The following is a 57,671-nucleotide window of genomic DNA, read 5'->3' on the forward strand; positions in this document are numbered from 1 at the left end:
ATGTAAGTTATCAATTAAACGAAAAGGAAAAGGAATTTCAAAGGATATTTTATGATCAGTACAATAAAATAGTAGCTGTGTCTGATTCAACAAAGGAAGTATTACTGGAAGCTTTTCCAGAATATAAGGATAAAATTAATGTTATTTATGACATCAATAATCCCAACTTCATTTCAAACATGGCTGAATTAGAAGATAGTTATGAGGACTCTTTTGATGGGATAAGGCTTTTAACAATAGGGAGATTAGCGAATCAGAAAGGTTATGATATTGCACTTGAGACATGTAGGATACTGAAAGAGCAAGGAATTCATTTTAGATGGTATGTACTAGGAAAGGGACCTTTAAAGAAAGAGATAGAGGAGTATATCGAAAAGCATAATTTAAATGAACACTTTGTTCTGTTAGGTGTCAAAGCGAATCCCTATCCATTTATTAAAAATGCTGATCTGTATGTACAAACATCTAAATTTGAAGGGTTTGGTATTGCCATTGCAGAAGCACGAATGCTTAACATACCAGTCGTAACTACAAGGTTTGATGCAGTATATAGTCAAATGGTTGATGGTAAGAATGGCCTTGTTGTTGATATGAATTCCACTGCCGTATGTGATGGGATTCTGAAGTTAATTGGCAGCAACGAACTAAGAGAAAATATCGTAAACTACCTGAAGACCGAAAAGAAAGGAAATGTTGAAGAAATAGAAAAGTTTTATCAATTAATAGGATAGTATTTATAGAGTGGGAGGAGAAATATGAGGCAACCAGATATAAGTATTATCGTTCCTGTCTATAACTCAAGCCAGTATATTAGCAAGTGTATAGATAGTATTCTGGCACAAACATTTCAGAACTTCGAACTGATTCTAGTTAATGATGGGTCGACGGATCAAAGTGGTCAAATTTGTGATCAATATGCTGAAAAAGACAGTAGGATAGTTGTTATTCATAAAAAAAATGGAGGAGTTTCCTCTGCAAGAAATGCCGGGATTAACACAGCCATGGGGGAGTATATTAGCTTTGTAGATGGAGATGACTGGGTATATAAAGATTTGTATCTTAAATTATATGAACTATGTACAGCAACGAATAGTGATATTTCTATTTGCAGCATATATAGAGAAGTGAATGGAGACGTTATTCATGTAAAAAAAGAAGAACTTATAAAAGAAATGGATAATACAGAAGCAATGAAACAGTTATTCACCGGTAAATACTTTAGATTTGCAGTCTGGGCAAAACTGTATAAAAAAAGTTGCTTTGAAAATATCCGGTACCCAGAAGATAGAAGACTTGATGATTTACCAACCACTTATAAAGTTTTTTCAAATGCAAATAAGGTCGTTTATACTAGTTATTCTGGTTATATATATTTGCTTAGGGAAAACAGTATAATAACTTCTTCTTATAATGAAAAGAAACTCGATGTATTTTTAGGCTGGGATGAAATTATCGCCTTTATGAATGAAAACTATCCGCAACTATCTGAAGAGTATATTTCCTGTTTTGTGTACTATAGCATGGATCATGTGTACTCTATTTTGAATCAAGTAAAGGACCCTGTGGAGAAGGAAAAGTACATTGTATATATACAAAGGTACATTAGAAAATATTATAAAGAAATTATTAAAAATACACGTTTGTCACTGAAGTACAAATATTTAACCATATTAATAAATTACAATGTGAAATTTTTATTTTTGAATAATAAAATAAAATCAATAGTAACTTTTAGATAATTAGGGATGAAAGTGAGTAGGTCTATGAAGAAAAAAGTTATCTTCATGCTAATAAACATGAATGTTGGCGGAACAGAAAAGGCATTACTTAATATGACAGCTGAAATGCCAACAGCCGATTATGATATCACAATTTTGATGCTAGAGAAATATGGAGGGTTTTTGGGATCTATTCCAAGCCATGTCCATGTTGAATATTTACAGGAATATCCTGCAATTAAAGAGGAACTCAATAAGCCACCAAAGACAGCAGCACTGAATCTTATTAATAGGGGGAAGTTCGGAAAAGGAATAGCATTTTCAATTATAGTTTTATTATCAAAGTTGACAAAAAACAAAAGTATCTTTTTTAGATATCTCTTAAAAAATGTTCCTGAATTAAAAAATGAATATGATGTCGCCATAGCTTATGCAGGTCCCATGGACTTCATAAGCTATTTTGTTGCGATGAAAATTAAGGCCAAAGAAAGAGTACAATGGATACATTTTGATATTACCAAGGTAGGATTTGATAACAGGTTTGCTGCTAGAATCTATAAACAGTTTGATAAAATCTTTGTTGTGTCTAAAGAAGGAAAGAAGAAGTTTATCAATCTATTCCCACAGTTTGAGGATAAGGTAGAGTCATTTCCTAATAAGATGTCCCGAGAACTAGTATTAAAAATGGCTGATGAGGGTCCAGGATTTGAAGATAACTTTAATGGAGTCAGAATTTTAACGGTTGGGCGATTAAGTAAGGAAAAAGGTCAAGATTTGGCAATTCGTGCACTAGCAAAACTAAAAAAGGCAGGATTTAATGTTAGATGGTATTGCGTTGGGGAAGGAAGTGCTAGAGCAGAGTATCAGGGATTAATAAAGGAATATGAGGTAGAAAATGAGTTTATATTACTAGGCGCTACGCCAAATCCATATCCATTTATGAGACAATGTGATATTTATGTTCAGCCTTCTAGACATGAGGGTTACTGTATAACATTGGCTGAGGCGAAGTGTTTCAATAAACCTATTGTTAGTACCGACTTTACTGGGGCTAGAGAGCAATTAAAAGATGGAGAGATAGGGATAATTGTTAAGTATGATGAAAATCAAATGATAAGAACTCTTCAACAAATAATTAGTGATGAAACTATAAGAGAACTATTTCATAAACGTTTACAAAGAGGTAAATTAAGTTGAAATTACGCGATGAAAACTAATGGTGGGGTGAGATAAATTAAAAAGAGCATATTATTTATGTTAAGTAGCATGAATGTCGGTGGTGTGGAAAAATCCTTTTTGTCTTTGCTTTCAACTATTCCCAAAGAAAAATATGATATTACACTTTTACTATTAAATAAAAAGGGCGGCTTATTGAATCAGGTTCCGAACTGGGTAAGTATAGAGGAAGTAATGTGGTATGAAAGAGTAAAACCAGTAATAACACAACCACCACAAAAAACAGTCATTGATTATGTTAAAAATAGGGAAATTCTTAAAGTTTCTTCTTTTATAAGCACTTATTTTTTATCTAAAAAATTAAACGATAGGTATATTTATTATAGTCATATATTTAAGGATATTCCTAATTACTCGAAACAATTCGATGTTGCCATTGCATATCAAGGACCTACTGACATCATAGATTTTTATATTGCAAAAAAAGTCAATGCAAACAAGAAAATTACATGGATCCATTTTGATGTTGAAAAACATAAGATTAACAAAAAATTATATGTAAAACTTCATAAACAGTTTAATAAGGTTGTTGTCGTTTCGGATGGAGCAAGGAATAAATTACTAAACTTATTCCCTAATAATAAAAATAAGACTGTTGTATTTTCCAATATAATTTCACCTAAATTAATTAATAAAATGTCTAATGAACAAATTGAATCGGATGAAAACTTTGAAGGAATAAAAATTGTCACTGTAGGACGACTTTCTAAGGAAAAAGGTCAGGATATGGCGATTAAAGTACTATCTAAACTTAAGAATGATGGTTTTAGGGTTAAATGGTATTGCATTGGAGAGGGAAGCGCTAGAAGTGATTATGAACAGCTTATAAAAAGATATAATTTACAACAATATTTTATCTTACTGGGTACTAAAATCAATCCTTACCCATATATAAGGTTTGCCGATATTTATGTTCAACCTTCAAGACATGAAGGGTTTTGTTTAACACTGGCTGAGGCTAAGTATTTATATAAGCCTATTGTCACAACTAATTTTACCGGAGTAAATGAACAAATTGATAATGGTCTAAATGGGTTAATTGTTGATGGTAAAGTTGATGAGTTATATGAACAAGTCAAGTATTTAATTGAAAATCCGAAGAGAAGAGAGTATTTGACCAACAATCTAATAAACGGAAATATGGACTCAACACCACATGAAGAGGTCTGGAAATCGTTCCATAACCTATATGAGGAAGGGGCCAGTTAGATGAATCCTAAGATAAGTATAATTGTTCCAGTTTTCAATGTGGAGCTATATATTCGTAAATGTATAAATTCCATTTTGGCACAAACTTTTAAAGACTTTGAACTAATTCTTGTCAATGATGGATCACCTGACAATTGTGGTGAAATTTGTGATGAGTATGCAAAAAATGATAATAGAATAAGAGTTGTACATAAGGAAAATGGCGGTGTTTCTTCAGCTCGTAACCGTGGGATTGATATTGCTAGGGGAGATTATATAGGATTTGTTGATCCTGATGATTATGTAGAACCAACAATGTATGAAGAATTAAATAAATCTTCAGTAAATCATAGTGCAGAAATAGTAGTATGTCAGATTAAGACTGTAAACCTATTTATGAATGAAACATCTATTTCTTCAGTTTGGCCAAAAGTTAATTGCTCATTAGATAAAAATTGTATTGAAGAACAAATAATACCATCTATTCTAAGTAATAAATACTTTAGTCTGTTATCAAGTTGTAATAAGTTATATAAGAAATCACTGTTCGAGGATAAGAACCATAGATTTGATGAAAATAAAAGTCATGGAGAGGATGCCCGTTTAAATATAATTCTATTAACCCATATTCATTCAATTGTATTTGTAAACCAACCATTATATAAGTATTATATTCGCGAAAGAAAGTCGTTGACCCGAATTTTTAACGAAGACTTATATGATTATCTAGTAGATAATAAAAACTTTGGTATTCTATTATGTCATAGATATAATCTAACAGAAAATATAAGTGATATTACAAATGACTTTTCACTCAAATCACTCGTTCACATGCAAAGTGTAGTGAACAGCAATTTAACTATTACCAAGAAATTTAGAATGATCAGAAATATAATGAATGACTCCGATTTTAACAAATATATTTTTGACTGTAAGTGTCCATCTACATACTATAAGTTGTTAAAAAGAATCTGTATTCAAAAAAACGAAAAATTATTTACAATGATTGTAAAAATAAAGGTAAACTTCCAAAGCTATTTAGCTAATTTTAGTTCAGTAAAGTAAAGTTTTGTTGAGGTAAATGCTTTATGAAAATGTTAAAGGTGTGAATAAAGGTGAAAAGAAAAAGAATATTAGTAAATGCATATTTTGCTCAAAACTTGGGGGACGATTTATTTTTAAAAGTATTATTTGATAGGTATCCTAACGTTGAATTTCATTTATTAACTGCAAATGAAAAATACAAAATAGTATTTCAAAATTATAGAAACGTCAAGATTATTAAGACTCTAAGTGTAAAAATAGGGAATCGCACAGTTAATTTATTTAATAAGGTACACGATTGTATTGTGAAATATAGGAATTATAATGCTTTTGTAAATATAGGTGGTTCTATTTTTATGGAAAGTGTGGGCTGGGAAAAAGGGTTAAAAAGTAGAAGGCACTTACCAGAAAAATTTAAAAAAGTAAATAAAAACACTTATATAATAGGAGCTAACTTTGGACCATTTGAAGATGATTTATTCATGAGGAAACATAAAGAATTCTTCGCTAGTTTTGATGACATTTGTTTTAGGGATAATTATTCTTACACTATTTTTGGTGATTTAGAAAATGTTAGATTTGCACCAGATGTCGTATTTAGCTTGAAAAGCAAATATTCTGCAATACCAGGAAATAATAGGGTTATAGGCTTTTCAATCATTGATGTAGAAAAGAGAAAAGGTTTGAAACATTATTTTTATAAATATATAGAAAAGATGAGCGAAATAATCAAAAATTATATAGATCTAGGTTATAAGATAAAATTATTTTCTTTTTGTGAAAAAGAAGGAGATTTAAGAGCTATAAATTTTTTACTAAAAAATATGGAATCTCAATATGCTAAACAAGTAGCGGTAGTTAGTTATAGTGTAAATATAAACAAATTTCTAGATGAATATAAAACTTGTGAGACAGTAATAGGAACTAGGTTTCATTCAATTATATTAAGTCTGCTGTTTAATCAAAATATTTTCCCAATTATTTATAGTGATAAGTCCTACAATGTATTAAGAGATATAAACATGGAAAGCAATTGCTGCTTTATTAAAGATATTGAAGAACTGGATGTAAAGAAAGTGATAAAAGATTCACTCGATAATAAATTAGCGAACAGAAGTTTAATGTTAGAGTCGGAAGAACAATTTAGAAAATTAGATTTATTATTAGTTTAATCTAATTTATTAAATTTGTTTATCAGAGTAATAAGAATTTCTAAAAAAGGTGTGTCAATAATGAAAATAACAATCAAAAGGTTACTGCAGCTTTTTAATAAAAGGGAAAAGAAAAAATTATTAATACTATTCTTTATGATGATAGTGGCAGCTTTATTTGAAACGGTTGGAATAGGGCTGATAGTTCCCTTTGTCGGGATTGTTACCGATCCTGTTATTATTCAGGAACAAGCTATTTTAACTTATATTTATGACCTGTTTAATTTTCAATCAACAACTGCTTTTATTGTGTTTTCAGTGATAACGTTACTGGCGATATTTGTTTTAAAAAATTTATACTTACTTCTTTTTAACTATGCACAGTTTAGAGTTATCTTAAATCAACAAGTTAAATTATCCCGGAAATTATTTAGAGAATATTTAATAAAGCCATATACATTTCATTTGCAACGAAATACTGCAGATTTACTCCGGAATGTTAATGGAGAGGTATCTAAGGTGTTTCAAGGGATCGTTATGTCGAGTTTTCAATTATTTACTGAGCTCCTTGTCATTACGTGCATTTTAATATTGTTATTAGTAACGGCTCCGATTGCAACATTAGTAGCTTCTATCTTATTAGGTGGAAGTGTTTTTTTATTTTTTGCATTTCTTCGTAAGAAGATTAGTCTATTAGGGAAGGAGCAACAAAAAGTAAGCGGAACAATGATTAAATGGGTGAATCAGGGATTAGGGGCTAGTAAAGAAGTTAAAGTATCGGGAAAAGAAAGTTTTTTTATTAACTCATATACTGGACAGAGTCAAATCAAAGCAAATAATAGTCGGTATATGAAAATGTTGGAAGTATCTCCTAGGTTGTTTATTGAAACGTTGTTGGTGTCTATCGTTCTTACTACGATGTTAATTATCGTTTCCCAAGGAACAAGTTTAACTCAACTCGTTTCGACAATGGCGCTATTTGCTATGGCTTCTTTTCGATTAATGCCTTCCATCACCAGGGTGGTATCGCTGATTACGAGTATCCGGTACAATCAACCTGCATTATCTGTTGTTTACAATGATCTATTTTCAAATAAAGATAAAAATGAAAAAGTAAAGAGTAATAAAGAATCAGTTATAGTAAATCGAGGGGAAAGAACGTTTAAAGATTCCATAAAACTAAATAAGGTGTATTTTCGTTACCCTAATCAACATGTCTATTCGATAAAGGATATATCATTGACCATACCAATAGGGCAATCAGTTGCGTTTGTCGGCGAGTCGGGTGCTGGAAAAACAACGCTTGTTGATATCATTCTGGGATTGTTCGAACCAGAAAAAGGAACTGTTTTGATAGACGGGAAAAATCTTCATGATCAAAAGAAGTTATGGCAGCAGAAAATTGGTTATATTCCACAATCAATATTCCTTTCAGATGATTCTATCCGTGGCAATGTTGCCTTCGGAATTGATAAAAAACATATTGATGATGAGGAAGTGTGGCGAGCTTTAGAGCAAGCTCAGTTAAAGGAGTTTGTTGAAGAACTTCCTGAGAAGCTAGAAACCACAGTGGGTGAACGTGGTGTGAGGATTTCAGGTGGACAACGACAACGTATTGGTATTGCGCGTGCCTTATATCATAATCCAGAAATATTATTTATGGATGAAGCGACTTCAGCGCTAGATAATGAAACAGAAAAAGAGATTATGAAGGCAATAGATGGATTAAAAGGGGAAAAGACTCTGGTTATTATAGCTCATAGATTAAGCACGATAGAAAACTGTGATATAGTCTTTAAAATTAATAAAGCGGAGTTGGTAGCAATTGATAATAAAATAGAGAAGTCAATAATCTAAAATAATTAAGAAGCTGGTAAAAAAGCAAAATATTTATATCCACAAAGTCAATAAGAATTTTTTAGATTAAATGAAATTCCGGAGTTGACAAAAATGTTGAGGATTCAAAAGCCAGAGATCAAAAAAACTAATACTGGTGTTAGAATACAAGCTTACTTTGAAAAGGATCAAAACACAGAAGCATTATGGTACGAAGTTGAAGAGAAATTTAGTCAGTATCTCACAGATGAAACAGCAGATGGATTTTTAATTGGATTACTATTTTATGCGTTAAAAAATGGCGATAATATTGAGGTTTTGGCACCTATCTCTCAGAACCTTTATTATTCAATTAACAACTACTTAATTCCCTTGTTGGTGAAAATACATGGATATAAGAGGATCAGAATTAAATGTAATGAACTAATTAAGGAGCCCATTATAAGTAAAGGTGCTGTTGGAACTGGACTTTCCTGTGGTATTGATTCTTTTGCGACAATAATTGACCATTTGGATGACAGATGTCCGAAAAATTATAAGATTACTCATTATACATTTTTTAATGTAGGTTCTCATGGGGATAATGGCGGGGAGAAAGCAAGAAAGCTTTTTAAAGAAAGAGCTGAAATTACTAGAAAGTACGCTAATGAGTATGGAAATGAATTTATTTCAGTTGATAGTAATATTAGTGAAGTATTACAAATGAATTTTAAACAGACCAATACGATGAGAAGCTTGTCTGCAGTGTTAATTTTACAAAGGTTGTTTAAGGTTTACTATTATTCTTCTGGTTTTCCTTTAAAACGGTTCAGGTTAATTAAAGAAGATACGGGAGCTTTTGATATTTTTAATATGAGTATGTTATCTACTGAAACAATTAGGTTTTTCTCGGGTTGTCCAATTATGACAAGAATTGAAAAGACTGAACTGGTGGCTAGTTATGAACCTTCATATAAGTATTTGAATGTCTGTTATTTTAGTAAGTATAATTGCGGGAAATGTCCTAAATGTTTAAAGACGCTATTGATACTTGAAATTATTGGGAAAATAGAAAGCTATTCAGATGTCTTTAATCTTAAAGCATATTATTCTAATAAACGCCAATATATAGCTTATGTTCTCTCGAAAAGAAAAAGTGTCAAACTATCAGAAGAAATTTACGATGAAATGCTGGTCAGGGACTTTACAATTCCACTCTCATCAAAAGTTATATCATTTGCTTATAAAATAAAATCTCACTTTATAGGTAGGTTCATGGGAAAGGGCATTTATACTAAAATAAAAAAGTTATGGAGTAAGAACTTTAGGAAGCAGGTTTTATAAGTTTAATGCTAAATAAAAATAATAAAGCCACATGTCTTAAATTAATAGGATTAGTTCTTTGCCTTGTTTAAATTTAGGAGTTGATAAAAATGTTAAAAGTTTATCACCCAGAGATCATTAAATCGAGTTATGGTGTAAGAATACAAGCTGTATTTGAACACAGTCAAAAGTCAGATACATTATGGTATGAAGTGGAAGAGAAATATGGTGAATATCTAACTGATGAATCAGCAGATGGATTTTTAGTCGGCTTATTATTTTACGCATTAAAAAATGGATGTGATATGGAGGTTTTAGCACCAATTTCGCAAAACCTATACTATTCAATTAACAACTACTTAATTCCCTTGTTGGTGAAAATACATGGGTATAAGAGGATCAGAATTAAATGTAATGAACTACTTAAGGAGCCCATACTAAGTAAAGGTGCTGTTGGTACTGGTCTTTCATGTGGTATAGATTCTTTTGCTACTATTGTTGATCATTTAGATAATAGTTGCCCTGAGGAGTATAAGATTACTCATTATACATTTTTTAATGTAGGTTCTCATGGGGATAATGGCGGGGAGAAAGCAAGAAAGCTCTTTAAAGAAAGAGCTGAAATTACTAAAAAGTACGCTAGTGAGTATGGAAAAGAATTTATTTCAGTTGATAGTAATATTAGTGAAGTATTACAAATGAATTTTAAACAAACCAATACGATGAGAAGCTTGTCTGCAGTGTTGATTTTACAAAGGTTGTTTAAGATTTACTATTATTCAGCTGGAGTACCAATTACACGCTTTAAACTAACTAATGACAGCACTAATAGTTTTGATATATTTAATATGAGCATGTTGTCAACCGAAACGATTCGGTTTTTCTCTTCTTGTCCAATTATGACTAGAACAGAAAAAACCGAGCTCGTTTCTAACTATACACCATCATATAAGTATTTAAATGTTTGCTTCTTTAACAAGAATAATTGTGGTAAATGTCCAAAATGTTTAAGGACTTTATTAACGCTTGAAATTATTGGTAAGATAGAAAACTATTCAAATGTCTTTAATCTTAAAGCATATTATTCAAATAGGAAAAAATATATCGCTACGGTCCTTGCTGAAAGAAAAAGTAATAAATTTTCAATAGAAATTTACGATAATATGTTGGCTAAAAGTTTTAGAATCCCCTTATCCTCGAAAGTTATTTCTATTGCTTATAAAACAAAAAATGGCTTTATAAGCAAATTTACGGGCAAAGGGAGATATACAAAAATCATGAACACATGGCGAGGGATATATTTAAGAAAAGATCTGCACAAGTATAATTAAAGTAGCGAAAAATTAACGAAAGGGGGGCTCCAATGAAAAATCAGTACCTAATTAATGAAGTGTTTTGGCTGCGATGTATAGCTTGTCTAGCTGTTACATTAGGTCATGCAATTGGAAATGGATTTTATTTTTATTTGGAGCCATCCATTTATCACACAGGCTTATATGTTTTACATATGGCTGTCCTTTTTGGAGTTCCGGTATTTGTATTTATATCTGAGCTTCTTCTAGCAAATAAGTATACTGAGAAAGTACCTAAGGGATTTATGAAGAGAAGAGTTAAAATCTTATTATTTCCATATTTGGTTATGAGTATTGTCTATGCATTCACTTCTGTAGAAGCATGGACTTTACAAGATGTGACCTCCAGGTTGGCAATGAGTATTTTCCTCGGAGACTCAGCAGTTTATTTTATTATAATCATTTTTCAATTTTACTTTTTCCATTTGCTATTTCGTAAATATCTAAATAGGTTGTCTGCAAAATTGGTTATTCCGATAGCCTTATTAATCAATTTTTTATATTTAGCCTTTTTTAATTTTGTAGAAGCTCCCGATAGTGCAGTGGGAAACTTCGTATGGACTAAAGGTTATTGGATGCCATTTACTGGATGGATTTTTTATTTCGTTCTAGGATTTTATTGTGGCAGGAATTACCAGGGTTTATTAAATATTCTAAGAAAAAAATGGGTAATAGTAACACCTATACTAGCCTTATTATTAATGCTAGTTATGAATAGTACATTTATTATGGATTACAATTCGAAAAGGGTTGATATGCTACTGTATTCCAGCTCAGTAATAATTTTCATTATCTATATATCCTCCCACATTAAAAGGGTTCCAAGATTAGTGATGTTTATCAGTAATTATTCATTTAGCATTTTTCTCTTAAACTTGTTTTACTTTCATCTATTAAGACTTATAGAACCACCTGCTTTACTTAATATTGGTTCTTATACAATTCTGATATTTATAATTACCATATCCCTATGTATCGGTACAGCATACGTATTTAACCAGTTTAGTTATGGTCAATATTTAGTTGGCCGTATTATGACATACAGGGTTGAGGATAAGCTCAAGGGTAACCGCGATTATCTTACTGCTATAAAAAACAATAAGTAGTTAATCCGTAATATGCAAAACCAGTAAAAGACTTTTTAGGTCTTTTATTTTTTTATGCATTTTTTATAAAAACATTTTAAAAGGTGGGTCTATTATGAAAGGAATTATATTAGCTGGTGGAAGCGGAACTCGTTTATACCCCTTAACAAAATCAATATCCAAGCAATTATTGCCCATATATGATAAACCAATGATTTACTATCCGCTTTCCGTGTTGCTGCTTGCTGGAATAAAGGACATTTTGATTATTTCCACTCCAAAAGATGTTCCCAGGTTTGAGCAACTTCTTGGAGATGGTAAAGAGCTGGGAATAAATTTATCCTACGCTGTTCAGGAGGAACCGAACGGCTTGGCAGAAGCATTTATCATCGGAGAAAATTTTATTGGAGATAGCGATATTTCGTTAATTTTAGGTGACAATATTTTTTACGGTCATGAGTTCATTTCTCAGCTTGACAGGGTTAGAAAACAATTAAATGGGGCAACAATCTTTGGCTACAATGTAAATGATCCAGAAAGGTTTGGCGTTGTTGAATTTGATGGGAATCGGAAAGTAATCTCAATCGAAGAAAAACCGGAGTCCCCTAAATCCAACTTTGCAATTACCGGATTGTATTTTTTTGATAACCAAGTAGTTGATATTGCGAAAACAGTAAAACCATCTGACAGAGGAGAGCTGGAAATAACTGATATTTTAAATGTATATGTTAAACGAGAAAAGCTGCAGGTGGAACTGATTGGTCGTGGTTTTGGCTGGCTGGATACAGGCACACATGAGTCATTACTGGAGGCATCGCAATTTATTGAGATTATTGAAAAGCGAACTCGACTTAAAGTGGCTTGTTTAGAGGAGATTGCATTCAATAAAGGGTATATTTCTGAGTCAGAATTAATGCATCTGGCGGATCCATTAAAGAAAAGTGACTATGGTAAATATTTAATTCGGTTAGCAGAGGCGAACAGGAATAAAGTGGGGGGAGGATTGCTCCACTGATACCTTTAACTCTAAGAGGAAAAGTGGGGAATTTTATGTTAAGTAAAAATGAATCTAATCACGTAGCAAACTATAAGTTAAAAAGCTTATACCATAGGGTTAAGCTTTTTTATTATAGAAGGCAAGCAGCTAAATTTAAAGACTCACCCAAAATTGAAAATATAACAGCTAAATTGCAAAAAACTGTAGAAGAAGAATTTAAAGATCTTAATCAATTGAAAAGAGAGATAGAGACAGGAATTGCACTAAATGGCAATAGTAAAATTACCTCTGAATATAAATATTTGGGTGGTGGGTCTAATCTCGGCTTGATAGATCACACTGAAATCAAAGGAGAAAGAGAATTTAAATATTTAACTAAAATTTTAACAAGGACAATAGGGGAAAATGAATTGTTTTTTTATACTAAAGTGTATCGGAATTATAAGTCAATTAGAGAGATAACTCCTAAGCTTGTTAATCTATTAGAATATAAAGAATCTAACTTATGTCTTATTACTATGGAGAAAATCATAGGTAATAAACCTAGTTTCAATGAGGGCGAGGTCCAGAAAGTAATAAAAGCAAGTGAAGTAATCTCATCTATTAAATTAGAGCAACTAACACAAGATGGATTAATTCAACAGAGCGTTAACGCTAATCCTAAGATTAACATTAACTGGAGGCATAAATATAAATTTATGGGCAATGCTTTCCGTTTACTGTCACTAAGTCATCAGGAGGAAGTACACAAGGATATTTTTATTGCAATATTCAAAAGGATGGAAATGCAAAATTATAATCAGACATGTATCAAATTAATGAAAAGAGTAGAGAAATGCATCGTTAATAATCAAATGTCCAAAGCAATAAAACCTAACAATCATTATTCTTTAAGGCATAGTGATCTTAATGAAGAAAACATGCTGATAGAAAGGAAAAGTGGTTCGCTATACATTATTGATTGGGGACAATTGAGTGTTGGTCCAAGTTGGTTAGATATTGCATGGTTTCTAGGTAAGTTAAGAAAGCCTTTTGATGTGATTGAAGATTTATATTTAGCTAACCAGGAAGATAGTCCCCATCTTGATGACATAGGAAGAGTATTCTTCGTATATTCTTTAATAATAATCTGGTTCCTCGAGTTAAGTGAAGATGAATTTAATAACAACTATATAGATTATTTATTACCAGCTGTTAAACATATAGAACAATTACAAATGAATATGAAAAAGGCGTCTATAATTTCTCTATGATTCATTGGTAATTTCATAAATTAAAAACTTTCGGTGAGGTTAATCATATGATACTTAATAAAATTTTGAATCGATATTTAAAAAAATATAGAAAAAGAAAATTCTATAAAATGTTCCGAGAAAAAAACAGTCATAATTCAATGTATCCTGTTGGAACCTTTTCCCTTCATGGAATAGATATAGGCAAAATGACATACGGTCCATTGAAAGTTGAAAGATGGAATGTAGATGGCGAGGCCTTATCCATAGGGAACTACGTATCTATTGCTCGTAATGTTACGTTTGTCCTTGGCGGAAATCATTACTTTAATCATTTTTCATCATATCCATTTAAAAATAGAGTGTTAAATGATTGGAGTGTTACAGAAAGTTATTCCAAAGGGAAAATAACTGTTGGAGATGATGTTTGGATTGGACTTAATGCTGTGATTCTGTCTGGAGTGGAGATAGGTCAGGGTGCTGTCATAGGGGCTCATGCAGTTGTAACAAAAAATGTTCCCCCATATGCCATTGTTGCAGGTAATCCAGCCAAAATCATTGGGTATAGATTTGATGAAGAGACGATAAACAAACTATTAGAATTTGATTTTAGTAATTTGGATAAAGAAACTATAAAAAACAATATTGATTATTTTTATAAAAGTGTGGATGATTCTGTTCTTCAGCGATTAGTTGATTTTCAATCTAAAAAAACAACAATTGAAGGTTAAAAAGTTGATTCAAAGCTATTTAATATTGGTGATCTTATATGCTATCTCCCCTGATAACTAATAGAAAGGATGAGGGAATAATGAATGTAATTGATACAAAACTTGATGGTGTGAAAATTATTGAACCCGTTGCTTTTCAGGACAATCGGGGTTTTTTTATGGAAAGTTATAATCTTGACAGGTTTAAGGAGCATGGTTTGAATTTTGACTTTATCCAGGATAATCACTCGCTTTCAGTAAATAAGGATGTTATTCGCGGCCTTCATTACCAGCTAAATCCTAAAGCCCAGACAAAACTTGTCAGGGTCATTACTGGAGCAATTTATGATGTAGCAGTAGATATTCGTCAAGGTTCTCCAACATTTGGTCAATGGGTGGGGGTTACGTTGAGTGAGGATAATCATCGGATGCTTGTTGTTCCAAAGGGATTTGCTCATGGATTTTGTACATTGAAGGAAAACACACATGTTCAATATAAGGTAGATGACTATTACTCGGCAGAGAATGATAAGGGGATACTTTGGAATGACCCTGCACTTGGAATTGACTGGCCAACTTCTAACCCAATTTTATCCGAAAAAGATGCTAAGCAGCCTTTGATAAACGATGCGGAGATTAACTTCCAGTATCAGGCTAAAGAAGGTGTTGATCATGGAGTCTTATGATTACCTGATTGTTGGGGGCGGCATCATAGGATTGTCCATTGCAAGGGAATTAAAGAATAGATTTCCGGATGAGTCTGTTTGTATTTTAGAGAAGGAATCCGATGTAGCTCATCATTCCAGCGGCAGGAATAGTGGTGTGTTACATGCTGGGTTTTATTATACTGCTAATAGCTTGAAAGCAAAGTTTACGAGAGAAGGCAACCAGGAATTGACGGCGTATTGTGATGAACATGGTCTGAAGATAAATAAGTGTGGGAAGCTTGTGGTAGCCACAAATGAGGAAGAGTTACAGGGATTACAAGAATTAAAAAAGCGGGCAGAGAAAAACGGCGTTAAACTTCAGTGGCTCAAAGAACAGGAAGCACAGTTAATTGATCCTAATGTAAAGACCTGCAAGTGGGCTCTTTATTCACCAACAACCTCTTCTGTAGATCCAATTGAGGTATGTCAGGCAGTTAAAACTGAAGTCATAAAGAAGGGCGTAGACATCAGGTGCAATACCCAATATAGGGGGAAATTAAATAAAGAAATTCGAACAAATAATGGAACCTTCACGTGTGATTATTTTATAAATGCAGCTGGGTTATATGCAGATAAAATTGCTAAGGATTACCAATTCGGTGAGAAGTATACAATTATTCCGTTTAAAGGAATCTATCTTACGTATGCCAAGAATAAATCGGATGTGAAGACAAATGTATATCCGGTTCCGAATTTAGCAAATCCTTTTTTAGGTGTACATTATACCAAGACAGTTAATGACTCAATAAAAATCGGACCAACAGCTATCCCTGCTTTATGGCGGGAGAACTACAGTAGACTTCAGAATTTCAAATTTAACGAGTTTTTCAGCATATTATTCTATGAAGCAAAGTTGTTTTTAACCAATTCGTTTAACTTCCGATCACTGGCATTTGAAGAAATGAAAAAGTATAAGAAAGCTTATTTTATAAAGTTATCCTTAAAGATGGTTAAGGATTTAAACCCTAAAAACTTTGGCGAATTCATAAGACCTGGAATTCGTGCTCAACTATTGAACAAGGAGACATTAGAGCTCGTGCAAGATTTTGTTGTTGAAGGTGATAAGCATTCCTTCCATATACTAAATGCAGTTTCACCAGGTTTTACCTGTGCATTCCCATTTTCACGATATGTGGTAGATGGAATAGTTAAAAAACAGGGGAAAAAATTAGAGAAGGATAAAATCTCGTAAGGAGGAAGAAAAATTGAAAAATGTGCTCGTAACAGGTGCAGGTGGGTATATTGGAAGTATTTTAGTACCGAAGTTATTAGAAAATAATTACACAGTTACGGTAATTGACCGCTTCTTTTTTGGAGTCGACAAACTGAAACCTCATTCCAATTTAACAATTATTCATGAGGATTGCAGACGGTTAAAAGAAGAGCATTTCTTAGATATTGATGCAGTTATTGATTTAGTAGCTATTTCAAATGATCCAAGTGGGGAGTTATTTAAAGAAGTTACGTATGAAGTGAATTATACAGCAAGAGTGAATGCGGCTATGCTTGCAAAAAAGATGGGCGTAGAACGATACATATTGCCTTCTTCCTGCAGCATTTATGGGTTTCAGGATAAGGATACAATCGTCGATGAGTATTCTGAAACAAATCCATTAACAGTCTATGCCAAAGCAAATGAAAAGGCTGAGAATGGGGTCCTTCCATTAGCTGATGATAACTTTACGGTGACTGTGATGCGGCAAGCAACTGTATATGGTTACTCACCAAGAATGAGGTTCGATTTAGCGGTAAATGGGATGACTTATGGTGCATGGGAAAATGGGATTATTCCTTTAATGCGGGATGGGTCACAATGGAGGCCAATGGTACATGTGGAAGATACGACAGAGGTAATGTGCCTGTTGTTAGAAGCAGATGCTCATATCGTTAATGGTGAGATTTTTAATGTAGGATCTAAGCGAAATAATTATCAATTAGGGCCGCTAGCGGAGGAAATTGCAGCTTCATTGCCAATTGATGTGAAGATTGAGTGGTATGGCGAACCAGACCAGCGCTCTTATCGTGTTAATTTTGAGAAGATCGAAAACGCTTTGAATTGGGAGGCTAACTATACAGCGGCAGATGGGGCACTTCAAATTTATCAGAAGTTGGAAGCTGGAACCCTTGAAAAGACGGAGCAGACGATAACGCTAAATTGGTATAAGGAATTAATTAAATGGCAGGAGATAATGAAGCAGGTTGATATGTATGGAGGCATTTTAGAAATACCAAAAAATGACCATTTAAGTTTAGCTCACCGGAGTCGGGGAGTGTTTTTTTAATTCTGATTGTTCTTTATTGAGAAAGACACTTTTATTAGGAGGCTAATTAATGGATAAAATAACGCGAGTAGGTATTGCTGGAACAGGGTTGATTGGTAAAGGGATAGCGTTGGAGGTTGAAAAACAATCTGAATTAAGTTTAGCAAAAGTTCTCACGCGCCGTGATTTTACTACTATGAATGATTATCCCTTTCCTGAAACACTTACAAATTCCGTAGAGGATTTTATTGGTAATTGTGACTTAGTAGTCGAATGCAGCGGTGATGTTATTTATGGAACTGAAGTTATTAATCAGGCAATTAAAGCTTCCTTGCCTGTTATAACAATGAATGCTGAACTTCAAGTGACAACTGGTTCATATTTTGCAAAGAGAGGATTCATTACTGAAGCAGAGGGAGATCAACCAGGATGCCTGGCATCATTACATGAGAATGTAGTAGGAATGGGATTCAAACCATTAGTATATGGAAATATTAAAGGGTTTCTAAAACTAGATCCAATACTTGAGGATATGGAGTATTTCTCAAAAAGGAATGGTGTTCGTCTTGACATGACCATATCGTTTACGGATGGCACAAAGGTTCAGGTTGAACAGGCATTAGTTGCTAACGGTTTGGGTGCCGGCATTGCTGTTGATGGTCTTTTGGCACCCAGTTCAAATGACTTAAATGAAATAGGTGCCGAATTAGCTGAAGAGGCTAAACAGTTGGAATATCCTATTTCTGAATTTGTGTTAGCACCTAAAGCTCCTCCGGGTGTATTTATCACAGCAGAACACGACAGCCGTCAACAGGATGCACTGCGTTATTTTAAGATGGGAGAAGGACCATTTTATACAATTCTGCAAAACTTTCATCTCTGCCACCTGGAAGTTGTGAAAACAATTAAACGGGTTATTAATGGGGGTGGTGTTCTCTTGAACAATGGAGAAAATCCTTCTGTAGGAGTCGCAGCTATTGCAAAGAGGACACTTCACCCTGGAGAGGAAATCGAAAAAGGTATCGGTAGTTTTCAAGTGAGAGGTGAGGCCGTTAAGATGGTATCCAATCCAAATCACGTTCCGATTGGTTTGTTGGTGAATGCAGTCATGAAACGAACAGTTGAAGAGGGGCAAATCATAACGTTCGATGATGTTAAACTGCCCGAGAGTTTAGCCTTAACAGCATGGCTTGAGACGATTGAAAAGTTGCCAATTAATAGTTGATAAATAAGCCTTTTGGCAGCTTGGTAAACTAATCATTGTTTTTTATGAAGGAGGTGCGCTCACTTGGAAAGAAACACAACAATAGATGTTGTAAAATTTTTTGCGGTATTTATAGTTGTCTGTTTACACACCGTTACTTTTGGCTACGATTGGCAGAGCAGTCAACATATCGCTTTTATAATAGGTGTTTTTCCAAGATGGGTAATCCCCTTCTTTTTTATTGTTTCAGGATACTATTTTGGCCAAAAAATGATGAATAACCTTACCCCAAAAGCCTATTTTAGCCGCTATATGTTCAAGCTGATAGGGTTGTTTTTTACATGGTACTTATTTTATCTGATTTATGATCTTATTTTACGAGCTGTATTAGCTATTTATATGGGGTTAAACGTAGGTTCTGAGTTGAATAAATACATAAAGGCTTACGTAAATATAGATGCCATTTACTATGGAGAAGGGATGACGTCGTATCATTTGTGGTACTTGACGGCATTGATTTGGTCGATTGTTATCTTATATGTATTTATCAGAATTCGAAAGCTAGGTGTACTGCTGATTTTGGGTGCTAACTTTAATCTAATTGGCCTGTTTGGACAAACATATTCTAGTATATTCCACCTACCAATACATACTACAGACGCTTTATTCTTTGGGGTATTTTATACGTCCATTGGCTGCTACATTGCCCTTCATTATAAATGGATTATGCAGAAAGTCAGTAGAGTTAAATCTAGATACTTTATTTACTTAATCCTGCTTTTTTCATTAATTCAGGTTATGGAGAGATTATTTACCGTATTCGTGCTAGACGGTGAACAGACCTTTGGGGATTATTACTTATCAACTGTCCCCTTAACATTATGTCTTTTATTTATAACATTGAAAAATACATCGATAGGCCAAAATTCATTTATAGCAAAAGTGGGGAAAAATGCAGTTGGAATTTACGTTGCTCATCTGTTTGTAATAAGTGTACTGGTTTTATCTATTAATTTTGTCGGACTGGATTATATGAGAAGTAATATTTTATTTAATCTTTTATTTGCACTTGTGGTGTTCTTTACCTCATATCAATTCTTTATACTATTTAATAAATTTATTTTTGGAATAAGGTTATTAGTTACAAGGGTCAAGTATAGAAATTATTTTAGAACGAAGAAACAAGTGGATCAAGGTAAAAAAACTGCTATTTAATAAAAATAAGATGTATTAGAGGAGAGATGCAATGAAGAAGAGGTTAACTCAAATTGATATGGTCAGAGGAATATCAATTATAGTAGTTGTAGCCGCTCATACTGACATGCCTTCAGCTTTAGGGAAGGTATTAAGTTTATTTTGTATACCTCTTTTTTTCATGGTTAATGGTTACTTGTTTAGCCCATCTAGATATTTATATAATTTTTCTGGTCTGGTTAAGAGGCGTCTGGTAAATTTAATAGTTCCGTATTTTTCTGCCTGTCTGCTTTCTTATATTTATTGGCTTACTGCTAGCCAAATAGGTTTTAAAGAAAATATAATTTGGTATGAACCTCTGTTAGGCTCGTTAAACGGTAATGTAGGTCAACTTATTAATTTCCCGCTTTGGTATTTGACCTGTTTATTTTCCGCCCAATTATTATTTTGTTTAACGCAAAGAGTTTTAACGAGGTATAAGTGCAGTTTAAGTGCTCAAGTTGGCGTTTACTTAATATTAGGGTCGGTTGGTTACTTAATAAGTAAACTTGTGTTTTTGCCGTGGGGATTAGATATAGCATTTACTGTACAATTGTTTCTATTTGTAGGTTTAAAGTTTAAGGAGCATAAAGTGTTGGAAAATATGAAACCTATAAGTATGTACACAATAGGAATTGCACTCATATTCATTTTCACTTTAGTTATTGACTATAACCAGATAGTAAGCGTAGCGACAAGGGATTATAATAATCTATTAATGTTCTATGTTGGAGGGATAACTGGTAGTATTCTAATATTAAGTCTAGTAAGAATGGCATCTAAATACCGGTTTATTGTAAATCCACTTACTTTTATTGGCAGTAGATCATTGTCAATATTGATATTCCATGTCGGTGTTTCGTTTATTTTCTTAAGTTACGTTGATCGTTTTCTGTTTGGAGGAATTGAATTCAATTGGATCGTTAATACGATTGGTGGTGTATTAATTTCAATTATTCTAGGGGAATTGCTACGAAAACATCCTGTATCAAATCTGTTATTTAATGGCAGAAAAGAAAGTTACAAAAAAATTGAGAATAAATCCGTTGAATTAAAAAGTCGTACCGTGTAATAAAAAATATAGAAGAGGTGATAACAGTGAAACTAGCATTTATCTCAGATATCCATGGCAATGCGATTGCTTTGGATGCCGTTCTAGATGACATAAAGGGAAAGAATATTGATAAGATTTATGTCCTTGGCGATCTGTGCTATAGAGGTCCAGAGCCAAAGCGTTCACTAGAATTAGTAAGGTCATTGAATACGGAAGTTATAAAAGGAAATGCCGATGAATGGGTAGTTCGTGGCGTTCAAAACGGTGAGGTACCTGAACAGGCATTCGAAATAATGAATAAGGAAAGAGACTGGACTTACTCTAAGCTTAATTCGGATAGCATCGATTATCTTAGTCAGCTTCCAACAGAGTTAAATCTAGAGTACGGTAACTTCAAAATTCATGCATTCCATGCGACGCCATTAAGTTTGTTTGATGTTGTTCAACCATCTGAGCATGATGATCTCCTAGTGGAAAAATTAATGAAACAAGATGCTGAGTTATATATATATGGGCATATTCATAAGCCTTATATTCGGAATATAAACGGGAAATGTATTGTGAATACGGGGAGTGTCGGATTACCGTTTGACGGCCTGAGTATGGCTTCATATGTTGTGGTGGGTGTTGATAAGGATAGTTTTCAAGTGTCTATTGTTAGAGTTAAGTATAACGAACATGATGTGATTGACCAGTTTAGAGAATCAGATTACCCGAATAAAAATATGATGGAAAATATTTTAGCAAACGCCAGAATTTAAGGTGAATTTACGCAGAAGGATTGAATGCCGTGGAATTTTCAAAAAGGGATATGAAGATGCTTCAAGGGATAGCTATTTTATTTATGCTATCCCTTCATTTATTTGCAAGAAAGGATATTGATGGGTTATACGAAACTTTTCCAATGATAAACGATATACCGCTTGTTTACTATATTGGTCTATTTGGAGATGCCTGTGTCCCAATTCACTTATTTGTCAGTGGGTATGGCCTTACTATTAGCCTAGCAAAAGGAAATGTTTTGAACAAAAACATAAAGCGAATATTGAAATTATTAATCAATTTTTGGATTATATTGTTTATGTTTATGGGTATTGGGTTTCTCATTGGCAAAATGGAAGCATTTCCTGGAGGGATCAGCCAATTTTTGCTTAACTTTTCTTTACTGTCTAATTCATATAATGGGGCATGGTGGTACTTACAGACGTATGTCCTATTAGTACTTATGGCAGCGCCATTAATTAAATTGGTTAAGCGAAATAATTCTATTATTGTTCTTATGGTTTCAGGATTTATCTACTTAATTACTTATATACAAAGAATAAAGTTTGTAATCGAATTTGATAGTACGATATTGACCATGCTTAATAACGCTATCGTTTTACTGGGTACATCACAACTCGCCTTCATAATAGGTATTATTTTTGCTAAGGAACAAATATATTCTAAGCTCTACAACACCATTAATGATATTAAATTTAAAAATACGTTGTGTGTTTTGGGTGTGATCATTCTGGTTATTTTTCATGGAATTTTTGAGACTATGTTTGTTGCTCCATTTACGGCTATTTTGTTTATTTGTATTTTTTGCCTTATGGATAAGAAAGAATTTGTACAAAAAGGATTTGCCTTCTTTGGACGTCATTCATTAAATATTTGGTTAACGCACATGTTCTTTTATATATCATTTTTTAAAGTGGCAGTTTTTGCGCCCTACTATCCTATTTTGATATTTAGTTGGCTTGTGCTCCTTTGTCTCGTTACCTCCTTTGTTATCAATATCATTAATGATCCACTTGCAAGGATTATTGATAAGCATTTTGTTCAGCTTTCTCTTAATCATAGCTTTAGAAAACGCAAAGTTTCTTAATAAACGACAAATTTAGCTGTTGCTTTATATAAATAGTTACAGTATTGTTCTTCATAAGGAACAATACTGTAACTATTTTGAACGTTTAAGGATTTGAATTTAATTGTTATGTTCTCAATTAAGACTAAATGTACTGGAGGAAGGAAGCTATGAGCGCAATCGCTGGGATCTATAATATAAACGAAGAACCTGTGTCACGAGAGCATAGTCTTAGCATGATGAATTCACTGCAGAAATTCCCTGCGGATGATGTTCAAATATGGCAAAAAGAGAATATATTTTTAGGTTGTCACGCCCAGTGGATAACACCTGAATCATTTGGGGAGCAGCTACCTTACTATGACTATGAGCGGCAATTATCAATAACAGCTGATGCTATTATTGACAATCGACAAGAATTGTTTCAGAAATTGCAAATCGATAAAGAAGAAGGAAAAATCATGCCAGATAGCAAGTTAATTTTACTTGCCTACTATAAATGGGGAGAGGATACTCCTAATCATTTAATTGGTGATTTTGCTTTTATGATTTGGGATGAACGGAAGCAAATGCTTTTTGGTGCTAGAGATTTTTCAGGAGCTAGAACCCTTTACTATAGCAATTCTCAGCAGAGATTTGTTTTTTGTACAACAATAGAACCTATATTATCTTTACCATACATAGAAAAGGAATTGAATGAACAATGGCTTGCTGAATATTTAGCTATACATGGAATGTTTGATACGGCAGATGCTTCGATAACTCCTTATAAAAGTATTATGCAGATACCGCCATCTCATACAATTTCTGTTTATAAGGATAAAGTTAAGTTTAGAAGATATTGTAAGTTGTTTCCTAATAAGCAATTAAAATTGAGTTCAACTGAAGAATATGTTGAGGCTTTTCAAGAAGTATTTCAAGAAGCTGTTACTTCTCGTTTACGTACAAATCGAAAAGTGGGTGTACAGTTGAGCGGTGGTTTAGATTCGGGGGCAGTTGCTGGTTTTGCTTCAAAAACATTGCAAGAGCGAGGTCAAAGTCTAAACAGTTTTAGCTATTTCCCTCCAGATGATTTTATGGATTTTACTCCTAAACAATTACTGCCTGATGAGAGGCCGTTTATTCGTTCAACGGTTGAACATGTAGGTGGAATAAAAGACCACTACCTAAATTTACCCGGGAGAGATTCCTATTCAGAGATTGACAGCTTTTTAAATATGATGGAAATGCCATATAAGTTTTTTGAAAACTCTTTTTGGTTAAAGGGGATGGCGGAAAAAGCTCATGAAGAGGGAATAGGTGTATTACTTAATGGTGATAGAGGGAATTTTTCTGTTTCATGGGGATCCCCATTAGATTATTACGCTTTGCTATTAAAAAAAGTAAAGTGGGTTACACTGTTTCAGGAACTAAACCACTATAGTGATAATGTTGGTGGTGCGAGGCTTAGAAGATTACCACGAATCGCAAAAATCGGATTTCCAGTTATCAATCAATTTTTTTCTTCAAAAACTTCTTATAAACTTCCTCTATTAATCAGTCCGGAATTTGCAGAGGAAACAGATGTTTTTAGAGGGCTTGAAGAGAAAGGTATAGGTAGAGGCAGCGCATCAAATATATACGTTCAACGAAAAAGACATTTTGAAAATGAATTCTATTGGAACGCAACGAATACATTGTCCACCAAACTGTCGTTACGTTATTCGCTGTGGAAACGTGACCCGACTAATGATATACGTGTTATCAGGTTTTGTTTATCCCTTCCTGAGGGTCAATATGTTCAGAATGGGCTTGATCGCGCTCTTATACGAAACTCTACAAAGAATCTACTCCCTGATAAAGTAAGGCTAAACCAACGGTATCGTGGTATTCAAGGAGCTGATTGGGTTCATAGAATGGTTCGAAATTCAAGCGTCGCTATTGAAGAGTTAAAACAGATTAGCAGTGATGGAAGAATTTTAAAATATATTGACGGGAGCGTCATTAAGAGTGCACTTTCAAGTATTGAAGGTGAAATGAAAACCGAAAATGCGACTGATCCAAGTTATAAAACTCTAATGAGATGTTTAATTGTATCTAGGTTTATAAAGAAATTCACCTGAAAGGGGGTGGTGATTTGAAAAAGGATTGGCAAAGACCTGTACTCGAGGTATTGGATGTAAATCAGACTATGCTTGGTGTGGATGGGGAATATACTGATGCTGCTTTTGAAGCGGGTACTCCATTTGAAGACATAACTCTTAGTTAGCAAAGATTGAATGTTGATAAGCACTTATATTGTTAAAAAGTTATAAGTGCTTACAACTTTTTTTACCATTGACATGAGGTGAAAAAGGTGGTATAAATTAATTAATGTTCTTAATAAAGAATACATAAAGAGAGGTCATTTTTATGTTCTAAGGAATTTTTTTGACTGATTTGTTCTATATAAAGGACGAAGGAGGACCAAATGAGTGCAATAACTGGAATTTTTCATGCCAACAGAGACCCTATACCATATGACCATACGAATAACTTAATGAAATCCTTCTCACAATACCCCTCCGACAATATTAACACGTGGAAAAACGATACTATTTTCCTAGGGTGCCATGCCCAGTGGATAACACCAGAGTCAATTGGCGAGCAGTTGCCATATTACGACTATGAAAGACAGCTAGCAATTACTGCTGATGCCATTATCGATAATCGGGATGAGTTGTTTACTATGCTACAGGTTGATCAAGAACAACGAAAGTCAATGCCTGATAGCCACTTGATTCTATTGGCGTATTACAAATGGGGGAAAGAAGCACCAAAGAAGCTGCTTGGTGACTTCGCATTCATGATATGGGATGAAAAAGAGAATAAGTTATTTGGTGCCAGAGATTTTTCAGGCGCCAGGACTCTTTATTTCTACCGTAACGAAGGCAGGTTTGCCTTTTCAACAACGATAGAACCATTATTCACTTTACCGTATGTTGACAAGAAACTGAATGAAGAGTGGCTTGCTGAATTTATAGCAATCCCAACGATGGTTGAAGCGGTTGATATGTTTTCGACAGTTTATACATATATCCAACAAATCCCACCTTCACATAGCATAACGGTTAAGGATGGTAAGGTTTTGCTTTCAAGATATTGCACGATTGAAGTGAATGAAACACTTAAGCTTAAGTCCAACGAGGAATATGAGGAAGCATTTCGGGACGTGTTTCAGAGGGCAGTAAAAGCTAGAGTTCGTACGCATGGTGAGGTTGGTTCACACTTAAGTGGAGGACTGGATTCTGGCTCTGTTGTCAGCTTTGCAGCACCAGAACTTAAAAAGGAAAACAAACGTTTACATACTTTTAGTTATATTCCCGAAGATTCTTTTGAAGATTGGACTCCCAATTACTATGTAGCTGATGAAAGTCCGTATATAAAGGAAACTGTAAATCATGTAGGTAATATATCGGATGACTATTTAAGTTTCGATGGTGTAAGCCCATTATCAGAAGTCGATGATTTTCTCGAAATTATGGAGATGCCTTATAAGTTTTTTGAAAATACTTTTTGGTTAAAAGGAATAAATGAACATGCCCAGAAAAAAGGGATAAAAGTGATGCTAAACGGGGCAAGAGGAAATCACTCTATTTCATGGGGGTCCATGAAATTAACGTACGATTTTTATACAGATATGTTTAAGAAGTTAAGGTGGATCAGCCTTTATAACGAATTAGACGCATACTGTGCTAATTATAATACTGGAAAGTCTGTAGTAATTCCATTTGTAGCTAAAAGAGCAATGCGCTCATTAGTGACAAAGAAGAAACAACATAATGATAATTTCCCTGTATTTATAAATTCATCATTTGCAGAAAATACGAATGTTTTTGAGAAACTTGAAGCTAATGGATTCAGTTTGTACAGCAACCCTACTAATCTAACAAAATATAGAAATAATTATTATAAACAGCTATTTGCTTGGAATAAAAGTGGGGTGGCTGAAACAAAGCTATCCTTACGATATGGAATATGGAATCGTGATCCAACCAACGATCTAAACGTCATTCGCTTTTGTCTGGCGCTACCAAATGAGCAGTATGTAACAGGTGGTCTGGAAAGATCAATCATTCGGAGGTCTATGAAGGATTACCTGCCTGATGAGGTAAGGCTGAATCAGAAGAAACGCGGGATCCAGGGAGCTGATGTCGTACACCGAATGAAAGCTGATTGGAATAGTTTAATTAACGAATTACATGCGCTTTCTAAAGACAGTAACTTTAACCAGTTTATAAACGGGAAGGTCATTAAAGAAGCATTATCAAATATAGGAAATGAGCCAAAGCAAGAATTATTGTTTGAAACAGATTTTAAGATGTTGACGCGAAGTTTGATCTTTTCCCGATTTATTAAGCAATTAAGTTAAGAAGGAGGTGATTACGTGAAAAAAGTATGGAAACAACCAATGCTTGAGGTGCTTGATGTTAGCATGACCATGAATGGACCAGGGAACGCAAATGCTGATTGTTTTGATGTTTCGGATGGGCTGGATGAAACACATGAAGGAAGATCTAATGCCAGTTGTTTGAATGGTAGTTAGGATCACTACTTAAGAAAACTGGCCCTTATACTTTCACAAGGTATAAGGGCCACCATAAAAATGGGGGAACTCACATGATGATTAACACGCTAAAAAAATTCACATACAAAGCTTTTGGCTTAAGCATTTTCAGTGAATTTTTTTTACCGGAATTGCCGCAAATAGACATGGAAGAGCATCTAGCCAGTGTGAAGGTTCATAAAGCTGATTTAACAGGATTGTGGTCTGAACTTTCCGAGACTGATAGATATTTTGTGGTGGAGAAGGACTTCACTATGTTTCATGTGCCGGATACGGCTATTTATTTAATTAAAAACGGACGGGAGATTTTCGTTTCACCCATCGAGGGTTCAGAGGAAGATCAAATACGTCTTTATATTCTCGGCACCTGCATGGGGGCTTTACTCATGCAAAGAATGGTTCTCCCATTACACGGCAGTGCACTAGTAATCGATGGAAAGGCATATGCAATTGTTGGTGATTCTGGTGCTGGAAAATCAACACTTGCTTCAGCATTATTAAAGCGAGGGTATCAGCTTTTAAGTGATGACGTGATTCCGGTGACCCTTTCTGAAGAGAATATCCCGATCGTCACCCCAGCATATCCGCAGCAGAAATTGTGGCAGGAGAGTCTGGATCAGTTTGGAATTAATTCAGAAGAGCTTCGGCCAATAATAGATAGAGAGACTAAATTTGCTGTTCCAGTTCATGAGCAATTTGCTGATAAACCAGTTCCTTTAGCAGGTATTTTTGAACTAAACAGATCAGATGTTAATGAGATTGAGGTTACACCAATAAAGAAACTGGAACGGTTCCCTACATTATTTCACCATACATATCGAAATTTCCTGATTTCTCGTTCAGGTATGATGGATTGGCACTTCAGTACTTCCGCAAACATGGTAAATAAGATGGATTTTCACCGGTTGATTCGGCCGAATTCCCAATTTACAGCCGAAAAGTTAGCGAGCCTCATTTTAACTAGAGTTAACAAGAAGGAGGAGATTGTATGATTAAACAAAAAAGCCTTTCGCTTCACCATATGGTTAGCCAAAAAGAAGGGAACATCGTAAGTGATATGGATGGAGAAAAAGTGATGCTGAGTATTCATAATGGCAAGTATTATAATCTGGGTGAAATGGGCGGCGAGATATGGGAGCTAATAAAGGAGCCAATCATCGTTCAGAATCTGATTGCTGCTTTAACCGAACAGTATGATGTCGAATATAGTGAATGTGAAGAGCAGGTCCTGTCCTTTTTAACCCTTTTACTAGAGGAAGGCATAGTGGACGCAGCCTAATTAAGAAAGGAACGACCCTTATGAAGAAGTTAGGTGTTTTTTTAAAATTAAATAGACAGTCGAAGCTGCTCTTATTTGAGTCTTATTTTTATTTAGGATGGGCGCGTATTCTCAAAGCTCTTCCATTTGCTAAAGTTGCACCTTCACTGGGGGATATTATGGTAGAGACACCGTTTACGCTGCAAACAGAAAATAAAGCCCTTTTGGCACATATATCCCAGACTATTCAGATCACTAGCCGTTACACGTTATGGGAGAGTCAGTGTCTAGTTAAAGCAATTGCTGCAATGAAAATGCTGGAACGACGGAAAATCGCAAGCACACTTTATCTTGGCACTGCAAAGGATGAGACAGGCCAATTAATCGCACATGCATGGCTGCGAAGTGGCCCATTATACATTACGGGTTCTGAAGGAATGGAACGTTTTACTGTTATCAGTAAGTTTGCCAAAAGTGTTTGAGCAGGGAGGATAACTACCAATGGTTAATAAGTTCAAGCTTGATCTAACAGCTATACCAAAGGAATTACAGCTTATTTTTGCGTTGCTAAAAAGCGATTCACCTGCTCAGCTTATAACACAAAATCCTGAACTGTTAACAGCTATCGATTGGGAACAATTCATTGATTTAACGATGCATCACCGTGTTTATCCAGTGTTAAGTTCCAAGCTAAAACAGCTGGATGACGATATAATTCCTCATCATGTAAAAAAATTCCTCAACAAGCAATATAAACAAAACACATTTCAGATGCTTTACTTAAGTGGTGAAATGGAGCGGGTGGGTAGAATGTTTGCTGACGACGACATTCCACTGATTTTCCTGAAAGGGCCTGTTCTTGCGCATGAGCTATACGGTGACATTTCGCTTCGTACCTCAAGTGACTTGGATATGCTGATTCCAATTAATCAACTTGAAAAGGCAGAAACACTTTTAGCAGAACAAGGGTATCAAAAGGATGACTATATCCAAACGGTGCTGAATGACTGGAAGTGGCGGCATCATCATGTTACCTTTTTTCACCCGCAAAAAAAGATTAAGCTTGAAGTACATTGGAGACTGAATCCTGGACCAGGAAAGGAACCGAGTTTTAATGAGTTGTGGAAGCGAACGTGTATTAGCAATCTTACCAGTTTTCCAGTTCATATTCTCAGCAAAGAAGACATGTTTTTATTCCTTGTGTCTCATGGGGCGCGTCATGGCTGGTCCCGTATGCGATGGCTGGTCGACATTCATAATTTACTGAATCAGCAAATGGATTGGCCGTTAACCAATCGTTTATTAAAAAAATACCACACACATCAATCTGGAGGCCAAGCGCTAATTTTAGTGGAACAGCTGCTAGATACAAAGCTTACGAGAGGGATGAAAGCATTAACCAATCATACTTGCCCAAAGGAATTAGCGCAAAAGGCGCTGTTTTATTATAAACAACAGGTCAACTTACATACCGATCCTGTACCTGAAGCCATTGCCAGCTATCATAAACATTATTTATTCTCGTTAATGAGTACACAGCAAAAAATAATTTTCATTGTGAGCTTTCTTTATCCATATCCAGAAGATGAGAACACTTTACCATTACCAAAGGCATTTCATTTTCTTTATTTTCCGTTGCGTCCGTTGTTGTGGGCTTGGAGAAAAACAAGAAAGCATGCTTTACCCTAGGGGGACTTTCAATTGAAACATGTCATTTACTTTTTAAAACAAATTCATGCGTATTCTGGTAAAATCCTGTATATTAACCTCTTTGCAATGATAGGTATAGGGTTGCTTGAAGGGATTGGAATAATTTTATTGATTCCCTTAATTAGTATGAGTGGGATAGTCGATATGGATGCTGGAGGATCGCCATTATTAAGCATGTTTAGTTTTCTGCAGGATATTCCAAGTTCATTTGGTTTGCCGTTAATTTTAGCGATATTTGTGCTTGTTGTTGTTGGACAAAATGTTATGAACAGGCAATTAACCGTTAAAAATACAGTTATACAGCAAGGTTTTTTAAGGCATATGCGGATGGAGACTTATCGATCGTTACTTCATGCAAACTGGGATTTTTTTATTAAGCAACGAAAATCTGACCTAATCAATATATTAACAGCAGAAATAGCACGTGCCAGTGCGGGTACATATTCATTTTTACAATTTGCTGCGTCACTTGTGTTTACGTTAATCCAAATTGGGCTTGCATTCTGGCTATCACCGAATATTACAGTATTTGTTTTACTTTGTGGATTAGTACTTATCTTTTTTAACCGGAAGTTTCTTAAACGATCGCTTGCTTTAGGGAAAATGAACTTTGAACTCGGAAGAAGTTATCTTTCAGGTATTACCGATCAGGTTAATGGGATCAAAGATATCAAAAGTAATACATTGGAAGATTCGAGATTAGACTGGTTCGGCTCGATAACGGAAAAGATGCAAGACCAGCACGTGGATTATACGAGATTGAAATCAACCTCGCAATTATATTATAAAATTGCATCTGCTGTGCTAATTGCTGCATTTATTTATATTGCGGTAACCATGTTTAGCGCACAGGCAGCGCAACTAATGTTGATTATCGTCATTTTTTCAAGGCTTTGGCCAAGAGTTGCAGGAATCCAGTCTTCCATGGAACAAATTGCAACGACGATCCCGTCCTTTAAAGCTGTAAATGCGCTCCAGAAAGAATGTGAGACAGCTAGAGAATTTGCGATGGGTGGGAATCAGAATGTCCAGCGTCTTGCTATTAGAGAAGGCTTGCAATGTGAGGGTGTTTATTTCCGATATAACCAAAATAAACCCCACTATGCGTTGCAGAATATCAACTTAAGCATCCCCTCCAATCAAATGACCGCATTTGTGGGACGTTCTGGTGCAGGAAAAAGCACATTAATCGATTTACTGTTGGGTCTTAACCAGGCCGAAAAGGGACAGGTGTTAATTGATCGAGTGCCCTTAACGAGTGACAACCTTCTATCATTAAGGCGCTCGATTAGTTATGTGCCACAGGATCCGTTTCTGTTTAATACGAGTATAAGGGAAAATTTGTTGTTAGTAGAACCTGACGCGAATGAACAGCAAATGTGGGAAGCATTGGAATTCTCCTCAGCTGCTGAATTTGTCAACGGACTTCCAGAAGGTATAGATTCACTGATTGGTGATCGTGGGATTAAGTTATCAGGCGGAGAACGTCAACGTCTTGTATTGGCGCGTGCAATACTGCGTAATCCCTCTATTCTTGTGCTGGATGAAGCGACAAGTGCACTTGATACGGAAAATGAAGCGAAAATCCAGGAAGCGCTGGATAGGCTTAAAGGGAAGATGACCATTATCGTAATTGCGCATCGTTTGTCGACCATTCGGAATGCGGATCAGGTTGTTGTACTTGACGAGGGGGAAGTTATCCAAAAGGGTGGATTTACGGAGCTGGCCAGGGAAAAAAGAAGCACATTCAGCTATTTATTGCAAAATCAGACAGAAGTAACACAATAATAATGAATATTGGGGCGGGTTATCATTGAGGAAGATTGGAGGCAAGATCTTACTAGGGGTTTTACTCGGTATTTTCATCTTTATTGGTTATATAATTTGGGATAACAATCGAATTACCGTCACAGAGAAAGATATCGCAATTAATAATATGCCAAAAGAGCTTGATGGCTTCCGGATTCTTCAGGTTTCTGACCTGCAGGAAAAAGAATTCGGCAACAATCAGAAGCGCTTAATCGATGCTATTAATGAAATTGACTATGATGCGATTGTTTTTACAGGAGATATTCTCGACAGCACAGAAAGCACGAATTACAAGTCTTTTTATTCAATAATTGATGGTATAACAGATAAACAAAATGCCTGGTACGTGCCAGGGAACGATGACCCCTATAGTTATCAATTTACCCCGGGCATTGAAAAAAGTGAGTTCGTTAAAGGTATGGAAGAAAGAGGCGTTGAATTATTAGAGTCTGTTGAAACGGTTAAACTGGAAGAGGCTAATATTCATTTTGTTAACTTCGAGTTGTCGATAATAAGCAGTCCTGAATATGTGGGATCAAGTGAAGGAATTGTCACACCACCGTATCATTCAAATGAGAACTATCTTACATATCAAAAACAGTTATGGCAGGAGATGAAAATCCTTAATGATATAAAGGAAGCGGATGTTGTAATTGCACTTAACCACTATCCAGTGGCAGATAACCGTATTGATTTTATCCAAAATAACGAAAAAACAATTTGGAGGGACTATGACCTGATAATGGCAGGACATTATCATGGGGGACAGTTTCGACTGCCATTTGTTGGGGCAGTTTTCGTTCCAGAGCCATGGAATACAAGCAGTTTTTTCCCATCAAACGATCGTGTAAAAGGACTGTGGGAGTATAAGCAAACAAAGCAATATGTCAGCGCAGGATTAGGAAGCAGTGATGCTTTATCTTTTTTAAAGTTTCGTTTGTTTAATCCACCGGAAATCAATCTTGTAACCCTGAAGCGATGATTAGAATGTTTGTATTTGCGACGTTGCGATTGATGCAGTAATATAGTACAATATAAGAATTGCAATGTTTGAAATGAGGGTACAAAATGAGTAAAACATCCATTTATGGACTAACATATGAACAATTAACAGACTGGTTAATGGATAATGGTCAACTGCGATTCCGTGCCGATCAGGTGTGGAACTGGCTTTATAAAAAACGCGTCACAGCGTTCTCTGAGATGAAAAATGTGAACAAGGAAACGATCGCACTTCTAGAAGAGAATTTCGTTCTTCACACATTGTCAGAGGAAATCAAGCAAGAATCAGCTGATGGTACGATAAAATATTTATTCAAACTGTCAGATGGTAATATTATTGAAACGGTGTTAATGCGTTTCAATTATGGTTTGTCTGTTTGTGTAACGACACAGGTAGGCTGTAACATTGGCTGCACATTTTGTGCGAGTGGTCTATTGAAGAAGAGCCGCGATCTTTCCAGTAGCGAGATTGTCGAACAGATCATGAATGTACAGAAGCATCTTGATGAAAAAGATGAAGGCGAGCGCGTCAGTCATATCGTTGTTATGGGAATTGGGGAGCCATTTGATAACTTTACAAATCTGATGGATTTCATCAATGTCGTGAACGATGATAAAGGCCTTTGCATTGGCGCAAGACATATCACCGTATCAACAAGTGGTATTGCAAACAAAATTTATGATTGGGCTGATGCAGGCACACAGGTTAACCTTGCCATCTCATTACATGCACCAAATAATGAACTCAGAACACGAATCATGAAAATAAACAAGGCATTTCCAATTGAGAAGCTCATGGACTCTGTTGATTATTACCTGGAAAAAGTAAATCGCCGCATAACGTATGAGTATATCATGCTGAAGGATGTAAATGACCACAAGACTGAAGCAAGACAGCTTGCTAAACTGCTGGGTGATAAGAAGCACCTGACATATGTGAATCTAATTCCATATAATTCAGTTGATGATAACCAATATCAGCGTAGTGATTCAGAAACAATTCAGGCGTTTTATGAAACATTGAAACAAAACGGCATTAACTGTGGTGTTCGCTGGGAAAACGGAGCAGACATTGACGCAGCATGCGGACAGCTCCGAAGCAAACAAATCAAGAAAAACAAAGAGAAGAAAACCGTATAGTGGTGCCTGTAACTCCCCGGTTTTTGTCAAATCGCGTCGAATATATTATCAGTATAAGCATGAAAAACCAATCGTCATTATCCGGCGATTGGTTTTTTCATTGGATAGGAAATTATAAATTTAAGTGCTGTGGATAATTGGACTCCAGAAGGAGAGCAGCATCCAAACGGGAGAGAGCAGCACCCAAACGGGAGAGAGCAGCACCCAAACGGGAGAGAGCAGCATCCAAACGGGAGAGAGCAGCACCCAAACGGGAGAAAGCAGCACCCAAACGGGAGAGAGCAGCATCCAAACGGGAGAGAGCAGCACCCAAACGGGAGAGAGCAACACTCAAACGGGAGAGAGCAGCACCCGACCATTGGGAGATGCAGAAATTTGTTCTAGAGTCTTTAAATGAAGGATTATGTCCTAGTCACTTGCTGAGTGTTTTCTACTGTTAACCCGCATATTCCCTAATTCATTCAAGATAATAGCAAGAATAATCAACGATGTACCCACCCATTGTACAAGTGTGATGGATTCGGAAAGTATGATACTCGCCGATATAATAGCTACTGGTAATTCAAATGAACTAAGTATATTGACGAGACCACCTGAAATCAGATGCGCTCCAAGCGCGAAAAATAATGGTGGCATAACAGACCCAAATAGGGCAACCCCCACAGTTACCATCCATAGAGACCCATCAGTCACTGGGATAGACGGTATATCCCTTATGAAAATCAAAAGTACCAGTACGGTAGAACCTGTAACCATCAACGAACTACGGACCCAGGGATCAACCTCTGTTGCAACTTTTCCGCTGAAATTAATAAATCCTGCATATGTAAATGCCGCAAGAATACCAAATACAAACCCCATCGCGGGCAATTTTTCCAGACTGCCATTTAAAATATTTGAGGCAAAAAACACACCAATTAATATCAGAGCCATTGCCGCTAATGTTACCATTCCTGGTCTTACTTTACTTAAAATCCATTCAAATAGGATTCCAATCCAAACGAATTGAAATAATAATATAATTGCTAAGGAAGCAGGGAGGAATATCATTGACCCATAGTAAAAAATGCTCGTTAGTCCGACAAATGAGCCCGTTATCATAATCTGTTTCATGTTCTTTTTGTTTAATCCCTTGAATGATGAGCCCTTTGCTATAACAATGCCCCACAGTAAAAAAAGGGATATAAGCATTTGGACAATATTTATTTGCCCGAGTGTATAGCCGTTGCTGAATCCTAATTTGGCAAAAACCGGCGTAAACCCAAAACTGCCTGCACCTATTAATACAAATAAAATTCCCTTCTTATCGCCCATCTGCTACGCCTCCTACTTTAAGCATAACAATGATAACACAGTTGGTTAGTCTATGGCTGATAGACGCTTTTATGAATCTTCTATAAAGATGTATGAATAGGGCTATTGCAGGAAAGAATGCTAGTATCATATTTTTAACCAAAATCTATTGCAGAATAGAGTATGAGTAAGGGGTATAGCCATGCTGGAAACATTGAAAGATTTGCTTATCATTCTTGGCAGGATTGTTACCATTTTGCCATTACTGCTCTTTGTAACAATCTTTATGGGTAAACGTGCGATAGGGGAGTTACCAATATTTGATTTTCTGATTATCGTAACTTTGGGTGCTGTGGTAGGTGCTGACATAGCAGATCCGAATATACACCATCTTCCAACTGCATTTGCAATTATTGCTATCGCTATACTTCAAAAAGTTGTAGCTAAATGGAAAATTTCCAACCGAAAAATTGGCAAACTGCTGACTTTCGAACCTACTATCGTTGTACAGGATGGCAAACTGTTGCATAAAAACATGAAGCAGATGCGTTATTCCATTGACAATATCCTGCAGATGCTGCGCGAGAAGAATGTATTTGACTTAAATGAAGTCGAGACGGCAATCATTGAAGCGAATGGTTCACTAAGTGTATTGAAAAAAGCATCAAATAATCCAGTTACTGCACAAGATTTGGACATTGTCAAAACTACCTCATCGATAACCTTTCCAGTTATTGTAGAGGGAAATATATATTCTGGTGTACTGCACCGTTTAAATCTGGATAAAAGCTGGTTGATGGAACAATTATCCTACAGGAATATTGACAATTTAGACCACGTTTTCTATGCCTCCATTAATTATGAGCACGAGCTTCAGATTTCACTAATGGATGAACAGGATGTACAAGTTCCCCCAATCCGACATTAAGTACTCATTCCGAATATCTCACAGACAATGGAAGATCAACCATTCCATTTTTTACTGAGACAAGGTTCTTACCGAGTTCCTTTGAACGAAGTAATAGATGGTCGGCATAGATATAACCCTTTTCAATAGATAGATACTTACTAGTTTTATAGAAATATAATCCAAATGAAGCTGTGTATGAAATGGATACGTTTTCAGAATGAAATTCCGCTTGTACTGGGCTATTCACTACACCATCTCGCATTTGTTCAACAAGTACCGAGCATTCTTCAAATGTTCTGTTTCTCAAGAATATCGTAAATTCTTCACCACCTGTTCTGAACAGGAAGTCTTGTTCGTTTAAGTGGCCATGCAATGTTGTTGCAAAGCTTTGTATAATCTTGTCACCAACAGCGTGATTATAATTATCATTATATTGCTTAAATTTATCTATGTCCGCAACAATTATCCCCAAATATTCACCAGATAAATTAAATTCCTTCATTTTCTTATCCATAAAGGCACGGTTGTAAACCTCTGTCATAAAGTCGGTATACGCCATTTGTTCAAACTTGTCACGTTCTACTTTATGTTGAATACTAAGCGATTTATCGACAAATGAACGACTAACTAAATAGTTTAAGATAAATAGAGCGATAACCATTTGCCAGCTTTCTGATTGCAAGAATACGAACAGGAACCCGTTCGAGAAAGCTATTTTACCCAAATCCGTTATACTTCGGCTTTTAATGAAGTTAATTGCTTCTTTCGGGGATCTGATATCACCGAAAAAATAGGATATGGTTATTAGATATATATCTGAAAGAAGGGCAACAACCATTGCCAGCAAAATAATTAGCAGCCAAAATCCAAATGGAATGCTTTGAAATTTGGGATAGAGATTGAAAAACAAGTAAAAGGCAATGGTGTTATTAAGTGCGAACGAGCCTATATTATAAAATGTATGTAAAAATTCATCCGGATCACCAGTTTTTGTCACTCTTCGAATGATATATACAGTAAAACCGTAAAGAGCTTCATAGATAAATAGTCCAAGAGGTCCAGCGAACAGACCAATTGACATACTATAGGAAACACCGTAATCCATATTTAACTTGCCGTTTGATGAATTTACTCTCAGATGTGTGTATAGGGTTGAGAAGAGCCAATACAATGCAAGGGCCTTCATATATGTAGAGGTATCAATTGAAAGTGGTCCTGACATTATTGCCAGAACGAAGGAAGTTAAGAATAGAATGATGATGAAGATTTTGACACGCAACATAGAGTGCCCCCCTTTATAGATGCATAGGACTTACAACCTATATAATAATCTTTATCATACCATAACTAGCTTTTTTATGGCAGTTAAGAAAGTATAATTTATATAAACAATTTATCAATAAGCAAAGTTTTTTAAGTTTATTTAGAAGTAAACAATTATGTATACAAGTAAACAAAAAGAACACATTTTGTTTACATAACCGTTTACATGTACACGAAAGCGAACGCACGCTGGAATGTTGGTGATTGCAATATTGAAAACATGTATACAAGAAAGAATACGATAAAAGTCCGATTGCGTATTTCTAGTAAATCTATTAACGTTATACTTGCAAGTTCATTTTCACGAGAGGAGAAATACAAACATGACAAAATCAAGAATTGCAGCAGTCGATGTAGGAAATGATGCATTAAAAGCAAACTTTGGAAAAATGGAAAGTAATTGCTACATACCAAATGTAATTGCGAGGGATATGGAGGACCGGCCGGTTATTGGGATTGAAGACCTCGATAAGAAGGATCCAATAGATAACCTGCATATTCGTGTCCACTCCCCTGCCCTGGAAGAAAACAATGCGGTATATCGAGTCGGTAATCTGGCAACAAAGACGAATAATTCAACAGAACTTGATCCAGGAAGCAGCAAATCGGAGGAAGACCAGACATTAATTATGCTATTTGCTTCTATCGCTTTTGACGCAGTAACCAGTAATGCGTTTAAGGCAACAAAAAAAGATGTGATTGATGCCAATTATACACTTGGGACAGGACTTCCATTACGAGAGGTTAAGGAAGGAAAAGATGTAGGGTACCGTTCCCAATTACTTGGTTCCGTCCATCAGGTTGAGTTCTTGGTAACACCGCAACACCAAGGGAAAAAAGTAAATATTAAATTTGATGAAGTAAAAGTTTATCCGGAGGGATTTGCAGCATATGTAAATCTGATTATGGATAATGATCTTAACGTTATTAATAAGGAATTAATTGATAAACAAATTCTGATTCAGGATATAGGCGGACTTTCAACGGATATCGCTGTTATTCGCAACCGGAATGTTGACGACGATAAAGCACAAGGTTTTCATCTTGGTGTGGCAGAGTCGCTTGAGGAGATCCGTGAAGAAATTCGAACCAGACATGGTGTAGAGCTCGACAGCCGACGTGATGTTGTTGATATTATTACACGAAAGAATGATCGTCATCACATCATGGTAAAAGGAAGTCGGACAAACGTTCATGACATTACTGATCGAATATTGTTGGAGCTCGCTAAGAAAGAATATCGTTATCTACGTAATGTATGGCAAAAGAATTCCCAGTCGGAAATCTGTTATTTTGTTGGTGGCGGATCGGCTGTTCTGAAAGACTATCTGAAGGCACTTAATAACAAGCTTGATGGCTACAATCTGGACTTTTTTGAAGATGAAAATGAGAGTATCTGGATGATGGCTAATGCATATTACAAGTTAATAACTGATTTTACAAATAAAAATGCTCCAAAAGAAGTAAAGGAACAAGAAACAACGAAAGAAAAGTAGGGTGATAGTATGCGAGATTCCAAAAAAAGCATCGAACGCGGGCAGTCGATCACATTTCGTGTCCCGTCAGATACACCTGATTACCTATTAAAGCAACTGCAACGACTAAAGGAAACGGAACGCCGGAATTTTTCAAGTGAAATCGCACAATATGTGCTTAGAGGCGTTAACGAGACCTTTGCAAGAGAACGGGAAACATTAACGGTTCCACTTCCAAAACAATTGACCAAAGAGCAGAAAAGCTGGTTGAAGCATGAGCATTCCGAAGCATTAATAGGCAGTATCTTATATCAGCTGCTCCAGGATCCCATGCGCGCAACAACCTTGCTGGCGTCATTAAACAGTAATTCCCGTGATGTGGAAGAGGCGCTTTATCTACAGGAAGAAGAAACTGCTGCCTCAAATGAAGAACAGGAAATAAATTTAGACGCGGTGGATTTGGATAAATTAGATGAACTTCATCAGGAAAAAGAAGAGCCTGATGAAGATGAGGAAGACCCATTAGGCGATTTTTTCTCGAAAATGAATAAATAACGGAAGAGGCCGGAAGATATTAAAATTTCCTACTTTAAAGAAGAATAACAACAAGATAGGATGTTAAGAACGTTCATTTTCATGGTTGGAACTAATGCGTAGTTGATATATAATGCGACATAAATTAAATATTTAGTGTGGTTCCCTAACCGCGCAGTTGGAATATACTCGCTTTCCGTGGGCTCACCACGAGCCTCCTCGCTCGCAAAGAACGCTCCCTGTGGGGTCTCTTAGGATCGCTGTCCCACAGGAGTCTCGCATATTCCATCTGCTGGTTTAGATGGTCTAAAATCTGTTTATATCATCACAACATGCATTTATCTTTATTGAATAAGAGAGCAATACCCAGCGTAGGAAATACACGTAGACTCCTGTGGGAGCTGAGGCCTAGATGAGACTACGCAGCGACGTAGGAGCAAGGAGGCTCATCAGCCGCCCACGGAAAGCGAAGTGTATTTCCGAAGCGGCATAATAACACTCAAGCTTTTTTAAAAAAGGACGTCGCATCATATATCTTATCAGCAACAAATAAATCCGAACGAATTCGAATTCTATTTCAAGGGTTTGAATCTTAGTTCGGATTTTACTTTGACTAGAATACTTTTGTTACTGTCTCTTTTCGTATAATAAACACCAATCATGTCAAACTAAGCCTATCAAATGATAAAGGAGCTTGGTTTGATGGAGCTTGATTGGATTTGGAAGGCAGTGCTTATTGTTTTCGGCGGAACATTCCTATTAAGGTTTGCAGGCAGAAAGTCTATTTCACAAATGACGCTTCCGCAAACAGTAATTATGATTGGTATTGGCTCACTGCTTATACAGCCGGTCTCTGGCAATAACATATGGGAGACGCTTGCTGTAGGGGCAGTACTGGTTTTTACATTATATTTAATGGAATATGCACAAGTTAAAGGAAATATATTTGAAAAAATTATTACTGGAAAATCCAAGGTTCTTATCAAAAATGGGCAGTTGCAGGAAAAAAACCTTAAAAAATTAAGGCTAACCGTTGATCAGCTTGAGATGAACCTGCGTCTTAAAAATGTATTAAATATAAGTGACGTAGAGTGGGCAACATTGGAACCGAATGGTCAGGTAGGATTCACATTAAAAAAAGAAGCGCAGCCAGTAACAAAGAAAGAATTTCAGCAGCTGGCAACCGATATACAGGAAACGCTGAATCAGTTAGCGCCAAGTAAGGAACTTCAAAAGCTTAATCAGCAATTAACCCAACTGAACACCCAACTGACACAAGTAACCAACCAGAAAGATATATTTAACGAATTGGACAAAGATAATCCGAAAACACCCTCGCCAAAACATTTACAATAAGGCGAGGGTGTTTTATTGTTTATACAAAAAAGAACCCAGCGGCAAGATATAACCCAACAGCAATACCTACACCAATAGAACAAATTTTTAATTTATAGCGCGCATATTCGACTAAAGGCATCTCTAGGATGGATGCAGTTGTTATGGTTGTGTCGCCAAGTGGAGATGTCATCGCGCCAAATGATCCACTTGCAAATACAGCCCCGACCGTCAAAGGAATTGACGCCCCTGTTGATACAGCCAGTGCTATTCCGAGCGGCATGAATAACCCCCATGTTCCCCACGATGATCCGATAAAATAGGCAACAACCGACCCAAGGAGAAATATGATAGCAGGAATTGTAAAGCTTGGTAAAAAGGACCCAAGCGTTGAGCTGATAAATTGTGAAAATCCGAGATCTTCTGCAACGAGTGATAATGCCCAAACGAGTACAAGCAGAATGATCGCTTGCATCAATTGATTTCCTCCATCGAAGAAGTGAAATATTGTTTCACTTAAGTCCTGCTTACGTATCATGTAAAAAACAAAGGTGATTATTAGTGTAATAAATACCGCTAGGAGCATAACAAATGTTGCATCGGCCTCTGAAAATGCCTGGAAAACAGTGTCCGCACCCTTAGCAACACCATCTTGCCATAAAAGAAATAACGACAGTCCCAATAATAAAAATAAAGGTACAATCAGGTTCCATGGCTGTGCTTTTACCATCGATAATTCCTTCTTAATTCCTTTACGGTGGTAGTTTTCTTCATCATTTGATTTCTTTTTTTTAACTTCTTTCTCAGAAGATGACCAGAATGTTCGAATCAGCCCAATGATCAACATAACAATGGCAAAAAAGTTAAACGGAATACTGAGCAGGAAAATTTGATATGGATCCATATCCAGATTATGTTTCTGGATTCCACCCTCGACAAGCGAGACCATAAAACCAACAAATGCTGTCGCCACAGGTAATAGGACAATTACCGAACTAGTCGATACATCCATTGTGAAGCCGACCTTTCGCTTGGAAATCTTCAATTCACTCATCAGCGACTTAACCACTGGACCAATCATCATAATCCGAAACATCGGCATCATGAATGTGAATGGAAGTGTAAGCCAAATCAGGCTTAACAACCCACGTTGCGAGTCTATTTTTTCGCCAATCCACTCAGAAAAACCCTTAATTCCACCTGAGATATTCATCATGCCTATAAGTCCGCCAAATAAATAAAGAAAGGCAATAATCTTAATGTTATTTTCGTCTGATAAAGTCGTTACGATATATTTTACCGTTTCCTGGGACCCGCCTAACACACTGAATTCAACAAGCAACGCTCCAACGAGGAGACCAAGCACAAGTCCTGGCAGGATTTTTTTGAGCCAAATGGACAATCCGATAACGATTATAAATGGAATTAAGGATAACCAAGCATGTTCCACTGTAAAACTGCCTCCTTCCAGAGTTTCTTTTTCCACTAGACTGAAATTTCATTCTGTGCTAATTAAAGTATTAGGTATTCAAACAAGCCAATTGTCTTTGCCACACATAAACTAAAACTATATATTAATCCAGTAAGTTGGGAGGCAAAATTATGGGTAAAAAGAACAGGAACTTACGTCCGCGGTTTTGTCTGTTTCCAGGATACAGATGGTGCGGGCCGGGATGCAGTGGCCCGGGTGCACCAGTTAACGCGGTTGATGCTGCCTGTAAAGAACATGACATGTGCTATAGAAAGTATGGTCCATCATGTAAATGTGATCAGGAATTTCTTTACCGTCTTCGCCCTCTAATCAACCCTTATACCCAACAAGGAAGGCATGCCAGAACACTTTATTACGTAATGAAAATACAAACACTATTTTGCTAATAAAAAAGCATTTTATCCAAAAATAGGGTGCCCCTTTAATTCATGCAGAGAAGTCGTCTCTGCATGACTATGGTCTATTTATCATCATTTCTATTTTTATTTATATCCTTACCTTCCAGGGCTTCAAGCGCGGATCGACGTTCTTTTTTTCTTCGGCGAAGCTCTTTTGTCTCACGATGATCAATGTGAATGGTTGGCGGTTCATAATCCTTGGATGCCCTTATATCCTCATTAGATGCTTTCATAAATGACCATGCCATCAATGCCATGATGAAAATGACTGGAAATCCAGCAACAATACTGGCTGTTTGCAGCGTCTTGAGATCCCCGACAATCATCAGGACAAGCGGCATCAGACAAAGTGTGAATGCCCAGAACAGGCGATTCCAGCGGAGTGGTTCCCCCTTCACTTCCTTCTGCACAACAGCAGACAATATATAGGATGATGAATCGAAAGTCGTAGCTAGGAAAATAATTGCAAGAATGGTGAAAAGGGTAACCATGATACCGGACATTGGAAGCTGGCTCATAATGGCAATAATAGCTGCAGGCGCACCATTATTATTCATGAAACTAATGACGTCAAAGCTTCCGGTCAGATGCAGATGCAACCCATAGTTCCCCATAATTCCGAAAAATAAAATACAGCCTATTGTTCCATACATCATCGTACCAAATATCATTTCCTGTATCGTTCTTCCACGAGAGATACGAGCGACAAATAAACCTACAAATGGCGCGTAAACAACCCACCATGCCCAATAGAAAACAGTCCAGGCTTCTGGGAATCCTGTTTCGGTAAATCCGCTTATATTTCCAAACGGTTCCAGCCAAGTAGCCATTTTGAAAAAGTTATCGAAAATAAGACCGATACTGGTTAATGTTGTTTCACTAATAAATAGGGTTGGGCCAAAGATAAACATAAATAATAAGATGAAGATGGCAAGCCATAAGTTAATATCACTTAATACTTTTATTCCGCGACGTAAACCGGAATAGGCGCTTATTGCAAATATAGCCGTACAAATGAGCATGATGACAGCTTTTAAAGTTAGGTTCACGGGTAAGCCAGTAATAGAATTGACACCTTCAGCAATCATAGGAGTACCAAGTGCAAGTGTTGTTCCTGCACCACCCATTAGTCCGAACATGAAAAGGACATCGATAACAATCCCAAGTGGTGTATCTACTAGTCGTCCAAGGACAGGCCTAACTGCTTCACTTATTTTCAAAACAGGTTTTTTTCTTACGTAATAAAAATATGCGATCGGCAGAGCAGGAAGCGTATAAATTGCCCAAGCGATTGGGCCCCAGTGGAAAATACCATATGCGGGTGCCCAGTTTATCGCCTCACGGGAGCCTCCCTCTATGCCAAACGGCGGACCTTGATAGTAGTAGGCCCATTCGATCATTCCCCAGTAAAGAATGCTCGAGCCGATCCCCGCAGCAAAAAGCATTGCTGCCCAGGATATTGTTCCAAATTCCTTTTCGGCATCTTCATCGCCAAGTTTAATACGGCCGTTTTTACTGAACGCAACAAAGATTAAAAATACGAAAGCTGCCAGTCCGCCCAATAAATAGAGCACGCCAAAGTTCCCTGTCATGAAATCATTTGCAGCACCGACTATCTCTTTACCCACTTCCGGGAAAGCAGCAAGTGGAATGGAGACAGCGAGGAGTAATATTAGAGCACCTATAAAGGTGGGCCAGTCAATTAAATTTTTGTTCATATCGATATCACCCTTTCTACAGATAGCTTTTCTATAACTTAGCAGGATATACACAATCATTAATCTTTCTAAAGAAGTTTTTATAAGACGCAGTTCCTGTTTATGTCGAGGAAGATAATAAAAAAGTTAAATTAAGTAAACAGTATAAGCAGGAAAGAGAACTTTTTAAGATGAACAACTGTTAGGAGGAAATACATGAATAAAAATGTCATCTTATCATGTGCAGTAACAGGTGCGGGAGATACCACATCAAAAAACCCGGATGTACCTGTAACACCAAAAGAAATTGCGGATTCATCCATTAAAGCGGCAAAAGCAGGTGCAACGATTGCTCATGTTCATGTACGCGATCCAAAAACGGGTAAGCTCAGTCATGATGTGGAACTTTTTAAAGAAGTGGTGGAACGAATACGTGAATCAGATACTGATGTGATTATTAATATTACTGCCGGGGGCGGTGGTGATTGGGTACCAAGTGATGCTGATCCTGCTAAAGGCGGTGAGGGTACCGATATGCAAACCCCTAAACAGCGTCATGAGCCTGTGGGTATACTGCTGCCTGAAATTTGTACGCTTGATTGCGGGAGTGTCAATTTTGGAAATCAGGTTTATGTCAGTCCTGCAGATTGGCTGCGCAAACAAGCAAAGCTAATTCAGGAAAGTGGTGTTAAACCAGAACTTGAGTGCTTTGATACCGGACATGTTCGATTTGCCAATCAACTGGTAGATGAGGGGTTGATTGATGGTGATCCAATGTTCCAATTTTGCCTTGGAATCCCGTGGGGAGCTGATGCTGATGCGGAGACACTGGCATATATGAAAAGCCGTATCGCGGATAATGCTAGCTGGGCAGCGTTTGGTATTGGACGAATGCAAATGCCAATGGTAGCTGAATCAGTACTTCAGGGAGGTAACATACGTGTTGGACTGGAAGATAATATGTATTTGAAAAAAGGCACGCTGGCGACGAATGAGCAACTGGTAGATAAAGCAGTTGGAATCGTCCATAGCTTGGGAGCAGAAATCATGACTCCACAGGATGCGCGAGAATTATTAAAATTACGTAAGCAAGACGGGAAGACGGTTTAACATGGCCAGGGAGGATACATCACAAATTAAAAACATTACAATCGTCGGAACTGGTGTCATTGGAAATGGCTGGATTACACGATTTTTAGCGAACGGCTATCATGTTACAGCAACAGACCCTGACCCAACTGCAGAAGGGCGAATGCGTGATGCAGTAGAACAAGCCTGGCCGGCAATGGAGAAGATGGGATTGAAAGATAAGGCCTCACTGCATGACTTATCATTTGATACAGATCTTGAACGTGCTTTGCATCATGCAGATTTTGTGCAGGAGAACGTACCTGAGCGTGAACAGCTTAAACGAAAAGTTATCGCTGAAATAGATCAATTCGCTCCTAAAGAAACAGTGATAGCGTCAAGTACATCCGGCATATTGCCAAGCACTCTCCAGGCCGATTGCGCCCATCATCCGGAACGCGTAATTGTTGCGCACCCGTTTAATCCAGTTTACTTAATACCACTAGTAGAACTGGTTGGCGGCAGTAAAACAGAATTATTTTTTATCGAAAAAGCAAAAGACTTTTATGATAAAATAAATATGAAACCACTTGTTGTCCAAAAAGAAATCGAAGGGCATATCGCCGATCGATTAATGGAAGCTATTTGGCGTGAATCACTTCATATTGTTAACGATGGTATTGCTACAACGGAAGAAGTCGATGCCTCTATCATCTATGGGCCTGGATTACGGTGGGCATTAATGGGACCATTTCTGACCTTACATATGGGAGGCGGAAAGCAGGGTATGCGTCATTTGCTCCACCAATTCGGACCTGCTTTACAGCTGCCGTGGACAAAACTTGTAGCACCAGAGTTAACCGATGAACTTGCTGAGAAGGTCATCACTGGATGTGAAAAACAGACCGAAGGCGTTGACATGGATAAACTTGAAGAACGCAGAGATCAATTCTTAATTGAACTGCAGCAATTACTGGATAAATACTGGCCTGGGGCGAATCTTACCGGTAAACTTTGATAGAAAGAGGGAGTTTGATATGGGAGAAGCAAAAGTAATTATTAATGATCAGGTTCCAGAAGCTTGGATTGACTATAATGGGCATATGAATGATGCTGAATATGTTCGTGCATTTAGCTTTGGCGTCGATCGATTTATGAAGCTGGTTGGAATTACAGATGACTATCGCGAAAGTAACCACTATACGGTTTTTACAATGGAAAATCACGTTTGTTATCTTGCTGAAATGAAACTGGGTGAACCGTTTGAAGTGCATCTGCAAATGCTTGATTATGATGAAAAGCGTGCACATGTTTTCTATGAATTGTACGGGGAAAATGGAAAACGTGCTGCAACAAGCGAGCAAATGCTGATGGGAATTGACCAAACGTCAGGAAGACCTGCACCTTTTCCAGATGAAATTTTTGCAAAGGTTAAAGTTTTAGCAGCTAATCATACTCCTGATGAAAAGCCCAAAGAAGCTGGCCGAGTCATAGGGATACGAAGCAAGAAGAAGTAAATCTATGGACGTTGCTCATTCGAGTGGCGTCTTTATAAATTCGTTGGAAAGTTTGAAAGTTCCCTTTATACTAAAGCAATACAATTAATTATTAGGGGAGTATGTGGAAAATGATTGAGTTAAAGCACTTTGAAAGTACGGATTTCCAACAGCTGATCAATTGGATTAACACTGAAGAATTTTTATACCAATGGGGTGGTGCTAATCAATTTGAATTCCCTTTAAGTGAAGACCAATTATCAAACTATATTCAGCATGCGAATAGCGAAGACTCCGATACATTTGCATATAAAGTTGTGTATAAAGAATCAGGAAATACGATTGGTCATATTTCACTAGGAAGGATAGATAAAGTCAACAATAAGGGACGAATCGGCAGAGTATTAATTGGTGATAAAAGTGTGAGGGGACTAGGGATAGGTCAGAAAATGATTAGAGAAGTTTTAAGGATTGCCTTTGAAAAGCATAAATTGCATAGGGTAAGTCTTGGTGTATATGATTTTAATACCTCAGCAATTGCTTGCTATGAGAAATCAGGATTTACGAAGGAAGGGTTACATAGAGAAGCGGCAAAAGTTGGAAACGAATATTGGAATGTATGGGAAATGAGTATATTGAAAAACGAGTGGTTTAAGAAATAGACAGGTTAGGGGTCGTGGGAATATGGAATCTAAAGGAACTTTTGGCAGGTTAGAGATTTATGCAAAAGTTAAAATTGTTAAAGGTGAAAACTTTGTCACGATTGAGGAGACAAAGGCATTAACCACTAAGGAAATGATTACATTTATAACTAATTTTATTGGTGACCTTGAACTAGGGGATATCCCCAATGTGAACATTATGGTAAACAGTAAGTTCCCTGAAGAAGTATATGAAGTTCTTCAAGATAATAATTTTCACTTTCATGATGAAATGGTCACAGTTTACAAGGAACTTAATGAGGTAGTTTGGCAGGAATCAAATTTAACTTTTAAGTCATTACATAGTATTTCGCAACTTGAATTTAAAGAAATATGGGCAGAATCCATGACCGATTCACTCAATGCCCCATCATCATTAACGATTGATGAACAAATGAAAAGTCTGGAAATAGAATTAGGGCCTGACTATAAAGATTCCTGTTTAGTTGCGTATGAGGATGGTAGGCCGATTGGAGTTGCTATTCCGCATATTGAACCTGGTACCCGCGATGAAGGAAGGCTTTTTTATTTTGGTTTGATTCCAAGCGAACGTGGCAAAGGAAAAAGCAGGGCACTTCATAATCTCGCACTGAAGCTGTTAAAGGATGAATTTAATGCTTCCTACTATATTGGCGGTACGAGTAAAAGTAACCAGCCTATGTTGAAAACTTTTATGGCCAATGGGTGTCATGTAATAGAGCGGAATAAAGTTTATAAGAAGATCAGGCGAGTGAATTAAACGAAATTGTTCACAAAAACTAGGGCGAAATCGCCAAAATGCCGAAGTTCACACTGGAAGCGCCGAAGTTCACACTGATTTCGCCGAAGTTCACAACTAGGTTGCTCGAAGTTTACAACTAGTTCGCCGAAGTTCACAAAAATCATTGTAATTATATCAAAACGTAAATCCTCCATTAAGACTATTTTTACAGATCCGTATTGCAAGAAGTAATATTCTATGATAGTCTTTCAATACAATATATTGGTATAAAAAAATGAATAATAACTATATATAGTATTACAAGTTAAGGTGACATTCATTGTCTTAATAGGGAATCCAGTGAAAAACTGGAGCTGTCCCCGCAACTGTAAGTGTGGACGAACGAGTAACCCACTGTATCGAAAGCTTCACGGCTACGGTACGGGAAGGACTTTAGTAGAAAGAAGCACGAGCCAGGAGACCTGCCATAGCTTGTAGTTTCAATTCCTCGGGGTAAGAGAAGGTGAAACGATAGAGAGAGGTATACATATTTTCTGTCGTTCTAACCGTTCATCCCCTGGGTGGACGGTTTATTTGTTTTTTTGGATTTAAAAGGAGGAAAAAAACATGACAATGACTGCAACTGGGCACATCTCACAACTTATAAATTATGCAACAAAAGGGTTGAATATAAATAAAGAAATTTTGTTAAAAAAAGCCAATCAAACCGGCACTACGGAAACCCTAATAAAAATAGCGCTTGAAAATATCGATGAGGCTAACCCTGATTGGACCTATGCTGCAAGCCGTATTTACTTACAAGAGTTATACAAAACTGCTGCAGAAAACAGGGGATACGATCCGAATTTACGATATGGAAACTTCTATAAACTTATCACAACACTTACGGAAAAAGGTATTTATTCAGATCATTTGTTAAATACGTATAAGAAAGAAGAAATAGATTATTTTGCCGAAGTGATTCAGCCGGAGAGGGACTTATTATTTAACTACTTGGGATTATACACGCTGGCAACTCGCTACCTTGCAACAGACCATAACAAGAATACATATGAGCTTCCACAGGAAAGGTGGATGGTCATTGCGATGTACTTAATGCAGGATGAGGCACAGGAAAATCGCAGTCATTATGTGACAGAAGCATACTGGGCATTAAGTAATTTATATATGACCGTTGCCACACCAACCTTAACAAATGCTGGTAAATCACACGGCCAGCTGTCCAGCTGTTTTATCGACACAGTGGATGACAGTTTGCAGTCAATCTATGACAGTAATACTGATATTGCTAAGCTTTCCAAAAATGGTGGTGGAATTGGTGTTTACATGGGGAAAATCCGTAGCCGCGGCAGTTCGATCAAGGGATACAAGAATATGTCCAGTGGTGTCGTTCCGTGGATTAAACAGCTAAACAATACTGCGGTTAATGTAGACCAACTGGGAACGCGAAAAGGCGCAATCGCCATTTATCTGGATGTATGGCATAAAGATATAGAACCATTTCTCGATTTGAAATTAAATAATGGTGATGATCGGATGCGTGCCCATGATATTTTCACTGGTGTTAGCTTGCCGGATTATTTTATGGAACAGGTAGAAAACCGCGGTGATTGGCACTTATTTGACCCGCATGAAGTTCGCGAGGTTATGGGTTATTCGCTGGAAGATTTTTATGATGAGGAAAAAGGCGATGGCACGTGGCGCCAGAAGTATTTGGAATGCGTGCAATCGACGGAGCTATCGAGAAAAGTCGTACCGGCAATAGATATTATCAAACGGATTATGAAATCGCAACTTGAGTCGGGAACACCATTCATGTTTTACCGTGATGAAGTGAACCGAAAAAATAACAATCCGCACAACGGGATGATTTATTGCTCGAATTTATGCACCGAGATTACCCAGAATCAATCACCAACCGAATTTCTGGAGGAGTATGTGGAAGCAGAAAATACCATTGTAAAAAAATATAAGACAGGTGATTATGTTGTTTGTAATTTAAGCTCAATTAACTTGGGACAAGCAGTTCCGGATGATGTGCTTGAGCGGCTTGTTACTATTCAAGTTCGTATGCTGGATAACGTGATTGATATCAACACATTACCGATTAAGCAAACACAGATGACGAATCAAAAATACCGTGCTATTGGTCTAGGAACATTCGGCTGGCACCATCTGCTGGCAAAAGAACATATTCATTGGGAATCAGATGAGGCAGTATCCTATGCCGACAACTTATATGAAAAAATTGCCTACTTGACGATAAAAAACAGCATGGAACTTAGTAAAGAAAAAGGGAATTATCCAGCTTTTGAAGGTAGTAAATGGCAAAATGGTAGTTATTTCAGCGAAAAGGGCTACACCGACGAAAAGTGGCTGAACCTGAAGCGTGACATAGCAGCAAATGGCATTCGAAATGGTTATCTCATGGCAGTTGCGCCAAATTCATCAACATCCATGATTGCTGGTTCCACTGCAAGTATCGATCCAATTTTTAAACCATTTTATTATGAGGAAAAAAAGGATTTCAAGATTGCAGTCACTGCACCAGAATTGGATTTCCAGTCCTATGATGTTTACCGAAGATCTGCATATATTCTTGATCAGCGCTGGTCGATCAGACAGAACGCGGCAAGACAAAAACATATTGACCAAAGTATCTCGTTCAACTTTTATGTCCCGCATACTATTAAAGCGTCTGTGATGCTGAATTTACATTTGCAGGCATGGAGGGAAGGACTGAAAACGACCTATTATGTACGTTCAACAGCCAATGATGTCGAAGAATGTGTGTGGTGTGAGAGTTGAGAAGTTTAATAGCGTATTTATCATACAGTGGAAACACAAAGGAAGTAGCGGAAATTATTGCTGATCAAGCACAATCAGATGGTATGGCAGCAGAGATGCATCGGATTGGAATTGACCCTCCAATTGATGCATCTGAATACGATTATATTTTTCTCGGAACGTTCACGTGGGAAATGGGGTATACGCCTGATGAAGTGAAAGATTTTGTGCTGGAGGTTGGCTACAAACCTGAGCATATTGCTGTATTTGGAACTGGTGACACGCAATTCGGCGGGGATAAGCTTTTTTGCAGGGCAGTGGATAAATTAACGACTTTTTATCATAGCAGGTGGCCCGGATTAAAAATTGAGCAGTCACCACGAGGCTCACAGGAGCATGCAGTAGCAAAATGGGTAGAAGGAGTGTTGCACGATGTCAAAATCCTTGCTTAAAAAAGCGAAAACCTTGGAACCATCACACCCTAATAAGTCAACGGCGCTATTCGGAGGGGAAGCAAGCGGAATCCTGAATTGGAACGACATTGCTTATCCGCATTGGTATAAAATGTACAAGCGGCTTATCGGAAATTACTGGCAGGCTGATGAAATAAATATGTCCGGTGACGTTCGCCAGTTTCCGTTGCTGACGAAAAGCGACCAGGACGCCTATTTAAAAATTATTGGACTACTATCGACGCTCGATGCACCTCAGACGAGAACGGCACTGCTCTTTTCCCTGTATGCCAGTGATCCGTCTGTCCAGTCAATCATGGCAGTGATTGCCCAGCAGGAAGCCGTCCATAATGAGAGTTATTCCTATGTGCTCTCGTCTGTCGTATCACTCGATGAACAAAATGAAGCATTCCAGCTCGGACGAATTGATCCGATATTGCTTAAACGAAATGATAAGCTCATGCAGCAATATAATGCATTTGTGGACGAGCCATCGATGGAAAATATACTAAAAACAATGGTGTACACAGGATTGCTTGAAGGTATGTTTTTCTACTCAGGCTTTGCGTTCTTTTATAATCTGGCCAGGCAAAATAAAATGGTCGGCACATCAACAATGATAAGCTACATTAATAGGGATGAACTTGAGCATGGCCGGTTTATTGCTGAATTATTCCGGGCAACCCTGGATGAGAATCCGGATTTGAATAAGCCTGCATTTACTGAATGGGTATATGAGCAATTTACAGAGTCGGTCGAACTGGAAACGGAGTGGTCCCGTTATGTGCTGGCAGATGTTGAAGGCATCGATTTAGACGAAATGTCTGGCTACGTTAAATACCGCGCGAACAAGATGCTGCGTATGATGGGGCTGAGTGAAATCTTTCCTGATCATACAGATAATCCAATGAAATGGATCCGTGCTTATGTTGATAACTTCGATGGAACGAAAACAGACTTTTTTGAGCAGAAATCCCGGCAGTATACGAAGACGAGCGATTTGAATGGATTTGATGACCTATAGTTTGGCGTGATAAGGCTGATCGGCTCAAGTCGTCACAGAATCGGCTGATGCAGACACAAGATTGGCTTAAGTTGTCACAAAATCGGCTCAAGTTCACAAATTTCCGGCTCGAATGTTCACAATTAACCAGCCCAAGCTTTCAATAAATACAACAAACGGTGTGCCCACTCCAGAGCACACCGTTTCCCCTTATAATCCAGATAATAAAACAATATCACCAGTAATTGCGTTCACACCATATGGACAATCAAGCTTCCCGCACATGATGTAGTTTTTTTGCTCATGATCATATACATAAACAGGCTCTACTTCCACATATTCCAGAAGTTTTTTAAATGCTTCCTCCTGTGAAACAGCAGGTTCGTCCGCATCTTTAAAATGCTTGAACATATCAAGCAGCATATCATTATCAACATAATTAACAGCATGATAATTTTCCCGGTCAATCATCAGTTTTATTTTGCGGTCAAAGGCACGGTTCGTAAACTTAGTTGGTTTTAATTCTGCAAAAATATAACCATTTTCCAGATATAATCCGGTTAATTTCCATTCACCGCTTTCGTCTGGAAATTCAAGCTGCAAGAAGCGTAACACCTCTTTTTCACATGTCTCAACTTCCGTATCTGTAATCGGTATTGTGTCAGGATGTTGCTCATTCTTCAATGCTTGGTCGAGCGTGACTTCAATCGACAAATCAATATCTTGCTGCGTGAATTCTCCTTCGATTGGCTTATCCCATTTCAGGATCCTGTCTTTTTGTATAAAGGAACTTAAATCTTTTTCAAAAGGAATTGTTCTTTCACCGTCATTTACTAGAAAAATCTCCTCTATTCCATAGATTGGCAGCCATTTCTCCTGGTCCTTATCAGGAACTTCGATCAACTTACATTGCTTGTTTGCTAAGGGTTCATACTTTTCGGAGGTCAGACCAAACGGTTCCCATTGAATTTGATCCTCATCTGGAAAATCACCATCAATAGTAAATAGGGTTAGCTGTCCTTCATCGTTAAACCCAATTTCAATTGTTCCAGTTGGCGCCACTGGTATATTGTCTACCGCTGCACCGAAGCTTAACATGTCATCTGCTTCGTGAACAATCAGAAATTGCCTGCCAAACGTTAAACCTGTCACTTCTTCAATCCATTCAATCGCATTTTCTTTTTCTGAAGTTGGATACAAGCTGCTATCGGCATATGAAACATCATCCACAAAAATAATGCGCTTTAACGCCTTTGTGTGGAAATTAATATCAATTACCGCTGATCCAGGTGGGTTATAATCTTCATCAGATTGCGCAGAATCATTTGGGAACCATTCCATATTCAATATATATTCTGTTTCATTAAAGTTAGTTATTTCACGGAAAAAATGATGTCTTTTTAAATAATAATCATTTAATCCAAGTTTCTCACGGGTATGGTCAATTAAGTTCTGAAGCTGTCCGTTCATCATTAAAACCTCTCTTTTTTCGAATTATGTCCATTATAACATTTCAATTAGTTCTTTCTATCCATATTAATTTCAACTTTATATGTTAGCCTTAATAACAGCATTATAAGGAAAACAACTTAGAAAAGGAGTGTAACATATGGGTATCGAACACAATCCTACTCTGCTTTGGTTTGTTGGTGCTTATGGAGTTATCATGATTATAATGGGTATTTACTATTCAAGAAAAATATCCAACAGTGAAGACTTTATTTTAGCAGGAAAAGGATTAGGCACGATAGTCTTAACAGGTACATTGCTTGCCACCTGGACAGGCAGTGGAAGTATTTCTGGCGGGGAAACATCAATGGCATTCACTTATGGAATCATTCCCGCATTAATGATGATGATTCCTACCCTTGTTGGTATTGGTATACTTTATTTAATTGCCCCAAAAATTCGTGAGTTCGGTAAATATACTGTATCGGGAATTCTAGAAGAAAAATACGGTTCAACTGCCAGAATGATTGCAAGTATCATCATTATCCTTGCCTTTGTTGGAATCGTTTCGTACCAAATGACTGGTCTTGGTTTTATTTTAAACTTAACAACTGGTATGTCAGTAGAAGTCGGTACCATTATCGGTGCAGTCCTGATCGTGTTTCTGGCATCAATCGGTGGCCTGCGTTCAGTCGCACCAACTGATGCATTAAGCGCATTTCTGGCAATCGCGGCATTGTTTATAACATTGCCAACAATATATGTGATAGCAGGTGGATGGGATGGCGTAACGAATAATGTTCCGGCTGAACACTTAACTGCAACAGGTGAATTAAACAACATCCAATTACTCGGGTTCTTGTTACCATCCTTATTTCTATTGTTAGGTGACCAGAACATGTACCAGCGTCTGGCATCATCGACAGGTGGTAAATCAGCCAAAAGAGCGCAAATTGGCTGGCTGATTGGAATGCTGCTTATTTCTCCAGCGATTTCGTTTATTGCGTTTGCATCAAGTTCCATGTTTCCAAATATTGATCCTGGAATGGCATTAATGGCTACAACCACCGTTATGCCGACAGTAATTGGTGGGATCCTGCTGGCTGCTGCAACAGCGTTTATTGTAACCACAGGTAATTCTTATCTTTTATCAGCAGCGACAAATGTGACATATGATATCGTCGGAAAATATATAAAAAAAGAAGCCTCGGACAAGCAATTATTAGGAATGACAAAATTTTTCATCATCCTGTTGGGTGTGCTGTCGTATATTCTGATCAGATTCTTCCCAACAGTCCTTGAAGTACAAATGTACGCATATACAGTTTACGGAGCCGGTCTTACCCCAGCATTACTCGCCGTTTTCTTCTGGAAGCGTGTAAATATGGCGGGCGGTGTATCCTCGATGGTTGCTGGTGTTGTAACGACGTTAATCTGGGAGATTCTGCTTGGAAAGCCGTTTGAGTTGAACAGTGTTATCGTAGCACTTCCGGTAGCCGTAATCGTACTTGTTGTCGTCACACTGATGACTTCCAATGATCGAAATAAATAAAGGTCTATTCACCCTATAATCGAATCTAGATCTAATTAAGTGTCATAAATTTATACATAATTTATGGCACTTTTTTAGTTTGATGTTCGATTATATAGTGAAAACAACAGTATTAAATTTTTCCCTTTACATTAACGTAACGTTAACGTTTATAGTAGTAATAGAAAGGGGTTAAAACATGCAAATTAAAGAAGTCGCAAAACAGTTAAATACAACACCAAGAGCAATTCGATTTTATGAGCAAAAGGGACTAATTACGCCAAAGAAGGACACAGAAAATCATTACAGAATCTTTTCTGAAAAAGACCTCCTGCACCTAAGTACAATTCTTGCTTTACGGGAAATCGGCATGCATATTGAGAGTATAAAAGGAATTCTGGATAATCCTAATATGAGTATGAAAGATTATTTGAACGTTCAGCGATCAGCTCTATTCGAAAAATGGATTGAGATGAAGGATATGATCAACACGATTGATAAAATGGTAGAACAGACAGCAGATGATAATTACCAGGAACAAGATATCTTCATACTTGCTCAGCACTTGAAAAACATGAAGAATTTGCGGAAAAACTGGGAGGACAAATGGAATTTTGATAAGCAGGCTGCAGGATACGATCAGAATATCAAAATGGCAGGCTATCGATTCAATGTCCATCAGGATTATGATAAAGCATTATCCAGAATTGCAGATACGATCAAGCTACAGCCAAATGACGTATGTGTGGATGTTGGAGTCGGCACAGGTAACTTAGGTTCAAAATTTCTCAAAAAGCAAGTAAATGTAATCGGTGTAGACCAATCCGAAGAAATGCTTAACGTTTGCAGCGAAAAACATCCGACAATTGAAACACGAAAAGGACACTTTCTTGCACTCCCGTTATTGGATAACCAAGCTGACGGAATCGTATCAAGCTATGCATTGCACCATATTCCTGATAATGAAAAACTGCTTGCACTGGAAGAAATGACGCGTGTTTTGAAAGACGATGGGCAGATTTGTATTGTGGATTTGATGTTTCAGAATGAACAGCATCAAAAAGAAGTAATAGAACGATTCCGTACACAAGGTAATACCGAAGCAATTGAGGCCATAGAGGATGAATTCTATGCAGATCAAGCTAAGCTTGTAGAATGGCTGATTGCAAATAATTATCATGTAAAGACATATCAGTTTAACGATATTTTGAGTATGGTTTATGCTGAAAAAGGTAGTGAAAACCAAGCGTACAAACTTTAGTTACACATACTGTCCATTAGCTATGATAGCTAATGGACAGCCCTTCATATTATTCATTAAAATAATTCTTTAAACCTTCTAC

At 36.8% G+C, this 57,671-nt stretch carries 54 protein-coding genes and 1 riboswitch (2 of these 55 cut by a window edge); of the genes, 48 read left to right on the forward strand and 6 right to left on the reverse strand.

The window, feature by feature from the left end:
* From ACE1TG_RS13090 to ACE1TG_RS13250, 33 genes are all read left to right on the forward strand, one after another.
* Positions 1-731 carry the 3' portion of a glycosyltransferase gene (locus ACE1TG_RS13090; RefSeq protein WP_375052836.1) on the forward strand. The gene continues 460 nt to the left of window position 1, outside the view, so 731 of the gene's 1,191 nt are visible here — the last part of the coding sequence; the start codon falls outside the window, past its left edge; its stop codon occupies positions 729-731.
* Between the two features lie 24 nt (positions 732-755).
* Positions 756-1,739 carry a glycosyltransferase gene (locus tag ACE1TG_RS13095; protein WP_375052837.1) on the forward strand — a complete coding sequence of 328 codons (984 nt, stop codon included), beginning with the start codon at positions 756-758 and terminating at the stop codon, positions 1,737-1,739.
* 24 nt (positions 1,740-1,763) lie between these two features.
* Complete coding sequence (locus ACE1TG_RS13100) at positions 1,764-2,915, forward strand: glycosyltransferase (RefSeq protein WP_375052838.1); 1,152 nt, start codon at positions 1,764-1,766, stop codon at positions 2,913-2,915.
* Positions 2,916-2,984: 69 nt separating this feature from the next.
* A complete protein-coding gene (locus tag ACE1TG_RS13105) occupies positions 2,985-4,163 on the forward strand; it encodes a glycosyltransferase (protein WP_375052839.1) in 1,179 nt (392 codons plus the stop codon).
* Complete coding sequence (locus ACE1TG_RS13110; protein WP_375052840.1) at positions 4,164-5,207, forward strand: glycosyltransferase family 2 protein; 1,044 nt, start codon at positions 4,164-4,166, stop codon at positions 5,205-5,207. It begins immediately after the preceding gene.
* Positions 5,208-5,257: 50 nt separating this feature from the next.
* The gene (locus ACE1TG_RS13115) at positions 5,258-6,358 is read left to right on the forward strand and encodes a polysaccharide pyruvyl transferase family protein (protein WP_375052841.1); all 1,101 of its coding nucleotides are present in this window, start codon (positions 5,258-5,260) and stop codon (positions 6,356-6,358) included.
* 60 nt (positions 6,359-6,418) lie between these two features.
* Entirely contained in the window at positions 6,419-8,194 is a 1,776-nt protein-coding gene (locus ACE1TG_RS13120) for an ABC transporter ATP-binding protein (protein ID WP_375052843.1), read from the forward strand.
* 93 nt (positions 8,195-8,287) lie between these two features.
* Positions 8,288-9,496 (forward strand): hypothetical protein, encoded by a 1,209-nt coding sequence (locus ACE1TG_RS13125; protein WP_375052844.1) that lies wholly within the window; start codon positions 8,288-8,290, stop codon positions 9,494-9,496.
* A gap of 89 nt (positions 9,497-9,585) precedes the next feature.
* The gene (locus ACE1TG_RS13130) at positions 9,586-10,806 is read left to right on the forward strand and encodes a hypothetical protein (protein WP_375052845.1); all 1,221 of its coding nucleotides are present in this window, start codon (positions 9,586-9,588) and stop codon (positions 10,804-10,806) included.
* 32 nt (positions 10,807-10,838) lie between these two features.
* A complete protein-coding gene (locus tag ACE1TG_RS13135; protein WP_375052846.1) occupies positions 10,839-11,933 on the forward strand; it encodes an acyltransferase family protein in 1,095 nt (364 codons plus the stop codon).
* Positions 11,934-12,027: 94 nt separating this feature from the next.
* Positions 12,028-12,927 (forward strand): glucose-1-phosphate thymidylyltransferase RfbA, encoded by a 900-nt coding sequence (gene rfbA, locus ACE1TG_RS13140; RefSeq protein WP_375052847.1) that lies wholly within the window; start codon positions 12,028-12,030, stop codon positions 12,925-12,927.
* Positions 12,928-12,962: 35 nt separating this feature from the next.
* Positions 12,963-14,162 (forward strand): phosphotransferase family protein, encoded by a 1,200-nt coding sequence (locus ACE1TG_RS13145; protein ID WP_375052848.1) that lies wholly within the window; start codon positions 12,963-12,965, stop codon positions 14,160-14,162.
* Positions 14,163-14,272: 110 nt separating this feature from the next.
* Entirely contained in the window at positions 14,273-14,872 is a 600-nt protein-coding gene (locus ACE1TG_RS13150) for a CatB-related O-acetyltransferase (protein ID WP_375052849.1), read from the forward strand.
* A gap of 80 nt (positions 14,873-14,952) precedes the next feature.
* On the forward strand, positions 14,953-15,537 hold the full coding sequence (rfbC, locus tag ACE1TG_RS13155; protein ID WP_375052851.1) for a dTDP-4-dehydrorhamnose 3,5-epimerase: 585 nt from the start codon (positions 14,953-14,955) through the stop codon (positions 15,535-15,537).
* Entirely contained in the window at positions 15,524-16,750 is a 1,227-nt protein-coding gene (lhgO, locus tag ACE1TG_RS13160) for an L-2-hydroxyglutarate oxidase (RefSeq protein WP_375052852.1), read from the forward strand. The genes rfbC and lhgO overlap by 14 nt, the downstream gene beginning before the upstream one ends.
* Before the next feature lie 22 nt (positions 16,751-16,772).
* Positions 16,773-17,840 (forward strand): NAD-dependent epimerase/dehydratase family protein, encoded by a 1,068-nt coding sequence (locus ACE1TG_RS13165; RefSeq protein WP_375052926.1) that lies wholly within the window; start codon positions 16,773-16,775, stop codon positions 17,838-17,840.
* 49 nt (positions 17,841-17,889) lie between these two features.
* Complete coding sequence (locus tag ACE1TG_RS13170) at positions 17,890-19,044, forward strand: SAF domain-containing protein (protein ID WP_375052853.1); 1,155 nt, start codon at positions 17,890-17,892, stop codon at positions 19,042-19,044.
* A 63-nt stretch (positions 19,045-19,107) separates the two neighbouring features.
* Entirely contained in the window at positions 19,108-20,238 is a 1,131-nt protein-coding gene (locus tag ACE1TG_RS13175; protein ID WP_375052854.1) for an acyltransferase, read from the forward strand.
* 31 nt (positions 20,239-20,269) lie between these two features.
* Complete coding sequence (locus tag ACE1TG_RS13180) at positions 20,270-21,328, forward strand: acyltransferase family protein (RefSeq protein WP_375052855.1); 1,059 nt, start codon at positions 20,270-20,272, stop codon at positions 21,326-21,328.
* 26 nt (positions 21,329-21,354) lie between these two features.
* Positions 21,355-22,071 (forward strand): metallophosphoesterase family protein, encoded by a 717-nt coding sequence (locus ACE1TG_RS13185; protein WP_375052856.1) that lies wholly within the window; start codon positions 21,355-21,357, stop codon positions 22,069-22,071.
* A 29-nt stretch (positions 22,072-22,100) separates the two neighbouring features.
* Positions 22,101-23,180: an acyltransferase family protein gene (locus ACE1TG_RS13190; RefSeq protein ID WP_375052857.1), complete on the forward strand. Its 1,080-nt coding sequence runs from the start codon at positions 22,101-22,103 to the stop codon at positions 23,178-23,180.
* Between the two features lie 149 nt (positions 23,181-23,329).
* The gene (locus ACE1TG_RS13195; RefSeq protein ID WP_375052859.1) at positions 23,330-25,261 is read left to right on the forward strand and encodes a lasso peptide isopeptide bond-forming cyclase; all 1,932 of its coding nucleotides are present in this window, start codon (positions 23,330-23,332) and stop codon (positions 25,259-25,261) included.
* Between the two features lie 14 nt (positions 25,262-25,275).
* Positions 25,276-25,407 (forward strand): paeninodin family lasso peptide, encoded by a 132-nt coding sequence (locus ACE1TG_RS13200; protein ID WP_375052860.1) that lies wholly within the window; start codon positions 25,276-25,278, stop codon positions 25,405-25,407.
* A 201-nt stretch (positions 25,408-25,608) separates the two neighbouring features.
* A complete protein-coding gene (locus tag ACE1TG_RS13205) occupies positions 25,609-27,549 on the forward strand; it encodes an asparagine synthase-related protein (protein ID WP_375052861.1) in 1,941 nt (646 codons plus the stop codon).
* Between the two features lie 15 nt (positions 27,550-27,564).
* Positions 27,565-27,723 (forward strand): paeninodin family lasso peptide, encoded by a 159-nt coding sequence (locus ACE1TG_RS13210; protein ID WP_375052862.1) that lies wholly within the window; start codon positions 27,565-27,567, stop codon positions 27,721-27,723.
* 77 nt (positions 27,724-27,800) lie between these two features.
* Complete coding sequence (locus tag ACE1TG_RS13215; RefSeq protein WP_375052927.1) at positions 27,801-28,736, forward strand: HPr kinase/phosphorylase; 936 nt, start codon at positions 27,801-27,803, stop codon at positions 28,734-28,736.
* Positions 28,733-29,023, forward strand: coding sequence for a lasso peptide biosynthesis PqqD family chaperone (locus ACE1TG_RS13220; protein WP_375052863.1), 291 nt, complete (start codon positions 28,733-28,735; stop codon positions 29,021-29,023). The genes ACE1TG_RS13215 and ACE1TG_RS13220 overlap by 4 nt, the downstream gene beginning before the upstream one ends.
* A 20-nt stretch (positions 29,024-29,043) precedes the next feature.
* On the forward strand, positions 29,044-29,484 hold the full coding sequence (locus ACE1TG_RS13225; protein WP_375052864.1) for a lasso peptide biosynthesis B2 protein: 441 nt from the start codon (positions 29,044-29,046) through the stop codon (positions 29,482-29,484).
* Positions 29,485-29,503: 19 nt separating this feature from the next.
* Positions 29,504-30,691 (forward strand): nucleotidyltransferase domain-containing protein, encoded by a 1,188-nt coding sequence (locus ACE1TG_RS13230; protein ID WP_375052865.1) that lies wholly within the window; start codon positions 29,504-29,506, stop codon positions 30,689-30,691.
* A gap of 12 nt (positions 30,692-30,703) precedes the next feature.
* Complete coding sequence (locus tag ACE1TG_RS13235) at positions 30,704-32,500, forward strand: ABC transporter ATP-binding protein (RefSeq protein WP_375052866.1); 1,797 nt, start codon at positions 30,704-30,706, stop codon at positions 32,498-32,500.
* A gap of 25 nt (positions 32,501-32,525) precedes the next feature.
* Positions 32,526-33,503 carry a metallophosphoesterase gene (locus ACE1TG_RS13240; protein ID WP_375052867.1) on the forward strand — a complete coding sequence of 326 codons (978 nt, stop codon included), beginning with the start codon at positions 32,526-32,528 and terminating at the stop codon, positions 33,501-33,503.
* Positions 33,504-33,589: 86 nt separating this feature from the next.
* Positions 33,590-34,663, forward strand: a complete 1,074-nt coding sequence (gene rlmN / locus ACE1TG_RS13245) for a dual-specificity RNA methyltransferase RlmN (protein WP_375052868.1) — start codon at positions 33,590-33,592, stop codon at positions 34,661-34,663.
* A gap of 137 nt (positions 34,664-34,800) precedes the next feature.
* On the forward strand, positions 34,801-35,103 hold the full coding sequence (locus ACE1TG_RS13250) for an internalin (protein ID WP_375052869.1): 303 nt from the start codon (positions 34,801-34,803) through the stop codon (positions 35,101-35,103).
* Here the strand turns inward: ACE1TG_RS13250 and ACE1TG_RS13255 are convergent.
* Entirely contained in the window at positions 35,072-35,977 is a 906-nt protein-coding gene (locus ACE1TG_RS13255) for an EamA family transporter (RefSeq protein WP_375052870.1), read from the reverse strand. The genes ACE1TG_RS13250 and ACE1TG_RS13255 overlap by 32 nt on opposite strands.
* Positions 35,978-36,158: 181 nt before the next feature.
* Here ACE1TG_RS13255 and ACE1TG_RS13260 point away from each other — a divergent pair, with 181 nt between their 5' ends.
* Positions 36,159-36,884: a DUF421 domain-containing protein gene (locus ACE1TG_RS13260; protein WP_375052871.1), complete on the forward strand. Its 726-nt coding sequence runs from the start codon at positions 36,159-36,161 to the stop codon at positions 36,882-36,884.
* Positions 36,885-36,888: 4 nt separating this feature from the next.
* Here ACE1TG_RS13260 and ACE1TG_RS13265 read toward each other — a convergent pair whose 3' ends face one another.
* Positions 36,889-38,148 carry a GGDEF domain-containing protein gene (locus ACE1TG_RS13265; protein WP_375052872.1) on the reverse strand — a complete coding sequence of 420 codons (1,260 nt, stop codon included), beginning with the start codon at positions 38,146-38,148 and terminating at the stop codon, positions 36,889-36,891.
* Positions 38,149-38,512: 364 nt separating this feature from the next.
* On the opposite strand from ACE1TG_RS13265, the gene ACE1TG_RS13270 reads away from it, so the two are divergent.
* The 3 genes from ACE1TG_RS13270 (at position 38,513) to ACE1TG_RS13280 (ending at position 41,554) form a co-directional block, all read left to right on the forward strand.
* On the forward strand, positions 38,513-39,685 hold the full coding sequence (locus ACE1TG_RS13270) for an Alp7A family actin-like protein (RefSeq protein WP_375052873.1): 1,173 nt from the start codon (positions 38,513-38,515) through the stop codon (positions 39,683-39,685).
* 9 nt (positions 39,686-39,694) lie between these two features.
* A complete protein-coding gene (locus ACE1TG_RS13275; protein ID WP_375052874.1) occupies positions 39,695-40,219 on the forward strand; it encodes a hypothetical protein in 525 nt (174 codons plus the stop codon).
* A 681-nt stretch (positions 40,220-40,900) separates the two neighbouring features.
* Positions 40,901-41,554 (forward strand): DUF421 domain-containing protein, encoded by a 654-nt coding sequence (locus tag ACE1TG_RS13280; RefSeq protein WP_375052875.1) that lies wholly within the window; start codon positions 40,901-40,903, stop codon positions 41,552-41,554.
* Positions 41,555-41,573: 19 nt separating this feature from the next.
* Here ACE1TG_RS13280 and ACE1TG_RS13285 read toward each other — a convergent pair whose 3' ends face one another.
* Entirely contained in the window at positions 41,574-42,983 is a 1,410-nt protein-coding gene (locus ACE1TG_RS13285; RefSeq protein WP_375052876.1) for a Na+/H+ antiporter NhaC family protein, read from the reverse strand.
* A gap of 152 nt (positions 42,984-43,135) precedes the next feature.
* On the opposite strand from ACE1TG_RS13285, the gene ACE1TG_RS13290 reads away from it, so the two are divergent.
* On the forward strand, positions 43,136-43,411 hold the full coding sequence (locus ACE1TG_RS13290) for a phospholipase (RefSeq protein WP_375052877.1): 276 nt from the start codon (positions 43,136-43,138) through the stop codon (positions 43,409-43,411).
* Between the two features lie 74 nt (positions 43,412-43,485).
* On the opposite strand, the gene ACE1TG_RS13295 is transcribed toward ACE1TG_RS13290, so the two are convergent.
* Positions 43,486-45,141 (reverse strand): BCCT family transporter, encoded by a 1,656-nt coding sequence (locus ACE1TG_RS13295; protein WP_375052878.1) that lies wholly within the window; start codon positions 45,139-45,141, stop codon positions 43,486-43,488.
* Positions 45,142-45,336: 195 nt separating this feature from the next.
* Here ACE1TG_RS13295 and ACE1TG_RS13300 point away from each other — a divergent pair, with 195 nt between their 5' ends.
* The 8 genes from ACE1TG_RS13300 (at position 45,337) to ACE1TG_RS13335 (ending at position 53,369) form a co-directional block, all read left to right on the forward strand.
* Positions 45,337-46,230 (forward strand): beta-keto acid cleavage family enzyme, encoded by an 894-nt coding sequence (locus tag ACE1TG_RS13300; protein WP_375052879.1) that lies wholly within the window; start codon positions 45,337-45,339, stop codon positions 46,228-46,230.
* Between the two features lies 1 nt (position 46,231).
* The gene (locus ACE1TG_RS13305) at positions 46,232-47,206 is read left to right on the forward strand and encodes a 3-hydroxyacyl-CoA dehydrogenase NAD-binding domain-containing protein (RefSeq protein ID WP_375052880.1); all 975 of its coding nucleotides are present in this window, start codon (positions 46,232-46,234) and stop codon (positions 47,204-47,206) included.
* 19 nt (positions 47,207-47,225) lie between these two features.
* Positions 47,226-47,705: a thioesterase family protein gene (locus ACE1TG_RS13310; RefSeq protein ID WP_375052881.1), complete on the forward strand. Its 480-nt coding sequence runs from the start codon at positions 47,226-47,228 to the stop codon at positions 47,703-47,705.
* A 110-nt stretch (positions 47,706-47,815) separates the two neighbouring features.
* Complete coding sequence (locus ACE1TG_RS13315) at positions 47,816-48,346, forward strand: GNAT family N-acetyltransferase (RefSeq protein ID WP_375052882.1); 531 nt, start codon at positions 47,816-47,818, stop codon at positions 48,344-48,346.
* A gap of 22 nt (positions 48,347-48,368) precedes the next feature.
* Complete coding sequence (locus ACE1TG_RS13320) at positions 48,369-49,124, forward strand: GNAT family N-acetyltransferase (protein ID WP_375052883.1); 756 nt, start codon at positions 48,369-48,371, stop codon at positions 49,122-49,124.
* Between the two features lie 272 nt (positions 49,125-49,396).
* Positions 49,397-49,589, forward strand: a riboswitch (cobalamin riboswitch).
* 123 nt (positions 49,590-49,712) lie between these two features.
* Positions 49,713-51,914, forward strand: coding sequence for a ribonucleoside-diphosphate reductase subunit alpha (locus tag ACE1TG_RS13325; RefSeq protein WP_375052884.1), 2,202 nt, complete (start codon positions 49,713-49,715; stop codon positions 51,912-51,914).
* On the forward strand, positions 51,911-52,345 hold the full coding sequence (locus ACE1TG_RS13330; protein WP_375052885.1) for a flavodoxin: 435 nt from the start codon (positions 51,911-51,913) through the stop codon (positions 52,343-52,345). The genes ACE1TG_RS13325 and ACE1TG_RS13330 overlap by 4 nt, the downstream gene beginning before the upstream one ends.
* Positions 52,326-53,369 carry a ribonucleotide-diphosphate reductase subunit beta gene (locus ACE1TG_RS13335; RefSeq protein WP_375052886.1) on the forward strand — a complete coding sequence of 348 codons (1,044 nt, stop codon included), beginning with the start codon at positions 52,326-52,328 and terminating at the stop codon, positions 53,367-53,369. The genes ACE1TG_RS13330 and ACE1TG_RS13335 overlap by 20 nt, the downstream gene beginning before the upstream one ends.
* 189 nt (positions 53,370-53,558) lie before the next feature.
* Here the strand turns inward: ACE1TG_RS13335 and ACE1TG_RS13340 are convergent, their stop codons facing one another.
* The gene (locus tag ACE1TG_RS13340) at positions 53,559-54,821 is read right to left on the reverse strand and encodes a hypothetical protein (protein WP_375052887.1); all 1,263 of its coding nucleotides are present in this window, start codon (positions 54,819-54,821) and stop codon (positions 53,559-53,561) included.
* A 136-nt stretch (positions 54,822-54,957) separates the two neighbouring features.
* On the opposite strand from ACE1TG_RS13340, the gene ACE1TG_RS13345 reads away from it, so the two are divergent.
* A complete protein-coding gene (locus ACE1TG_RS13345; protein WP_375052888.1) occupies positions 54,958-56,349 on the forward strand; it encodes a sodium:solute symporter family protein in 1,392 nt (463 codons plus the stop codon).
* Between the two features lie 178 nt (positions 56,350-56,527).
* Entirely contained in the window at positions 56,528-57,589 is a 1,062-nt protein-coding gene (locus ACE1TG_RS13350) for a MerR family transcriptional regulator (protein WP_375052889.1), read from the forward strand.
* A gap of 49 nt (positions 57,590-57,638) precedes the next feature.
* Here the strand turns inward: ACE1TG_RS13350 and ACE1TG_RS13355 are convergent, their stop codons facing one another.
* Positions 57,639-57,671: the end of an N-acetylmuramoyl-L-alanine amidase family protein gene (locus tag ACE1TG_RS13355; protein WP_375052890.1), read on the reverse strand. 1,056 nt of this gene lie beyond the right edge of the window; only the last 33 of its 1,089 coding nucleotides appear in the window; the start codon falls outside the window, past its right edge; the stop codon is at positions 57,639-57,641.

This window comes from Virgibacillus sp. JSM 102003 (assembly GCF_041949995.1).
Taxonomy (GTDB): Bacteria; Bacillota; Bacilli; order Bacillales; family Amphibacillaceae; genus Lentibacillus.

Excerpts from the sequence above, each read along its gene's own strand:
- ACE1TG_RS13095 (WP_375052837.1), top strand. The coding sequence starts at position 756 with ATGAGGCAACCAGATATAAGTATTATCGTTCCTGTCTATAACTCAAGC.
- ACE1TG_RS13100 (WP_375052838.1), top strand. The coding sequence starts at position 1,764 with ATGAAGAAAAAAGTTATCTTCATGCTAATAAACATGAATGTTGGCGGA.
- ACE1TG_RS13105 (WP_375052839.1), top strand. The coding sequence starts at position 2,985 with ATGAATGTCGGTGGTGTGGAAAAATCCTTTTTGTCTTTGCTTTCAACT.
- ACE1TG_RS13110 (WP_375052840.1), top strand. The coding sequence starts at position 4,164 with ATGAATCCTAAGATAAGTATAATTGTTCCAGTTTTCAATGTGGAGCTA.
- ACE1TG_RS13120 (WP_375052843.1), top strand. The coding sequence starts at position 6,419 with ATGAAAATAACAATCAAAAGGTTACTGCAGCTTTTTAATAAAAGGGAA.
- ACE1TG_RS13125 (WP_375052844.1), top strand. The coding sequence starts at position 8,288 with ATGTTGAGGATTCAAAAGCCAGAGATCAAAAAAACTAATACTGGTGTT.
- ACE1TG_RS13130 (WP_375052845.1), top strand. The coding sequence starts at position 9,586 with ATGTTAAAAGTTTATCACCCAGAGATCATTAAATCGAGTTATGGTGTA.
- ACE1TG_RS13135 (WP_375052846.1), top strand. The coding sequence starts at position 10,839 with ATGAAAAATCAGTACCTAATTAATGAAGTGTTTTGGCTGCGATGTATA.
- rfbA (WP_375052847.1), top strand. The coding sequence starts at position 12,028 with ATGAAAGGAATTATATTAGCTGGTGGAAGCGGAACTCGTTTATACCCC.
- ACE1TG_RS13145 (WP_375052848.1), top strand. The coding sequence starts at position 12,963 with ATGTTAAGTAAAAATGAATCTAATCACGTAGCAAACTATAAGTTAAAA.
- ACE1TG_RS13150 (WP_375052849.1), top strand. The coding sequence starts at position 14,273 with ATGTTCCGAGAAAAAAACAGTCATAATTCAATGTATCCTGTTGGAACC.
- rfbC (WP_375052851.1), top strand. The coding sequence starts at position 14,953 with ATGAATGTAATTGATACAAAACTTGATGGTGTGAAAATTATTGAACCC.
- lhgO (WP_375052852.1), top strand. The coding sequence starts at position 15,524 with ATGGAGTCTTATGATTACCTGATTGTTGGGGGCGGCATCATAGGATTG.
- ACE1TG_RS13170 (WP_375052853.1), top strand. The coding sequence starts at position 17,890 with ATGGATAAAATAACGCGAGTAGGTATTGCTGGAACAGGGTTGATTGGT.
- ACE1TG_RS13180 (WP_375052855.1), top strand. The coding sequence starts at position 20,270 with ATGAAGAAGAGGTTAACTCAAATTGATATGGTCAGAGGAATATCAATT.
- ACE1TG_RS13195 (WP_375052859.1), top strand. The coding sequence starts at position 23,330 with ATGAGCGCAATCGCTGGGATCTATAATATAAACGAAGAACCTGTGTCA.
- ACE1TG_RS13205 (WP_375052861.1), top strand. The coding sequence starts at position 25,609 with ATGAGTGCAATAACTGGAATTTTTCATGCCAACAGAGACCCTATACCA.
- ACE1TG_RS13215 (WP_375052927.1), top strand. The coding sequence starts at position 27,801 with ATGATTAACACGCTAAAAAAATTCACATACAAAGCTTTTGGCTTAAGC.
- ACE1TG_RS13220 (WP_375052863.1), top strand. The coding sequence starts at position 28,733 with ATGATTAAACAAAAAAGCCTTTCGCTTCACCATATGGTTAGCCAAAAA.
- ACE1TG_RS13225 (WP_375052864.1), top strand. The coding sequence starts at position 29,044 with ATGAAGAAGTTAGGTGTTTTTTTAAAATTAAATAGACAGTCGAAGCTG.
- ACE1TG_RS13230 (WP_375052865.1), top strand. The coding sequence starts at position 29,504 with ATGGTTAATAAGTTCAAGCTTGATCTAACAGCTATACCAAAGGAATTA.
- rlmN (WP_375052868.1), top strand. The coding sequence starts at position 33,590 with ATGAGTAAAACATCCATTTATGGACTAACATATGAACAATTAACAGAC.
- ACE1TG_RS13255 (WP_375052870.1), bottom strand. The coding sequence starts at position 35,977 with ATGGGCGATAAGAAGGGAATTTTATTTGTATTAATAGGTGCAGGCAGT.
- ACE1TG_RS13260 (WP_375052871.1), top strand. The coding sequence starts at position 36,159 with ATGCTGGAAACATTGAAAGATTTGCTTATCATTCTTGGCAGGATTGTT.
- ACE1TG_RS13265 (WP_375052872.1), bottom strand. The coding sequence starts at position 38,148 with ATGTTGCGTGTCAAAATCTTCATCATCATTCTATTCTTAACTTCCTTC.
- ACE1TG_RS13270 (WP_375052873.1), top strand. The coding sequence starts at position 38,513 with ATGACAAAATCAAGAATTGCAGCAGTCGATGTAGGAAATGATGCATTA.
- ACE1TG_RS13275 (WP_375052874.1), top strand. The coding sequence starts at position 39,695 with ATGCGAGATTCCAAAAAAAGCATCGAACGCGGGCAGTCGATCACATTT.
- ACE1TG_RS13280 (WP_375052875.1), top strand. The coding sequence starts at position 40,901 with ATGGAGCTTGATTGGATTTGGAAGGCAGTGCTTATTGTTTTCGGCGGA.
- ACE1TG_RS13290 (WP_375052877.1), top strand. The coding sequence starts at position 43,136 with ATGGGTAAAAAGAACAGGAACTTACGTCCGCGGTTTTGTCTGTTTCCA.
- ACE1TG_RS13295 (WP_375052878.1), bottom strand. The coding sequence starts at position 45,141 with ATGAACAAAAATTTAATTGACTGGCCCACCTTTATAGGTGCTCTAATA.
- ACE1TG_RS13300 (WP_375052879.1), top strand. The coding sequence starts at position 45,337 with ATGAATAAAAATGTCATCTTATCATGTGCAGTAACAGGTGCGGGAGAT.
- ACE1TG_RS13305 (WP_375052880.1), top strand. The coding sequence starts at position 46,232 with ATGGCCAGGGAGGATACATCACAAATTAAAAACATTACAATCGTCGGA.
- ACE1TG_RS13310 (WP_375052881.1), top strand. The coding sequence starts at position 47,226 with ATGGGAGAAGCAAAAGTAATTATTAATGATCAGGTTCCAGAAGCTTGG.
- ACE1TG_RS13315 (WP_375052882.1), top strand. The coding sequence starts at position 47,816 with ATGATTGAGTTAAAGCACTTTGAAAGTACGGATTTCCAACAGCTGATC.
- ACE1TG_RS13320 (WP_375052883.1), top strand. The coding sequence starts at position 48,369 with ATGGAATCTAAAGGAACTTTTGGCAGGTTAGAGATTTATGCAAAAGTT.
- ACE1TG_RS13325 (WP_375052884.1), top strand. The coding sequence starts at position 49,713 with ATGACAATGACTGCAACTGGGCACATCTCACAACTTATAAATTATGCA.
- ACE1TG_RS13335 (WP_375052886.1), top strand. The coding sequence starts at position 52,326 with ATGTCAAAATCCTTGCTTAAAAAAGCGAAAACCTTGGAACCATCACAC.
- ACE1TG_RS13340 (WP_375052887.1), bottom strand. The coding sequence starts at position 54,821 with ATGATGAACGGACAGCTTCAGAACTTAATTGACCATACCCGTGAGAAA.
- ACE1TG_RS13345 (WP_375052888.1), top strand. The coding sequence starts at position 54,958 with ATGGGTATCGAACACAATCCTACTCTGCTTTGGTTTGTTGGTGCTTAT.
- ACE1TG_RS13350 (WP_375052889.1), top strand. The coding sequence starts at position 56,528 with ATGCAAATTAAAGAAGTCGCAAAACAGTTAAATACAACACCAAGAGCA.